Here is a 49,629-nt window from a genome sequence, read left to right as displayed (position 1 = left end):
TGCGTGGCGAACGGCTGGCCGCTCGACACCTACCTGGAGGTCACGCACCCGCTCCAGCGGGCGATCCGGGCCACGGCGGAGGACCTCACCGGGGACGCTGCCGCGCGGGGTGCTGGCCCGGCCCGGCTCGCCGGTCACGCTGCTCGCGCCCGCCCACCTGGCCGCCGAGGTGGCGCGCACGGTCCAGGCCGCGTACGGCACGGCGGCCGGCATCGGGGCGGTCCGGCGCGACCCGGGGGAGGCCTGGCAGAGCTGGCGGGAGGCGCGGCAGGCGCTGCGGATCGCCGAGCACTTCCCGCGCTTCGCGCCCGTCGCCCGCTGGGAGGACCTCGGGGCGCACCGGCTGCTGGCCCGGCTCGGTCAGGCCGACCTGGCCGAGCTGGCGGCCGAGACCGCCGCGCTGGACGTGGAGCTGGCCCACACCGTCGAGACGTACCTCGACCTCGGCGGCCACGCCCAGAAGACGGCGGCCGAGCTGGGCATCCATCGCCAGACGCTGTACTACCGGCTGGGCAAGGCGGAGCGGCTGCTGGGCCGCGACCTGGGCGAGGGCGACGACCGCCTGGCCGTCCACCTCGGTCTCAAGGCCGCCCGCCTGATCTGACCCGCCCGATCTGAACTGATGGGTCAGGAAAGGTGGCTCAGCGCGGAGGCGTCGCCGGGGCCGCCCCGCTCGGCCAGGCGCCCGGCCACCCGTCCCTGGTGCGCGGCGTCCTTGTGTCCGTCGTACTTGAACTTGCCGCGGACCTCCTCGACCGCCAGCCGCAGGCCCTGGATGCCCGACAGGAGCCGCGGCATCGCGGCCGGGTCGCCCGCATCCGGGTCGAGGTCGCCGAGCTGGGCGCGGAGGATCTCCAGCTTGCCCTCGGCGTCCTTGACGATCTCGGCGTGGCAGGCGAGCTGGACGGCCGAGTAGTAGGTGGTGGGCACGCCGAGCGCCGGGTCGGTGCCCGGCTCGGCCCGCCACGAGCCCGGGATGTAGGACCAGGGGCCGGCGACGGACAGCAGGACCTTCGGGTTCTCCTCGATCGCCGCCCAGACGGGGTTGGGGCGGGCCAGGTGGAGGAGAACCGTCCGGTCGTCGTGCAGGAGGAACTGCGTCGGGACCACGACGGGAAGATCGCGGTCGCGGCCGGAGGCGATGAGCTGCCCGAACGCGTGGTCCCTGACGAACGCGAGGGACTGCTCCAGGCCGGCGGAGTCCCACGGATGAATCAACATGCAGGGGATCATATATTCATACGGCCGGACACCGGGGCTCCGGGGTCCGGCCGAGGGAATGGGGCCGAGGGGATGGGGCGCGGGGGCGCGCCCGTGGACGGGGCGGGTCAGGCGCAGGCGGCCTCGTACACGCGGACGAGCTCCTGGCTGACGCGCTCCCAGGAGTAGCGGGAGCGGGCGCGGTCGGCGCCGGCGTAGCCGAGCGCGGTCCGCAGCGTGCCGTCGGAGAGCAGCTCGCGGGCCAGACGCGCGGTCTGGGCCGGGCGGTCCGGCGGCACCAGCAGGCCGGTGACGCCGTCGATGACGGAGTCGAGGTGGGCGCCCACGGAGGAGGCGATCACGGGCACGCCGCACGCCATGGCCTCCAGGGCGACGATGCCGGTGGCGGCCTCGCGCGGGACGGTCACGACGGCGTCGGCGCCGCGCATGAGCTTGGGTACGGTGGTGCGCTTGACCTGGCCGAGGAGGGTCACGCGGTCGGCCACGCCGAGCTGCTCGGCCAGGGCCCGCAGCCGGCGCGCCTCGCGGTCGTCGCCGAGCCCGTCGGGGTCGGGCCCGCCGGCGATGACCAGCTCGACGTCCGTCAGGCCCTGCAGGGCGCGGACGATGGTGTGGGCGCCGCGGTCGGGGGAGAGGGCGCCGACGTGCAGCAGCCGCTTGCGCGAGCCGCGCGTGGCGGCGGGGCCCTGCCGGTGGAAGCGCTCGGTGTCGACGCCGTAGGGGACGATCGCGATGTTGTTGCGGGGCACGCCGAGCCGGATCAGCGCCGACTCCTCGTCGTTGGAGCCCGCGATGACCGCGTTGGCGCGGCGGCCGAGCGCCCGCTCCAGCTTGATGTGGGCGGCGTCGACCGTGTGGAAGGTCTGGGTCACCGGCACGTCGAGTCCCTTGGCGCCGGCGACGGCCGCGAGCCCGCCGGTCCAGGAGTGGGCATGGATGACGTCCGGCCGCTCCTGGCTCCACCGCTTGGTCAGGTGACGGCCGATCTCGTTGAGATAGGGCACCACGTCGTCCGGCCTCAGGTCGCGCGCCGGCCCCACGTCGATGTGCTCCACCGTGACCCCCGGAGCCACCCGCGTCCTGGGCTTGCCTTCGGCGCTGTCTCGGCGGGAGTAGATCGTGACGTGGTGCTCACGCCCCAGCTCACGGGCCACGGCGTGGATGTGGTGGCGCTTGCTGCCGTTGACGGATGCGACGATCGCGATATTCATGGCACACCTCAAGGTGGAAAGCATGTGGAAACAGCCTTCAAGGTGTGCCTGCGTCTTAGGCACGGATATCTGTGCTGAAGACTTTACCCGGAACAGCCCCAGACGCAAACCCCGACAGAACCGACTTCTCGCACAAAAAACGCGAACGGCTGGGTGGAGCTCCAAGAATTTCCGGGCGGACCTTGGGGATCTCGTGAGGTTAGGACGGATCTGGTCAGGTAAGGCGTGGGTCCCGTCGGGCTCTGGTCCGGTGAGGGTCGGGTCAGGTCGGGCTGGGGTCCGGTCAGGCGCCCCGCAGGGCCAGGACGACGATCTCGTCCCACACCTGGCCGCCCGAGAACGCGCTGCGGTCCGCCTCCACGGCCTTGACCACCGTGGCCGGCGACTGCCCCGCGCACCGCCCCAGCACGTCCGCCAGCCGCTCCTCGCCGTACGGCTCGCCGGCCTCGTTGCGGGAGGAGATCAGCCCCTCGGAGTAGAGCACCAGGGTCTGGCCCATGCCGACCGTGATCTCCTCGACCCCGGTCTCGGCCACCGGCGCGATGCCCAGCGGCACGCCGCCGCCCGTGGCGAAGCGCACGCCGCCGTCCGGCTGGAGCAGCGCCGCCGGGTGGTGCCCGGCCGACGACAGCCGGATCGTGCGCCCGCGCACGAACCCCGCCACCGCCATCACGAACATGCCGGTGCCCTGCTTGACCAGCGCCTCGTTCACCTTGCGCATGGCCGCGTCCGGGTCGGACTCCCAGGTGCCCAGCACCCGCAGCCCGCCCCTGACCATGGCGCTGACCGAGGCGGCCTCCTCGCCCTTGCCCACGGCGCCGCCCAGGGCGAACGCCCAGCCGCTCTCCACGGGGAACACGTCGTAGAACTCGGCGCCCACCGAGGCGCCCGGGTGGTAGATGGCGCTCGCCTCGTACCCCGGCACGTCGGGCAGGTTGCGCGGCGCGACGCTGGCCGACAGCGCGTCCGCCGCCCGGGACCGCCGCTGGAAGCTGCGCTGCGCCCGTACGGCGAGGCCGAGGTGCAGCCCCACCTCCTGCATGACCCCGAGGTCGGCCAGCGTGAACGGCGGCCGGTCGTGCCCGCGCACCAGCGTCAGTGCCCCGTCGCGGGCGCCGATCGGCACACTCAGCAGCGAACCCGCGCCCATCGCGGTCAACAGCGGACCCTCCGCGGAGAAGCCGAGCAGCGTCTCGTCGTCCAGCATCTCGTGGACCACGCCCGAGCCGCGCTCCAGCACCTGTGCCACCACCTGGCTCGCGGCCGGCTCCGCCCCCTCCACCAGCCGCACCAGCCCGCCGAGCGGGTGGTCCTTGGGCGCCACCACGACCGAGCGGCGCGGCATCCCGTCGCGCACGACGTCGGCGATCACCCAGTCGGCCCACTCGGCGGCGAGCAGCCGCGTGGCGCGGGGGAGCGCGACCGGCTGCCGCAGCGCCTCCTCGTCCAGCAGCAGCGCGGCCATGCGGGCCAGCAGGTCCTGCCGCCTGCTCGCGGCCAGCAGCAGCTCGCCGTCGGACTCCTCCGGCCGCTCCGCCGCCGGGCCCGGGAGCTGCACCTCGGTGGGCAGCGCCACGGCCGCCACCATCTGCTGCGGCTCTCCCGGCATCGTCAGCCGGGTCAGCGCCAGCTGCACCGTGTGCGTGCGGCCCTGGTGCGCCAGCCGCGTCTCGAACGCCGCCGGCTGTCCCGTCTGGAGCACCGACGTCAGGTGGGAGCGGAACGCGGCCCGCCGCGAGACGTCCACCAGCAGCGGGAAAGAGCGGCCCACCAGGTAGCCGTCGGGGCTGCCCAGCACCCGCGAGGTCTCGCCGTTGACCCGCCGCACGACGCCGCCGCCGTCCAGCACGATCACCGGCACGGGGAACGCCCGGAACACCTGGCGCAGCAGCTTCAGCTCGCGCTGCGGCCCGTCCTTCTTGCCCTGGCGCCGGTCGGAGGCCTTGCGCAGCTCCGCGCGCGCCTCGGCCAGCAGCTCGGAGGCGGTGTCCAGCTCGGCCAGCGCGGCTTCGAGGATCGGAGCGAGCTCGGACGGGTAGGCCGTCCTCGCCTCACGCAGAGAGGTGACGCGCGCGGAGAGCGCGTCCAGAGCGTGTTCGAGGTCCGGCACAGTCATGCTCTGACGCTACGCCACATCGGATAATGCTAGCTATAAGGGGTAGGGAGGCGAACCTATGGAATCGACCGTGACGATGATCACTCCCGGCCTCGCCCGTGACCTTGCGGTGCTCGGCCGCCTCGGGGAGGCCACTTCCACCGAGAGCGTGCTGCGCGGCCTCACCGCGGCCCTGGCCGACGGGGTGCCCGGCTGCTCGGGCAGCTCCGCCGAACACTGGCGCGACCAGCGCGTCCTCGTCTCCGGTTCGCACAGCGAGCTGATCACGCTGGTCGACGAGGAACGCCGCCTGGGGGAGGGGCCGTCCGTCGACGCCCGCCGCACCGCCGGGCGCGTGGTGGTCGGCGACGTGCTCACCGAGGGCCGCTGGCCCCGCTACGCCGCCCTGGCCAACCGCTGGGCGGTGCGCTCCGTCCTCGTCCTGCCCATCAAGGTCGCGCCCGCGATGCTGCTCGTGGGCCTCTACTCCGTGCGGCCCGGCGCGTTCTCCCCGGTCGGCGCGCACGCGCTGGCCGACATGCTGACCCAGCAGGTCGGCGTCGCCATGAGCAACATGCAGGACTTCGAGGAGGTCCGCACCGACGCGGCCCAGCTCCAGGAGGCGCTCAACGGCCGGGCCGTCATCGACCAGGCCAAGGGCATCATCATGCAGACCAGCGGCTGCACCTCCGAGGCCGCCTTCGAGGAGCTGCGCCGGATCTCCCAGCACCACCAGGTCAAGGTGGCCGACCTCGCCCGGCTCCTCGTGGAGGAGCACCAGCGCAAGTCGCGCCGCTGACTCGCCGTCCTGGCTCAGCCGATCGCGGCCAGCGCGTCGTCGAGGGTGTCGTACAGGGGGAGCCGCTGCGCCAGCCCTGTGATCCACATCACCTTGGACTTCGAGTACTCGACCCCGACCAGCGCGAAGCGCGAGCTCTTGGCCAGGCTGGTCTGCCACTGGTGCACGATCAGCCCCAGCGCGCGCGAGTCCATGAACGTCACTCCCGCGAGGTCCAGGATCAGGTCCGGCCCCGACAAGGACAGGTAGTCGGCGAACTGCTCGCGCGTCGTCGCGTCGAGCACCCCGTCGACCTTGACCACAGTGATCTCGTCAACGGTCGACGAGGTCAGGCTCAGGGCGGCCACAGAGCCCTCACCGTTCTCCGGCATTGTCACGAAGCAACCCTACTGTCACCGCGGCAGGGAGGAATACGTCCCGCGGGATGGGGCATACTGGAGCCGAAGTCCAGCAGAGGGCTTTCGTCTCGAAGTAAGACGCGAGGCGTGCCTCTGCATGGGCTTTTTTCCTGTGGAGGCCGCCCCTGCGACCCATATGAGGAGCAGCGATGGCTGTGCAGGAAATCGTTCTTGAGGAGATGACCGCCGAAGAGCTCCTGGCCGAGATGGTCAGGATCGACACCCCCGACAGTCTGAGGGAACGGCTGCGCGAGCGCATCGTCGAGATGCACCGCCCGCTCGCCATGGAGATCGCCCGGCGCTACCGCTACCGCGGTGAGCCGCTGGAGGACCTGCTCCAGGCGGCGTACGTGGGCCTGATGAAGGCCATCAACGGCTTCGACCCGACGCTCGGCCACGCCTTCCGCGGCTACGCCGTCGTCACGATGACCGGCGAGGTCAAGCGGCACTTCCGCGACCGCACCTGGGCCATCCGCGTCCCGCGCCTCTACCAGGAGCGCCGCTCGGAGCTGAACCGGCTGGTCGCCGACCTCAGCCAGACGCTCGGCCGGTCCCCGACGGTCGCGGAGCTGGCCGCCAAGATGAACATCAGCGAGGAGGACGTCCTGCTCACGCTCGACGCCTCCGCCGCGTACAGCACCCTGTCGCTGGACGCGCCGCTCGGCACCGACGACGACGCCGCCTCGCTCGGCGACGTCATCCCGGAGGACGACGACACGCTCAGCACCATGGTCGACCGCGAGGCGGTCAAGCCGCTCATCGACGCCCTGCCCTCCCGTGAGAAGCACATCCTGCTCCTGCGCTTCTTCGGCAACATGACGCAGGCGGAGATCGCGGCGGAGTTCGGCATCTCGCAGATGCACGTGTCCCGGATCCTGCGCAAGGTCCTCGACCAGCTGCGCGCCGAGCTTGTTGGCTGAAAGGGTGGTCAGCCGGGTGCGCGAGGACGGGCATCCTCCTGATGCGGGTCTCACCGGCCCGCCGCCCGGCACGCCCGCGAAAAAGATCGTTTTCCGGCTGCCGGACCTGCCGCAGGTCCGGCAGTTCGCCGAGACCGAGGCCCGCCGGGCCGGCATGCCCGACGAGGCCGTCGGCGACTTCGTCATCGCGGTGAACGAGGTCGCCACCAACGCCGTCACCCACGGCCATGACGAGGCCCGGGTGCGCCTGTGGGTGGACGACGGCGACGTCGTGGTCGAGGTGCACGACGACGGAACATGGAAACCCGGTCCCATGCCCGGCTCCGTAGGCGGCATGGGGCTGTGGGTCGCCCGCATGCTCTCCGCCGACCTGCACCTGCGGGTGGGCGACGAGGGGAGCACGATCGTGATGCGCTTCTCCGGCAAGACCTTGTGACCCTTGTGACCTGGGAAAGGCCCCCGAACCGGGGGCCTTTCACGTGCCGCGCTCCTGCCGCCTACCTTCGGGTGCGGCCGCGCCATCCGCCGTAGCTGCGGATGCTCGCCGTCCCCACACCCGCCTGGTGCAGGGCGAGGAACATCAGCCCCAGGAGCATGAACGTCGTGCCGGAGATGCCGCCCGGGATCCGGACGTTGACTAAGTCGAGCAGGAACCCCAGCCCGAACACGATCGCCGCGACAATCGCGAGCATGTGCCTCTCACCTCGTCCCTGTGGTGGTGCCCGGTGTCGCGCTCCCACTGCCCGAGAGGGCCAGGAGGCGCTCCAGCACCGTCCGGTATTCGCGCAGCGCCAGGCGGAGCTGCTCGGTGTCGTTGTCGTCGGAGCCGCTCCAGCGCTGCCGCAGCTCGCCGGTACGGGACGTCAGGGCGCTCGTGAGCGCCTCGACGACCTCGCCGACCAGCCCGTCGGCCCGCTGCACGGCGTCCCCCGGGTCGTCCACGAAGCCGGCTTGGAGCTCCCGCCAGCGCGCCTGCACCTCGGCCGGGTCCTGGTCGAACAGCACGATGTCGGCCGGGGCGGCGTGCGAGGGCTTCGCGCCGCCGTCCACGCCGGTGCCGTCACCTTCGTCGAGGGACGTGTCCTGGGCCACGTGGGCGGGACCGGTCACGTCCTCGTCCACGGCAGGGCCGGGGCCGGTGGAGACACCGGTGGCGTAGGGTTCGCGCCGCGCGTTCTCGTCGTTCGGCCCGGTCAGGTCGTCCGAGCCGTGGACGTCGTTCGAGCTGTGCACGTCGTTCGAGCTGTGCACGTCATTCGTGCGGTCGTCGCTCGTGTGGTCGTTGCCCGTGCGGTCGTCGCCGTCGCGCAGATCGTCACGCGCGACGTCGTCGGGGTCGCGCGTGACGTCGTCAGTCAGATCGTTGCGCGTGACGTCGCCGGGACCGTCGTGGCCCGAGCGGACATCGTCGCCCGCAACCCCGTGCCCTCGCCCGGAGACGTCGTCGAAACCGTCGTCCCCCGTACGGCGGACGTCATTGCCGCCGGCCACCAAGACGTCGTCACCCTTCGCACCCCGCGCCGGGTCGTGAGCCCTGCCGGCAACCCCGTCACGGTCACGGTCGTCATCGACGATCATGCGGAGGTCGTCGTCCTCCGGCCGCGCCGCCCGTACGTCGTCGTCACCACGCACGTCGTCGACCGCGCTGTGACGGTGGTCGTTCCACTGGTCCTGTCGTTCGTCGCCGGGGTGGTCGCCGCGCTGCGACGGCACCCGCATCTCCTCACCCACGTCCCTCACCGTCCTCGCGTCGTCTCTTCCAGCAGTTCCTCGAAGAGCGCGCGGTAGTGGACCATCGCCTGCCGGAGCTCCTCGGTGGAGGCCTCCTTGCGGGCCGCGCGCCCGCTGATCTCATGCGCCGTGCGGTAGTGGTCGAGCGTCGAGGCGTGGGCCACGGACAGGTCGGACAGCCGCTGCTCGAAGTCGTCCGTCGGGTAGCCACGGTCGGACATGACCGACGTCACGAGCTGGTCCGCCTCGGTCACCGCGAAGCCAGGCGCGTCCACGAAGCGCTCCTGCACCTCGGTCCACCGCTTGGCGTAGCTGTTGCGCGTCTCCTCGGAAAGGGGCCGGATGTCGAGCTCGGCGTGCCGCTGCTCACGCGCCAGCAGTTCCTGCTCGGCCTCCTTCTTGTTGTCGTGCTCGGCCATAGCGCGTTCGTACTCGGGGCCGAAACGGGCGCGGAGGCGGCTGCGGCGCTGTTGCTGAAGCACCACGTAGCCGACTGCGGCGAGCGCCACCACCGCGACCACGACGACGGCCACCCAGGTCAAGGTGGACATGTTCTTCGCCTCCGGTCTCTGTGTTGAGACCAGCGCCTGCCCCCGAACGAGCGCTCGAAACGCTCAGGGACGGCGCACAGGCCCCTGTCAGCCACGACACGGCCATACCCGGCCTCGGGCCCCGACCGCCGGAGCAGACGCCGAGCGACGCCCTCAGCCGCCGAGGCGGGGTGGCGCCATAGGTCGAGCCGGCGGCTCAGGGTGTGCGGCTCCCCGGTGGAGCCGACGCATCATCAGCGAGAAGGGGCGCGCCGAGACCAGGGCGACGGAAGCGGAGGCGGACCACTCATGTGCCCAGCTCGCTCAGGAGATGCCGAGAGCTTCCCTCGCCTGTGCCAGAACCATGGCCACATGGGACTGCCCGCCGGGCTCGGCGGGAAGCTCCCGGAACCCCTCCTCGGGGTCGTACGACACATCGAGCCCCGCGTCGACGAGCCGCTGCGCCCAACGCAGGGCGGTGTTCAACCGCTCGGACGCCGGCGGCCTCCCCTGGGCGGCGGCGGACAGGTTGCGCAGGTTCGTGGCGGGCCCCGACTGGATGTGCGCCCGCGCCACCTTCCACGGCAGGGCGCGACTGTGATCGAGGGTCGGCTTCACCAGCCCGGCGGCGCGCTTGGCCTGCAACACCCCGGACTCGCTCACGCCGAAGTGCGCGGCCAGCTCCCGCACGCTCCACCCCTCCGCCACGAGCCTCGCCAGCTCCCCGCGGTCGATCGCCGCCCTACGCCCCAAGATCCACTCCGCTCCCGCCCGCATGTGCGCAGGCGCCTCCGATGTGCGCTAAGGTTATGACGTCTCGCCCCGCAGGGACGGACACACACCGGGACGTAGCGCAGCTTGGTAGCGCACTTGACTGGGGGTCAAGGGGTCGCAGGTTCAAATCCTGTCGTCCCGACGGTGACACAAGGCCGGTCGGCCTGGGTGAAAGCCCAGGTAGGCCGGTCTTTCTCGTTGTGGCGGGTGTGATCACGGGCTCTCTCGCGATCTTGAGCTGGGGACCATTTGGGGACCAGCCGGCGGACAGGTGGCTGCTCAGCGCGGCTCCGGCCGCGGCTATCGACCGCGCGTCCGGGTGCAGGTAGCGCTGGGTGGTGCTCAGCGATCCGTGGCCGGCGATCTTGCGGAGCACGTGAACCGGGACGCCCGCGTCGGCCATCCAGGTGAGTCCGGTGTGACGCAGGTCGTGCCGCCGCAGGTGCTCAAACCCGAGGCTGGTGACCACCTCGTCCCAGTGCGTGGCATCCCGCAGCACGGCGGTGGTGATGCGTCCGCCGCGAGGGCCGGTGAACAGCCTGGCGGACGGATCGTGGTCCACGTCGGCCATGCGCCGAGAGACGAGGTCGCGGACCTCCTCGATGAGCGGCACGGTCCGGGCGCGCTTGCCCTTGGTGCCTTTGTCGATGAGCCCACCGGGACCTGGCGTGGTCTGGCGCCGCACGGTCCAGGTCCACGTCCGGGTGTCGATGTCGCCGACCCGCACGCCCGAGGTCTCACCGATCCGGGCCGCGGTGGCGGCGGTGAAGATCACGACATCTCCCCAACCCGCGTACTCGCCCGCTGAGCGGCTCACGAGCGCGGCCGCCAGGCGGAGGAGCGCCGCCCAGTCCGGCAGGGCGAGAGCGCGCGGATCGTCCAGCTCGTCCTCGGCGAGGCGGTATTCGCGCTGCCATCCCGTCACACGTGCCGGATTGCGTTCGATGATGCCGTCCCGGACGGCCTGCTCCATGATCCGCACCAGCATGGCCAAGCTGTTCTTGACGGTGGACCTCCTGCAGCCGTCCGCGATCCAGCCGCAGACCACCCTGTCGACGGCTCCGTACGTGATCATGCGTACGGGCAGATGACCCAGAGCCGGGACGATGCGCTTGTGCCAGCCGGCCAGGTAAGGGTCGAGCGTCTTGGCCTCGAGTCCGCGCACCGCCAGCTTCATGATGCTCTCGCCGTATTCGGCCAAGGTGGCGGTGGCGAGCCTGGGGTCAACGCCACCTTGGGCCAGTCGCTCCATGCCGGCGATCCACGCTTCCGCGTCGTCGGCCGTCTCGAACGCCTCGGACCTCGACTTGCGTTGCTTCGTCGCCGGCTCGACCCATCGGACACGGGCTCGATACGGCGATGAGTGATCCGGCCGATGTTCGATGTCAGCTGAGAGGGAGACTCCTTGCGGGGGGAGTTCTTTGGATTTGGTCACGCATCATCTCCTTCGGGGGCGATGCGGTGGTGCGCGAGCCACCGCTGGAGGTCGTGGATGCTGTAGAGCGTCAAGCGCGACGACAGCCGGACGAAGGGCGGTCCCTGTGGCGGTCGCGCGGTACGCCAGCGGCGCAAGGTGGACGGGTCGACCTTGAGCAGGGCCGCCACTTCCTCGGTCGTTCGCCAGACATCTTGTGGCGCGCTGCTCTGTCGGCTGTCGTCGTCCGAAAGCGCTAGAAGGTCAGCATTCGATGGCACAGATCCTTTGCTCCTGGAGGCCAAGTTGCGCGAGGTGGTTCGCGCGCCCGCCGTGTGGCTGCCGTATCGGTTGTTCGGCAGCGCGCGGAGACCTGCAGACTAGAGCTTTGAATCGGGTTCGGGAGGCCCCGAGCAGGCCCTTTGTGGCGCCTCAGTTAGCCCTGGTAGCGGTCACAGGTGCGGATCTCCCAGGGGGCACAGAACAGGAAGAGCGGGGCCGTCACGGCCCCGCTCTTCTGCATTCGGGCCAGCTCGCGATCTGTCACCGTCGAGGCTGGTCGTCCGCTCCCTCGCCGCCAGGCGGGACGCGCTCAGTTTATGGCCGAGGACGTGATCTCGTGAGCGCGCCTTCTCGCCGTCACAGCCGCCTGGATCGCTGGATACGCCGTACCACTACAGTCTCCGTACTGCTCGTCGCGGGAATCGCAGCGGTCGTCTCGTTCCGCCACATGCGCCAGCTGGCGCTCCAGCCGGGTGAGGATCTGCTGGCTGCGACACTGATCCCATTGGTGGTGGACGGCACGATCGTGGCCGCACGCGTCGATGTCGCTGCTCCTTGCGAGCCGGTATGGCTCACGCGGTGGACTCCTGCCGTGGCGCTGCTCGTTCTCAGCAGTCTGGCCAGCTTGGGCGCCAACATCGCCCCGAGCCCACATTGATCGGACAGGTGATCGCGGGCTGGCCCAGCTTGGCCTTGATCGGTGCGTACGAGATGCTGATGAGCCAGATCCGGCCTCTGCTCAGCGTGGCTCGCCCCCTGAGGGTGAAGCTGAGGCGGAGGCGGATGGCGCCCATGGCGAAGAAGATCAGTCTGCGGAGACTGATCTGGATGGGAATCGAGCCCTACAACGAGCTGCTTGGCGGTGGACGCTGGCGAAGCAGGAAGGTGAGGGGCGGTTGCCGAGCGGTGGCACGATCGGCGCGCAATTCCAGCGGTCGCCGCGTTGGGGGCGCCTGGTCAAAAGGGCCGGGAGGGCGGGTGAGTTCGAAGCGGCGGAAAAGACACATGCGGTCGGCTCAGTTGGCTCTTGCTGACCATGGCAGGTCTCCTGATGGCGCAGGCGGGGCATTGGGACCGTGCGTCGAGGCAATGGCTCTTGCCAAGGTAGCAAGGCACCGTCGGTCGCCCCGGAGGGCGACCGCCACCCACACCTACCGGCTGCTGGACGCCGGCCTGGCCGAGTTGCGATCCTCGGTCGCCCCGGAGGGCGACCGCCACCACAACCCGATCGTCAGGATGGCGAGCCACCAGTGCAGGTTGCGACCCTCGGTCGCCCCGAAGGGCGACCGCCACCGGGCCTTGCCGTCCGGCCGCAGCGCGTAGGCCACCGCGTTGCGACCCTCGGTCGCCCCGAAGGGCGACCGCCACGCGGCGCGTACGTGCACTGGACCGCCGGCGTGATGTTGCGACCCTCGGTCGCCCCGGAGGGCGACCGCCACCCTCCGGCACGTACTCGACCGTGGTGACGGTGCAGTCGTTGCGACCCTCGGTCGCCCCGAAGGGCGACCGCCACCCCATGTCCGACAGGCTGCTGACGTCGGAGATGTGGTTGCGACCCTCGGTCGCCCCGGAGGGCGACAGCCACACGGCAGCCAAAACCGGCCGCTCCGACAGCCGCCGAGCTGTTGCGACCCTCGGTCGCCCCGGAGGGCGGCCGCCACCCGGAGCTGTTCAAGCGGCTGCTGACCAGCAGCGCCGAGTTGCGACCCTCGGTCGCCTCGGAGGGCGACCGCCACTTCCCCAGGAGGCGACCGCCACTTCCCCCAGGAAAGGTGGTCAGATGGCCGAGCAACAGAAGTTGCCACCCTCGGTCGTCCCGGAGGGCGACCGCCACCCCTTCGGCACGGCACCCGGACGATGCTCCTGCAAGTTGCGACCCCCGGTCGCCCCGGAGGGCGACCGCCACAACGCCGCGAGGATCTCGTCTTGCACGAGCAGGATGTTGCGACCGTCGGTCGCCTCGGAGGGTGACCGCCACCGCGGCACATGCGACGCCAGCTCCACCAGTTGCTGGAGTTGCGACCCTCGGTCGCCCCGAAGAGGGCGACCGCCACCCCCGGCTTGATGCCGGGGGCCTGACCCCGGATCGTTGCGACCCTCGGTCGCCCCGGGGGGCCACCGCCACGTGCTCGACCTCGGAGCGCACGCCCTCACCGCGGTGTTGCGACCCTCGGTCACCCCAGAGGGCGACCGCCACTGGGCATCCCGACTCTTCTGATCAACCCTGACCCGTGGTTGCGACCCTCGGTCGCCCCGGGAGTGCGACCGCCACAGTGCAGCCAGCCCTACATTGTCCACACCCCCGAAGGTTGCTACCCTCGGTTGCCCCGGAGGGCGACCGCCACTGATGCCGACACCACAGCTCTGTACTTCGGTACGGAATGGTTGCGACCCTCGGTTGCCCCGGAGGGCGACCGCCACTCGAGTGGCCGATCAGGGTGTCGTACAGCCGCTGGTTGCGACCCTCGGTCGCCCCGGAGGGCGACCGCCACATGCCAAACCGCTTCTCAGCGATCAGCGCCATGTTGTTGCGACCCTCGGTCGCCCCGGAGGGGACCGCCACCTCCGCTCAGCTCGCTCAGAGGCACGGGACAGGAAGTTGCGACCCTCAGTCGCCCCGGAGGGCGACCGCCACTCCGGCTCGAAAACCATGCGAGCGACACCAACGCCGTTGCGACCCTCGGTCGCCCCGAAGGGCGACCGCCACGCCGCAGCTCCCGCAAGTGGCTGCAGCTGGCGGTGTTGCGACCCTCGGTCGCCTCGAAGGACGACCGCCACCGGCTGGACGGCCGTCGGCGCGCACTGCCCCGACCAGTTGCGACCCTCGGTCGCCTCGAAGGGCGACCGCCACTCCAGGAGAGCGTCCGAAGCCCTCCGGAAGTCGCCGAAGTTGCGACCCTCGGTCGCCCCGGAGGGCGACCGCCACGTCCGGACCGCCCTTGAGGACCCACCCGGCGGCCTGGTGGTTGCGACCCTCGGTCACCCCGTTGGGCGACCGCCACCTGCTGGTGGCCGCCGGCGACGTGCTCACCGTCGAGTTGCGACCCTCGGTCGCCTCGTTGGGCGACCGCCACCTGGGGGTTGGTCTCTTCGCCATCGGGGTCACCCGAAGTTGCGACCCTCGGTCGCCCTGGAGGGCGACCGCCACCCCTTCTGCATTCCCGAACCGAGGAGACACCCTCAATGTTGCGACCCTCGGTCGCCCCGGAGGGCGACCGCCACTCCCTCGCTCAGCTATGCGTTAGTTCGCCCACTGGAAGTTGCGACCCTCGGTCGCTCGGGAGGGCGACCGCCACACCGCTGAGAGCGCTGCGATCATCAGCGGGCTCGTGGCGTTGCGACCCTCGGTCGCTCCGGAGGGCGACCGCCACACCGCTGAGAGCGCTGCGATCATCAGCGGGCTCGTGGCGTTGCGACCCTCGGTCGCCCCGGAGGGCGACCGCCACAGCGCGCGCTGATTCTGTAGGTCGATGCCGTTGCCGTTGCGCCCCTCGGTCGCCCCAGAGGGCGACCGCCACCTGGCAGAGGACGTGCGCGCGTTCCAGCGGCCGAAGTTGCGACCCTCGGTCGCCCCGGAGGGCGACCGCCACCGGCAGCACGGCGGGGGCGGCCTCACCCCCAAGGTTGCGACCCTCGGTCGCCCCGGAGGGTGACCGCCACCAGATCGCTACGTTCGAGGGGCCGAACGACAGACCGTTGCGACCCTCGGTCGCCCCGGAGGGCGACCGCCACAACGTCGGGGACGGGCTCGGCACCCAGCCCTGCCTGTTGCGACCCTCGGTCGCCCCGGAGGGCGACCGCCACACTCCTGGACCTCGCCCACATCCGCGCGTGCCGTGACGTTGCGACCCTCGGTCGCCCCGAAGGGCGACCGCCACGCACGCCCAGAGAGCGGCGACAGACGACGAACTCGTTGCGACCCGCGGTCGCCCCGGAGGGCGACCGCCACCGGGCCTTGCCGTCTGGCCGCATGCCGTACGCCACGGCGTTGCGACCCGCGGTCGTCCCAGAGGGCGACCGCCACTGCAGGAAGTTGATCGCGTTGCCGTCGGCCAGGACGTAGCTGCGACCCTCGGTCGCCCCGGAGGGCGACCGCCACGTCGCGGCCACAGACCACACCCGCACCGCGTCCGCGCTGTTGCGACCCTCGGTCGCCCCGAAAGGCGACCGCCACACGTCCAGGCGCCGTCCACACACTGTTCCACCAGCGCGTTGCGACCCTCGGTCGCCCTGGAGGGCGACCGCCACAGTCAAGACCGCCCGACAGGTCAGCCGACAGACGCGGGTTGCGACCCTCGGTCGCCCCGGAGGGCGACCGCCACCCGACGTGGAGGGCGAGGGCGTGGTCGGTGCCGGCGTTGCGACCCTCGGTCGCCCCGGAGGGCGACCGCCACAGCATTTGAGCAGGTGTTATGCCTTCTCGGTACTGATAGAAAGATGCGCGGATTCACTTATCAAGGAACGTATCGGGCGATAACTCCTGAGGAACCTACCGCGCGTCGCGTGAGCACTTGAGGTTCCGAACTAAAGAATGAGTGAATCATGGTGGGGTGCGGGCTCAGCTACGCCCAGACAGTGCACCGTATCGAAGCCGTTGCTCGACAGCCGATAGACCCGCACCGAATCATCGGACGCATCGATGATCCGGGGTGCGGAGTCGAGCAGGGCGAGTAGCTCGGCGTCCGTGCGGGTGATCTCGAATACGGACTTCTGCACGCGATGCCCGTAGCCCTCGCACAGCTTGGCCATCTGTCCCAGCCGGCGGCGGCCCTCCGGTGTGGTGGTCACCACGTCGTACGTCAGGAGCAGTTGCATCAGCCGACCGTCCAAGGGATGTAAGCCGGCAGTTCTCTAAGAAGATGAGCCCGGCCTGGCGCGGGCAGTAGGCGTGATGTTCCAGGGCCGACAGCGTCACCTGCTGAAGGGGGACGCCGTCGGCCCTGCGGAGCGGTGTCGGTCACCCGATGATGGAGGTGAGGGCGACCCCCTCGGGGAGGTCGTTCCCGACGGAGACGGTGTAGTCGGTGAACGAGCGCGGGATCGGCTTCTTGGCGGTGACCTCGACGCGGTCGAACAGTTGGTGGGCCGGAGCCCGGCCGAAGGGGTCGTCGTGGCTGAACACGTACAGGCCACGCAACGCCATCTCGCCGCGGGTGGAGGCGCGGTCGTGCTCGAACATCAGCGTCATGGCCCGCCAGAACGTCTCCAGGTCCTGGCCGGTCACGCCGGTACGGCGGGCCAGAGGGGCGCTGAAGTGCCCGTAACCGAGGTAGAGAGCGTAGGGGATCATGTGCTTGTTGCCCATCTCGGTCGACTCGCCTTTGTCGATGTCGTCCTGGCGGGTCTGGGTGATGCGGGTGATGCCGTGTTCCTGGGGGAGGACCACGTCGATGGACCGGGAGAAGGTGAGCTGCATCGGGCCCTGGACACGTCCGCACGGCTTGGTGCCGGTGGTCATGACAGCGCCGAACATCCGCACGTCGTAGAAGGTCTGGCACATCCACTGCTGCGCCTCGAACTCGGACTTGCGCCGCTGCTTGGGGTCCAGGTTCAGCGCGGCGTAGGCGCGCTCGTGCTGGGCGTTGAGCGCGACTCCCGCCTCGACGTAGATGTCGTAACCGGCGACGCCCTCGTTGACCAGAGCCACCGTGTTGCGGATCTTACGCTTGATCGCCACGTCGGTGACCAGGCCGTGGCCGGTTTCCGGATCGGTCCGGGGCATGCCGCCGGCGTCGGGGTCACCGTTGGGGTTACCGTCGCGCACGTCGAACAGGAAGACGAAGTCGTGCTTACGGGCGGGGTCCAGGTGGACGGACATGCCGAAAAGTTCCTTTCGGGAGGACGGGGACGACGAATCAGGCGGACTCGGGCGCGGCGGCCTTGCGCGCGGCAGCGGCGGCGCGGGCCGCCTCCCGGTCGGCCGATCTCTGCTGGTGGTAGCCGAGGACGAACCGTCCCTGACCGGCGAGGTCCAGGGTGGCCGGCAGTTCGGCGGCGAACTTCTGGAAGATCTCGTCCAGGCGCTTGTCCAGGGCGATCCCGGCGGCTTTTCTGCTGCCGCGCAGCCGCCGTATATGGCCGGTGGCGTTCTTGCGCAGCATGGTGAGCACCGGCAGCGGCCTGGCCATGGCCGCGCCGAAGAACTTGTCACCGATGGTGGTGTTGATGTTGTCCAGGGCGGTGCGCTGGATGTCCTCCAGCACCGCGAAGACGCGCCCGCACAGGTAGGCGGGGTCGCGGGTGTCGAGGTTGAGATGCTCCAACAGGGTCTCCTTCATGGCCGGGGTGGCTCGAACGAGCAGCAGGCGCAGGAGCGCGGCGCGCGGCAGGTCCACGCGGTTGTCGGCACGGACCCGCTGGATCAGGCGGGCCAGGAGGTTGGCGGGCAGCGGCGTGCCATGCAGGGCGGCCGCCATGAGGTCTCGCTCGGTCGACCGGGGTGCGGTGTCCCTGACGTAACCCTGCTTGCCGTGCCTGCCCAGTGCGGCGGCCATCCGCCACAGCGGGACTCGTTGCGGCCCGTCCTCCCACAGGTCTGCCATCTCGTGGTCGGCGAACCACGTGTCCAGGTGCTGACACAGCTCGAGCAGCGGGACGTCGATCCAGTCACGGATCACCACGCGGCTCTGGTTCGCCGACAGCGTCACCGCGTAGAAGTCGTTGTCGTCCAGCCAGTCGGCGCGCCGAGCGGGCGGCAGGTGCACCTGCTCGATAATGCCCCTGACGTCCTGCGGCTGAGCGTCTCGGACGGCGCCGAGCAGGGAGAAGGGAGCCGGACGGCGCAGCCACCACACCAGGACGCTGTCGGCGCCACGGTAGTGGTGCTGCCGGTCTGCCAGGAGCGCGTTCAGTGCGGACATTGCTTGCCCGCCGCAGGTGTCGCAGAGCGGCGTGTTGGCCAGTTGCGTGATGCCGCCACGCCCCTGGGCGGTCTTGTTGATGGACACGAGCTGCGCGTCCCTGCCGCGGCCACCTGCCACGGGGATGCCCCCTGGCTTCACCGGCTCGGGAATGGTGGCCAGCAACGGACCTCCCTCACCGCAGGACAGGCAGATCCCCAGCCCGCCGGCGGCGCTCTTGCGCTCCCGTACGATCTGCCCCCACACCTGAACGGCGGACGGCAGGGCGTGCACCCATCCCTGGTCCGTGCGGATCGCCACCACGTCGGACGGCTTGGCGTGCGCCGGGATCTCCACCTCCGACAAGGCGCCGCTTCGCAGGAAACGGACGACAGGCTTGGCCAGCGGTTCGTCCTTCGCCCACCGGTAGACCAGTTCGGCGAAGCCCTCGGCACGCCGGCGGGCATCGGCGATCTGCTTGTCGCTGTCGTCCTTCGGCATCGCCAGCACGTACTGCAAGGTGTCGGTGAGCAGGAACGGCAGAGATCCCGTGCCGGAGCGCTGCACGTACGGGGTGTCCAGCGGCACTCCTGACTTGGACTCAGCGGTGCTGAGGTCCACCAGGCGACCTCCTCGGGGGTGTCCGTCCCCGTCCAGGTCGATCGCCCACCGTACGTTCCGGTTGCGGTAGTAGGGCGGTGGAAGGTCGCGCCTGTCGCCGGCGTGCGCCGCGAGCTGTCTGATCAGCACGGGGTCACCGCCTGCCGCCGGTACGCGTGTCGGCGCCCGGCAACTCGATGCCTTCGCGTGGAATCGCCAGCACCCCCTGCTGGAGTTCGGCCTGGAACCAGCGGTAGCTCTCGCCCTGGGGGCCGTAGACGATGCTGTGCAGCATCACTCCGAGCTTGTCGTCGTGGGGGATCGGCTCGCAGCCGGTGTTGGGGCGGAAGGAGGCGGAGAACTCGCGTACACCCATGAACGGCTGGGAGTAGCAGGCGCCGCGCTCGACTCTCCGGCGGAACTGGTCGCGGTACTTGGCCTCGGGATCGGTGGCGTGCGGGCGCAGCCGTACCTGGGCGTGGATGCGGTAGGCGACGTCGCGCAGGCACACCATGTTGCGCTGGTCACGATCGGCCTCCGCATCGAAGCGCACGGTGGTGTCAGCCATGGCTTCGCGCACCCATGCCATGGTCAGCATGGAGGAGACCTCGTTGCGGCGGATCGACGCCCACCGGATGGGCTTGAGCACCTCGATGCGCGTGACCTGGTAGCCGAACTCCGGCTTCCAGAAGATCGCCTCCAGCACGCCCTTCGCAGCCGACGGGGTCATGACCGGGTAACTCATCCGCTCGGTCTTGAACTCGGGCCGGGTGAAGCAGGCGTACGGCGCCTCGACCTCCACGACGAGCGGCGGAGGCGGATGGTGGACGCGACGGGTGGTCAAAACACCAGCTCCTGGGGGTCGGGGGAGGTCATCTCGATGCCTCGCTGCGGGTGGTAGTCGCCGAGCCATTCGAGGAGGTCACCGACGACGGGGGTGGCAAGTCCTTCTTGCAGTGCCTTGCGCGCGGCCCCGCGAGGCAGGGTGGCCAGATAGGGACGCAGAGCACGCAGCTGGGCGCCTGCTCCAGGGTGCCCGGCACGCAGGTGGGCGAGGATCCTGTCCAGCTTCTCGGTGTCGCCGTAGCGCACTGCAACGGGAACGGTCCATTCATCGATCATGCGAAACAGCTCGGCCACGCGAGGGAAGTCATGGGCCTGGCGGCCCTGCTGGATCTCGTGCCCTGCCGCCTCGACGTTGTGGAAGTCGAACCTGGCCCGGTAATAGGCCTCCAACGCGTCCAGATCGTCGGGTGGGCAGTGAGGACCGAACCTGGCGCGGGTGGCCTCCAGAGCGGCGCCGTACAACCTGTCGGCCGCCTTGTTGCCGTCCTCCGGGTCGAAGATGGTGACCTGTCCGTACGGCAGCCGCCCGCTTCGGTTGACTCTGCCGGCTGCCTGCTGGAGGGAGTCAGCAGAGGCGATCGCCCGAAAACCAGCCGGAAAGTCCAGGTCTACTCCTGCCTCGACCAGTTGGGTGCTCACCACCGCGACCGGCTCCTCGGCGGTGAGACGCCGCGTGATCTCGTCCAAGGCGGCGCGCCGGTGCGCGGCTGCCATCCGTGTGGACAGGTGCAGCGCCGGCCGATGCTCCTCCACGAGCTCATGCATCCGGGCGGCGTCCCTGGTGGTGTTGACCACCACGAGGACCTGAGGCCCCGCCGCGGCCTGCTCGGCGATCTGCGCCATGGTCGGCTTCGGATCCAGGAGCCACCGGTACCGCACTCGGCTCAGAGCCTTGTACAGCGGTTTCGGCTCGGCGATGACATCCGTGATGCGCGTGCCCTGCAAGGGGCTGAGCAGTTCGAACGGGGGTTGAGTGGCTGAGGCCAGTACCACCGTCGCACCGAACCACTGGCTGAGGCTGCGCAGGGCGGAGATGATGGGGATCAGCAAGCGGTCCGGTAGCGCCTGCACCTCGTCCAGGACGATCACCGAACCGGCCAGTCGGTGCACGCGGCGCATCGCCGCGGGCTTGTGCGAGAACAGCGACTCGAACAGCCGGATGGTGGTCGTCACCACGAAGGGGGCGTCCCAGTTCTCGGCGGCCAGCCGCTGCCACCTCCTGCTTGCCCTTCCGTCGTCCAGATCGATGCCGCTGTGGTGCTCCAGCACCACCGGATCCTCGCCCTCGACGTCCAAGAGCTCGCGATAGACCGAGGCGTTCTGCTCCGTGATCGACATGAACGGCACGGCGACGACGACGCGTTTCATGCCGTGCACCCGAGCGTGCTCCAGGGAGAAGCCGCCCGCCGCGAGCGTCTTCCCCGAGCCAGTGGGCGCCGGGATGCGATAAATACCTCGCGGTCCCTGCGCAGCCTCCACGCACTGGCGGTAGACCTCTTGACGTAACCCATCAATTGGCGATTTCGGTTTGTTTTCGAGCAGGTTCTGGCGCCCCTGCTCGAAACGCTCAGCCAGATCAGCGGCAGAAACCGGATGAAAGGGGCGCGCGACGCCAGCGAAATGCTGCTCGGTGTCCAAAAAGTCCGCATCAACCACGGTGCTGTAGACCATGCGAACCAGGAGATCCAAGGCATAAGGGTCAGCAGCCGCTGCCTCGGGCAGCCAGGTGGGTGGTGCGATAGGTTCCGACGGATGAATCTCCGGGACGATTTCCTCGACCCGCCGAATTGCCTCGGCGACCAGCGGATCGGTGTCCGCGAAGCGCAGTTCCTTCTTGAGTCGCGTCGCGTCCGGCAGCCCGCCGTGATGACCGAACACCACGGCGGACATGATGCCCAGGCCGTGCTGGTCCAGCAGCCAAGTACCCGCATGCTTGTGCGGGATGCCCACCCGGCCGCCCAGGCGCTCCGCATTGATCAGGCCGCGTTGCCACTGGCAGGAGCCTTTCCCAACGTCGTGCAACAGGCCGCAATGAGCAGCGAGCGGGCCCGCGCCGAAGACCTCGCCGAAGGCGCCTGCGCGCCACGACGTTCCGCGCAAATGGTCGGCGAGACCATGGCGAAGCCTGTCGCCGTCCCGGGCACTGTGCGCCCACAAGCGGTCGCTCACGCACACCCCTTGATCGGAGGATCCCTGCGAGAGCTGAACTTTAGGAGATGCCACCGACAGTTTCGCGGAGTTCCACCAAATCGGCGCTCAACAACATCGATCGCTTCATCTCGGACAGGGCGGCCGGCCGTCTCGGCCAGACGACCTACGTCCGCATACAAATCATGATCAAGATCCCTAGGGAGCTGCTCGATCCGGGCGCACTCCCGGCATAGCCTTACGCTTGTTGTGCTTGCCGTGCCCGTGCTTCGGAACCTGGTGTGCTCACGCGACACGCGGTAGGTTCCTGAGGAGTTATCAGTCGTAATGTTCCTTGATGCGTGAATTCGCAAGTCGTCCTGTCGGTGCCGAGGGGCATATTGCCTACTCAGATGCTGTGGCGGTCGTCCTCCGGGGCGACCGAGGATCGCAACTCGGTGACGTAGGCCACCATGCGGTCGCGCTGGCGGTGGCGGTCGCCCTCCGGGGCGACCAAGGATCGCAACCCTTCCGGGGCGGCGCTGTCCGACAACTGCCCGTACGGTGGCGGTCGCCCTCCGGGGCGACCGAGGATCGCAACAAGCTGGAGAAGCCCGCCGCCGCCAAACTCTTCAAGGTGGCGGTCGCCCTCCGGGGCGACCAAGGATCGCAACGCCGACCGCGGCGACGGCCAGGCCCGCTGCCCTGCCGTGGCGGTTGCCCTCCGGGGCGACCGAGGATCGAAACCCGAGGCCCTGCCGGTACGAGCGTGCAGGCCGGACGGTGGCGGTCGCCCTCCGGGGCGACCGAGGATCGCAACTCCGTCTCTTTGAACCACTGCAACCAATGATCATAGGGTGGCGGTCGACCTCCAGGGCCGACCGAGGATCGCAGCCGCGCCCACGATCACCGTCGAACGGAGGTGACCGCCTCCTGCATCTGGTACTAGGGCCAGCACTGTGTCGGCTTGCTGCCTAGACACTTGATGTTTGCTTTGCTCCACCCTTACGCTACTCTCCGCATTCAAGTCATTGCTAGGAGTCAAGGTGCGGAAGTGCGAGGACGAGAGTACCGGTACGGGCCGATGCCTACGCCTGCCACTTCTGCTCCTCATCCCTGTAGCCCTTGTCAGTTGCCAAGCGGATCACACACCGGCTCTGCCTCCCCGAGGCAGTGCTTCCGCTGGTGACCCAATTCCAACTCCTGCGAGGTCGCCATCCGCACCCCACGACGCCGTCGTAGCGACGTACACCAAGTACTGGCCGGTGCTGGCCCAGGCCGGTAAGTCGTCCCCCGAGCAGGCGCGGAAGCTGCTCAAGCCGTACGTCCAGGGCGCCTATCTCGACCACCTCGTCGACGGCGTGCGGCGGATGGTGGAGCAGGGACGAGAGCCGTACGGCCAGATGATCCCGGGCGTGAAGGAAGTCCGCGTGGGTGGGAAGCGCGCCGAGGTTGTCGATTGTCAGGACATGTCGCAGGCAGGCATGGCCGACCGGCAAACCCATCTCCTCATCCCGGAAACCGCCAAAGGCCAGACCAGGGCCGACATCCGTGCCCAGCTGGAGCAGTCCTCCGACGGCCGGTGGCGGCTCACCGGCATGAGCATCAAGGGCACGGCATGCACACCGCCGTCAAGGTGAGCTTCCTTCTTGTGGCCCTGCTCGCGGGCTCCTACCTTCGTGCCGCCGACGACGACAACGGGGCATGGCGATGGGGAGACAGCTGGATCGCCTACGGCGGCCATGAGATCGGCCGCCCCGGCACTCGCGGGGGAGCAGGCGCTCGCAGGGCAGGAGGGGGCGGCCTGAGCAACTGTTCATCAATGCCGTGGAGCTCGTCGCATGGAGCGCCTGGGCGCTCTTCTCCTTCTCGGTGGCCTGGGAACTGCTGGCCAAGGCCCGCGGGCTACGCATCGCTCCGCAGTTGCCCGGCCTGGGCGGGATGCAGCGCATGGCCGCCTACCTGGTGGCATCCGCTGCTCTTGCGGTAAGCGTGCCCACAGCCGTGGCAGCGGATTCGCCCGCTCCGCCCGTGGTCGCGATGGCACCGCTCCATCCCCTCGGCAAGGCGGCGCCACATGACGCCGTACCTGTGTACCGGGTGCGGCAAGGCGACACGCTCGCGGAAATCGCGGACGCGAAGCTCGGCAGCCCGCGTAGGTGGCCGAAGATCTGGAAGCTCAACGCTCACTCCCGGCAACCGGATGGGCGGATCTTCACAGATCCTGATGTCATCCACCCGCGTTGGGAACTACGGCTGCCCGGCAAGGAGAGCCCGCGACCGGCACCGGTTTCCCGCCCAACGCCCCCAACCACGCCAGCACCCCCGTCTCCACCCCCTGCCGACATCAACCCAGGCCGGGACCAGCGAACCGACGGGGCCGTCGAGCTGTCGACGGGATCACTCGTCGCGGTCTCGTACGCTGCGGGCATCAGTACGGCGTTCGCTGTGAACAGGCTGCGGCGCCGCCGGCGTCGGCTTCCTCCGCCAACCGGCGAGCCAGTAGTACTCGCTCCCGAACCCGGTCCCGAGCCGGCCATTCAAGAACTACGTCTGGCGCATCGCCGAGCCGCCAAGGAGCAGGGGCGAGAGGCAGCTTCGGACGCGGACCTCATGAGGGAGGCGTACTCGATCGACGTTCCGCTGAAGGCGGCGATCGGACGGCGGGCAGACGGGTCGCTCGTAGAGGTCGACATCGCAGGCCCTGGCCTGGGACTGGTGGGACCCGGCAGCCGTGATGTCGCCAGGTATCTGGTGCTCGACCTGCTCCGCCAGTCGAGTGACTACCGCGCTGAAGTGATCATGGCTGTGGAACAGGCGGAGTCGCTGCTGGGCGTGCCCCCAGAGGAGCTTCAGGCGATGGCGCCGGCCCTGCCGAGCCTGATCCTTACACCGGATGCGGGCGAGGCGCTCAATCGGCTGACGGAAATCTGCTTCACGCGGCAGCGCATGCTTCTGGAAAGGGACGCCTCGGACGTCGGGAAGCTCCGTGATCGCGATCCTGGCGAGGTCCTTCCGGTCGCGCTCCTTGTGACCGAGCTCAGCGACGACACCTTCGAGCTGGCAGCGGCACCTTTGTCGCCGGCCGAAGCCGCTGGTGTGAGCGCATTGATCCTGGGGGAGTGGTCGGGCGGTACCACTTGCACGGTGGGGCAGAGCCACCTGGCTGAGGTGGTCGAGGGCCGACTGGCCGACGTCATCGAAGGCGCCGAGCTCTTTCACATCACTCAGGAGGAGGCAGCCGCACACTTGCGGGAACTCGCTCCTGCCACGGATTCGCAAGACACAGCAGCACCGCCCGCTGAACCCTTCCGCGAGGCATGGTCTGGTCCCCAACTCATCCGGCTGTTCGTCCTGGGGCCGCTCAAAGTCCACGTACGTGACCGGGCTGAAGCTCTGGAGTTGAGCTGGCTTCAGCAGAATCTCCTCGCGTACCTCGCCCTCCACCCCGACGGCGTGACCCGTGAGCAACTCACCACAGCCCTCTGGCCGGACGAGACTGGAAAGGACGTGCACAACACGCTTCGGCACCTGCGCGCCGCCCTGGTCACGGCCACCGGCTACGTCAGTCCGAACTCGAAGAAGGCGCCCTTCATCAACGCTTCGACGACCAAGGACAGCGCCACCTACCGCATCGATCCGCAACTCGTCAGCGTGGATCTGTGGGACTTCCAGCTCGCTCTCGAACAGGTCAGGCAAGCCGAAAAGCGGGAGAGCCGGGCGGCGGCATTGGCGGAGGCCGCAGCATTCTGCAGAGGTGCGCTGGCCGACGGACTGGAGAGCGAATGGATCGACGACCACCGATATCCGCTCACCCGCTCCCAGGCTGATCTGCTCACCCAGTACGCGGAAGAGCTGGCCACCGAGACGCCTGAACGTGCCGTCGAGGCTCTCGAGCGCGCCCGTGTTCTGGACCCGGATGCCGAGGAGACCTACCTCCGCATCGTCCGCCTACAACTGGGACTGGGCCGACGCGACGACGCTCGGCGGACGGCTCAACTCCTGCGGCAACGTCATCAGGCGCTCGGCGTCCCGCTCGACGCGCGGACCGAGAAGCTGCTCGCCCAAGCCTTCGAATCGCACCAGCGCCTGTAACTGCCCCATGCGCCGCGGCCCACGTCGCTAGGCTCTGTGATTCGTGACGGACAGGGAGACTGGCGTGGCAGTTGGGATCCAAGAGATCGAGGTCAAGTATCGAGTGGATGACCTCATGGCGCTGGAAGAGGCGCTGACCGCGCGGGGAGCGATCCTCTCAGCCCCGGTCCATCAGGATGATCAGGCTTACGCGCAGGGCGGCTGGGCCTACGGCCAGTCGAAGATCGGGGTGACGTTCCTGCGGCTGCGGACGCAGCAGGGCCGGCACCTGTTCACGTTGAAGCGACCTCTGGACAACGCGATGGCGTGTCTGGAGTACGAGACCGAGATCGCTGATCGCGAGCAGATGCATGACGCGATCGTCGCGATGGGCTTCCGCCCCACGGTGCGCATCGTGAAGAAGAGGCGGAGCGCGCGACTGGGTGAGGTCACCGTTTGCGTGGATGAGGTCGAGCATGCGGGCGTGTTCGTCGAGTTCGAGCGGACGGTGGCGGGTGAGGTAGCCGGCATCGAGGTGCAGCAGGAGTTGGACGTGCTGGCGCGTTCGCTCGGGGTCGGCCTGGAACGGACGACGGACACCTACGATTCGCTGGTGCGCGCCGCGTTGGCGCTGGCCTAGAACAGTTCGATCGTCTCAGGACCGGAAGGATCGTCGCAGGGAAGTCGGGAGGCATCAAGATCGAGAACGACGCGGACGGCTGCATGATCGGTCAAGCCCTGCTCGCGGGTTTCGTGGAGGTAGGCACAACCGGAGATGCGGTCCGCGAGTGCCCGGCCGATGTGGAAGTAGTCGTAGCGGTAGCCGGCGCCGGTGCGGCCGATCCAGCTGTATTCCTGCACCCCGGGCTGGCAGTGCTCGAACGCGTCGATGAAGCCGTACGAGCGCAAGTCGTCGAGCAGCGCGAACTCGAACGGCAGGAACCCCGGGTGCAGCGGCCGGTGGTCCGCGGTGATCACGTTGTAGTCGCCGCCGATGACGAGGTGGTCGCGCTGTTGGTCGGGCAGTTCGGCGAGGACTTTGAGCAGGCTGCTGATGAACATCTCCTTGCGGGTGGTCTTGTCGGCGCTGCGGTCGCGGCTGGGCACGTACACGCTGGCGAACCATGTGCGGGGAGTGGTGTCCAGCGGCGCGGCAGCGGCGCGGCCGGGGATGCTGATCGGGTCGAGCAGGAGCGGGGGTCCGGCGAGCGGGATGCGTGAGACAAGTGCCGCCCCCCGCTCGCCGTTGACGTCCGCGGTCTTGACGATCGTGTAGCCGGCGCGGCGGAACTGCTCCAGCAGGTGCGCGGTGCCGGTTCCGGCGCTGGTCTCGGTGAGCACGAACACGTCCTCCTCGCGGGCGGCGAGCCAGCGCAGCAGCAACTGGGCACGCTCGATGGACGCCGCCCCGATATTGATCGTCAGTGCCGTGACCACCGTTGATGCTCCTCTAGCTGATTCTCAGCCGTTCCATGTGCTGGAGCAGCCGCGCCGCGACGCCGTCCACATCGAGGGCGCGGCAGTCGATCCACGCCTGGCACCAGCCGCGCGCCGCCAGGAAGGCGTACGCGTCCTCGTACAGGGTGGCTTCCCTGGCGGGGGAGCCGGCGCGTTCAAGGCGTGAGTGGTGGCCGTTGGTCGAGCCGTTGCTGGATGACGTGAGCGCTGTGGCGTAGGTAGAAGGATAGGGACGCGGGTGGCACATGAGCGTTGTACTGCCAAATCTCTTTCAAGGGCAGTCCGTCCAGGCGTTGGAGGACGAGGGACGACTGCACGTAGCGGTCGCTGATGACGATCTTGCCGTCGGCGAGCGCGGGGCTGATCTCGGTGTCGATGTGGGCGTAGCGGTCTGCGGCGACCGCCAGTGCCATCGCGCGGCCGGTCAGCGCTGTTTCGCTGGAGCGGATGAGCCGTCCAAGCGGGGTGTCGGATGGTTCGGTGGTGACGTGGACGGCGTGGCCTCGCTGTCGCGCCAGCTCGGCCAGGCGAGCTACCGTCGTGGTCTTGCCGACGCCGTTCGGGCCTTCCACGGCCAGGAACAGGCCGTTCACCGGCGGGTGGCGATCTGCAGCAGCGGACGGTCGGCGACCGGGCACTGCTCGGTGTCCACGTCGCCGATGCGCTGCCCGCGGGCGACGACCGCGGCAGGGCAGCCCTTGCCGCAGGAGCTGTTCATCGAACACGGTGGGCAGACGGTGTTGTGCCCCATGCGCAGCCGGCCGGTCAGGTCGTAGGCGTCGAGCGCGGGGGCGACCTCCTCGCTCAGGATGTTGCCTACGAGGAATTCTGTGTCGGTGTGCTTCGACTGTGGGGTGCGGGCGGCGAAGACGAGATAGGGGCAGATGGCGGTCTGGCCGTCGGCGAACACGTAGATGAGCTTTCCGGCGTCGCAGCCGGCCAGCGGCTTGCTGTCGTTGGGGAAGCGGATGTGCACCACGTCGATCCCCTGGTCGCGGAATTGTTCGGTGACGTCGCGGATGGCGCGCATCTTGCCTGCATCGGCGGCGAGCCGGCCCTGGCTCTTGACGCCGCGGCCGAACGACGACAGGGGGTTCATCAGCACGTACTGGGCGCCGACCTCGACGGCGAAGGAGCACAGCGCAGCGAACTCCTCGACGTTGGTGAGTGCGTTCGGCGTCGACAGCAACCCCTGCAGCAGGCCCGCTTCTGCGAACGCGCGGGTAGTGGCCAGCGTGGTGTCGAACGAGGTGGTGTTGCCGCGAAACTTGCCGTGGCTCTCGCGCCGGAACCCGTCGAACGACACGTTGATGTGCACGTTGCCGAGGCCCGCGAGCTCGGCGATTTGCTCGGGACTGGTCTGGGTGGCGTTGGTGCAGATCCCCAGCGGCATCCCCATGTCGGAGACCGCCCGGCAGATGGCCATGATGTCCGGGTGGACGAACGGCTCGCCGCCGGTGAGGGTGAGCCGCTCGACGCGGGCGCGGCGCAGCCGCGGGAACACCGTCTCGGTCAGATCTCGCAGCCGCATGTGGTCACCCCAATTGGCGGAGGAGACGAAGCAGTGCGCGCAGTGCAGGTTGCACCGTTCGGTGATCTGCACGAGCGCTTTGCGTTGGTCTCCCGGGACCGAGGTGCGGAAGTAGCAAGAGCTGGCGTGGGTGTCGACGATCAGTCGCTTCACGATGGTCCTCTCGCGTGGGTGGGGAGTATCCGGTCAGGCCGGAGGCTGGGATGGCGCCAGAGAGATGGTGACGATCACCTCCCGGGGTGTGGGGCGAGTCGTTTCAGGTGTTGTGCCGCACGTCTGGCGCGCCGAGATCGATGACGTCGGCGCTGGTGCGCACGCCCCAGACAGGTCGGGTGCGGGCATAGGCGCCCAGTGCGAGGGCGAGCTTCGGTTCTGTGCCGGGCCGGGCGTTCGCGTGTCGGTCGCGGGCGAAGGCGATAAAGGCGTCATCGAGGCGTGCCCGGCCTTCGAGAAGCATCAGGTTCGCCGTCCCGTGGCGTGCCTGTAGCTTCCGTGCGGCGGCCGGGTCAGGCTTCTCCACCAGGTCGATCATGCGTGGAGTACCCTGCGGGCCAGGTGTGGTGACGATGACGCCGCGCCGCTCTGCGAGCGCGGGGTCGTAGTCGCGGGCGAGCACCGCCACACCCTCGGGCGCCTGCTGTAGTGCCGTCAGGACGTTGCACGAGGGGTAGAGGTTGTCGCCGAACACCACGTACGTTGCATCGTCTCCGGCGGTGTCTGAATGGCTGGCGAGGTGGTCGGCGCCGTTGAGCAGCGAGGTGAGATCGGCGTAACAGCCCGCTGCGCCACCCAGTCGATCACCAGCCCCTGTGGCGGAGCATCGACGGCAACCGGATTGCCCGCCGAGCGCGCGTAGGCGGCATGTCCGTCCGGTTCCAGTGCTCGGCGAGCCCACGACACGAACTGCCTGTAGTACGGGTGGTAGACCACGACGACGCGCGCCGGACCGATCTCAGCGATCTCCCGCAGAACATGCACGATGCCCGGCCGTCCGGTGACAGGAAGCCACTCCTTGGGCAGGTAGCGCGCCCAGGAGGAGACCCGCGTTCCCAGTCCTCCGGCGGCGACCACGACGCGGACCCGGCGATTGGCCGGCTCTGCCACGGCGGGCTGCGGTACGTTGCCGGGGTGCTGAAGGTACGCGTCACCGGGGTCCTGATCGAGGACGAGCGGATTCTGCTGCTGGACCAGGACACTGATACCGGCCGCTTCTGGTCGCTGCCTGGCGGGAAGGTCGAGCACGGCGAGCCTCTCGACGAGGCGCTGGCGCGGGAGATGCGGGAGGAGACCGGCGTCGAGGTGAACGTCGGCCGGCTGCTGTACCTGTGCGACCACCTGCCTGGCGGCGACACCCACGTTGTTCACATCACCTTCGAGGCGACGCGGACCGGTGGCAGCCTCGGCGCCATCGACGAGGGCGCGGACACCAGACCGATCCGGGGCGTGCGGTTCGTGCCCATCGGCGACCTGCCGTCGCTGGGCTTCAGCCGCCGCTTCACCGAGCTCGCCCAGGCCGGATTCCCCGGAGCCGGCTCCTACATGGGCGCCAAGTCCAACATCGGGCTGTGAGCCGAGCACGTCAAGAGCGCTGACGATACGGCCGTCCAGAACGGGCAAGGACTGCTCACGCTTGGCCAAGCCGTCCATCCACGCGCGCAGCACCGCCGCTATCTGATGCGGCGAGGACCTCCGGCAGGGGCCCGAGGCGTCCTGAACCAGGCGGATGCCGACGCCCCGGGAGCTACCGGCCAGGTGCCGATGCCGGCGTCGCAGCACCTCCTGTGGCGTGGACGGGGTGTTCCAGGCGGCGCCCGCCAGCCACCTGGCCGCCGGCCCTGGCCCGAGATCGGGACCGTCGCCGCACCACACCTGGACGTTGCCGACCAGGTGATGAATGCCGCCGTCGCCCACGTCGTCCTGCACGACAGGTACGGTGTCGCCCACCCGGTAGTCGGTGTTGGAGGGCTGTCCTCCCACCCTGAACTGTCGAGCGAGTTCGGCCAAACGCGGTAACCGAACGCCGTGGCGGACGGCGAAAGCCGTAGCACCGATCCACGTCACCCAGTAAGCCGGATGGTCCTCGAAACCGGGGCTGACCATCCAACGCCCGGTGAGGTCACGGTGCAGGCGACCTCCGCGCTCGTGCGGCATCTCGCAGCACAGCAGGTAGGTGCCGGAGTCGCTGTTGGGTAGCCCGGTCTCGGCCATCTCATTGAGGAACGCGGCGAACTCGGCGTTGGTGACCAGCAGGTTGCGCCAGCGCAGCCCGTTCTCTCCTGGCACGAACGCGACCTCGACCCGGTGAGTGGACGGGCTGCCGGGTCGGGGGCGGAGTCGCGGGCGAGAGACAGGCGGCGTGAGCGTGTACAGGTGGTCGCCGGCCAGCCACTCGCCGGCCTGGGCCGCGATGTGCGGCGGAAACGTCTGCTGCGTGATGGTGATCGCGTTCATGGTGGTGGTGCGAACGAGTTCGGCGGAGGCGGAGTCCAGCTCAGCGGTGAGAGCTGTCTTCGGAGTGGTGGTGACGAAGGTGTCCTCGACTCGCACCGCTGTCTGCCCGTCGGCCTCCCCGGCCATTTGAGGGCGGTCGACGCGGGCCAGTTCCGGCAGAACACGGATGAGATCGCACCAGCCGGCCGCGGGGTTCCTTACTGCCGCCTCGTAGGGAATGCAGGAGACCTGGGCTCCACCAGCGTCGCCACCAGTGCGGGCATCGAGCGCGATGGCCAGCAGCACGGTGTTGAGCACGTGCAGCCGTACGAGCGCCACCAGGTCGTCCGGGTCGTCGTCGGGCACCAGCGCGGCTGCCTCGGCCAGCAGAGCGTTCGCCCTCCGGGTGGCGCTCACCATCTGCTGATAGCGCGCCCGGTAGTTCCAGCGGCCGAACAGCCCGCCCCGGACGAAGGAGCCGGCCACGCCGAGCGGGCTACGGGTAAGCACCGCCACCGGCGAATACGGGAACAGCTCCAGCAAGCTCGGCAGCGCGAAGAACAGGTTCGTCTCCTTGATGACCTGCCTTGTGGTTCCGTACTTGGCTGCGGCGAAGGTGACGAGCCAGTGCCGGCCGTACGAAGTAAGCCGCTGATCTGCCTTGGACAAACCGACCGCGTCCGGGTTGAGCGGCGACAGTGGATGGTCGGGTGCCAACTGCTGACGTAGCGGCTCGTTGTGCTGGCACATGAGCATGCGCAGCGTGTCCGACAGCCAGTTCGAGCCGACCCGCTCTATCGTGCCCAGCATCAGTAGCGGAGCCAGCAGCGGGGCGCCCGCCTCTTCCCGCATCGCCGCCACCCGGGCGTCGACCTCGGACAAGATCTCGCTTGTGTGGCGCATCCGTGCTCCTCCCATCGACATCGATGGCGCCGGAAGAACGTGCGAGCCGATGAAGCCGGCCGCGCTGGTGACGGCCACCCGCGAGGAGATTGGCCCGGGGGATGCGGGCTGATACTTCATGAAGGTCCTCCATGTTCCGAGGCGGTGAGGTCGCTCGAATGCGCGCGCGGAGGCGGCTTTCTGGGGGTGGCAGTGAGGCAGTGGTGGTGACCGCCGTTGTGCGGGCCTTCCGCCGTGGCGCGCTCTGATCGGCCGACGAGGCGTTCCGCGGCTCGGCGGGCGAGCGTGAACGCTCGGACGAGTCCAGGGCGGAGGGCTGCGTCGTGGGGCAGGTCAGGGCTCCACGGGTCTCCGTGGACGAGGAGGATGAGGTCCATCCGGGTTCCTCTCACATCGCGCGTGCGCGAGGCCGCTGTCTTCTGCGGTGGAGTGAGCGGTAGCGGGAAGGTGATCCGCGTCGATCTCGGCAAGCGGCGTGCGCCGGCCCCTTTTGAGGGTGTCGAGGGTGAAGATGGCAGCGCATGCGATACCGGCGTCCATGGCACGACCTTCGCGTAGCGAACGACCCTGGCGTTGTACGTCCAGAGGGGGGGTGAGGGAGGCGGTCAGACCGGCCGCCCGTCCACGCCTGGCAGAGGACTCCAGCGTGGGAACCGAGAGGTAGGCAGCGCGGGTCAGGAGCGAATGGAGCCCGACGATGGTCAAGCCCGCGCTGTTCACCCGAACACTTCCTGGAGGAAGCCGGGCGGTATGTGGATGACCGTGGGCGGTTGCGCCGGAATGGCCTCGGCCACGGCGAACAGCAGCGCCTGGTCGACGTCGATGACGGCGCGCCACAGCTCGCGCAGATTCGCGCCCTCGACCGGGGTGTCGACGTCCATGTCGTACGCCGGGAATGCCCGGAACTTGCGGCCCCAGGGCTCCCACATCACCTGCCAGCGGCCGCCCCACGAAGCCTGCAACTGCGCGGCCAAGAGCTGAGCCGCCTCGTCGCTCAACACCTCAGCGGCGTTGCTGACCTTGCTGGGCTGTGGAGCCGCGGTCACGGCTTTCTTGCGCGCGTTCGGTGCCACCTTCGATGCCTGATCGGTCAACCCGCGATCGGCGGCGAGACTGTCCTTGCCGCCAAAGAAGTACTCGTAGATCCGGGTGATGGTCGGCTTGGTCGGATCCACTTCCGAGGGTGGCGCTGTGGGGGAGTCGGCAGTCATCGCGAGCCTCAATGATCGTTGGGAGCACAACGAGCGCTCACCGTTGCTTTGGCCTGGAAACGAGTCAGTGAAGGTCCGGAGGGCCACGAGTGTCGCGACTGACGTGCCTCTCGTGGCACTCCGGCGATACCTGTGCAGCATCTGCCTCTTGGGGGCACGATGGAGGGGCGCACTGAGCGTGCCCACACCGTGCCCACACGCTGACCGAAAAGGGATCGCCAGGTGGAAGCGCCGTACCTCCCTCTTCCGGACCTGCTGAAACACCTGCGGGACTCCGCCGGAATGACGCAGCAGCAGGTGGCGGAAGGGTTGTGTGCGATCACCGGCACATGCACCATCACCCGGTTCGAGGTCGGCAGATGGGAGCAGGGGCGTGTTCGACCGACCTCTTGGCTTCCTGCGCTGGCAGAAGTCCTCAACGCGGACTTGGAGGTGCTGAAGAGCGCCCCCGACAGACCAGGAAAGAAGACACGAACCGGAAAGGTGCCCGCCGCTCCCTACACTGTCCCCAGCGACGAGGTGGAGCAGGTGAGCGAGGTGCTACGCCGGACATTTCTACAGCGTGGGATCGCGGCGGCGGTGGTGCCTGCCATGCGCTTGCACGACGATCCGCGCGTCATCCAGGCACTCAACGTGGTTGGAAATGATCATCTCGGTGGCATCGTGGACGGCTTGGGCGAGCTCATCGACCACTACGCACAGACCATTTGCGCCCTTCCTCCGGCAGACGTGTACGACGAGCTCCTCACCGTCAGGTCCTACGCCAGTGGTCTTCTCGACCACATCGGGCACGCCCCGCTGCGGAAGGACCTCGTCCTGGCAACCGGCTCGCTGTCCCACCTGCTCGCCGTGGCAGCATGCGACATGGGAGAACATGCGGCGGCCCGAGTCTGGTGTTCCGATGCCGAACGCCGAAGCAGGGAAGCCAGGCACCCAGAGCTGGAGGCTTGGGCTGCCCTGACCAAAGCCATGATCGCCTGGTACCAAGGGCAGCCCCGCCAGTCAGCGACCCTGTCGGCTCGCGGACGAGAGGTCGTGCAGGAAGGGACGGTCGTCTACGCCAAGCTGGCTGCCCAGGAGATGCGAGCGGCGGCGATGGCCGGCGATGTCGACGGCATGACCCGCGCCCGGCGCCAAGCCGGCAAGGCAATCGCAGCGCTTCCCCCTGGCACCCCCACAACGGGCGCTCTTTCCATCTCGCTGTCGGAAGATCCGCCCTACACCGCCACATCGCTGCTGTTCGTCGGCCGCTACCGCGAAGCCGTCACCGCCACCAACCGCGTCATTGAGATCGTCTATCAGCCGGAAGCCCGCCAACGTGGTGAGCACCCGTCCGGTTACGCGCGTTCACTGCTCATCCTTGGCCTGGCCCAAGCCGGGCTCGGCCGCTTGGATGAGTCGGTGGCGGCCGGCCATGCGGCGCTGTCAGGCAGCCGCCCCGCCTGGCCCACCATGGTCCTGGCCGAAAAGCTCGACAAGGTGCTGGCCCAGCAGTTCGCGAGCGCTGAACAGACCGCCGAATATCATGCCTACTACCTGGAAGCGATCAACGCCTCGGCTGTGCGCCAACCACAACTCCCGCGAGCTGCCAAGGACCGTGGATGACCGACGACATCAATCCTGAGCAGATTGCCGAGATCACCGCCTTCGTGGACATCCAGGCGCCACCGCCTGACGACCAGCCGACAGCACTCTTCCTGTTCGGCACCAATCAGGAAGCGCCGACCGAGATCGCGGTGGACCGCTATCGTGCGGGGCTCGCTCCCTTGATCATCGTCACCGGCGGGGTGAACCGCCACAACGGAATCATCGAAGGGCGCACCTTCCAACGCCTTCTTGTCGAGCGTGGAGTCCCCGAGGACGTGATCCGCTGCGAGGATCAGTCTGCGAACACCTGGCAGAACGTCGAGTTCGCGCTGCCGTTCCTCCAGGAAGCGCTACGATCCGGGCTGACGATCACTGCCGTATCCAAGTGGTATCACCGCCGCACTGTCCACATGCTCAAGACCCTGTGCCCAGATATCGGGGTCTTTCACGCCATCGGATGGGATCCCATCTACGCAGGCAAACCCGTGACTCGAGCGGATTGGCCATCCATCTCCGACGGCAAGCGGCGAGTGATCCGTGAATGGGAAGAGGTCTCGCACCGCGTCGCGGACGGCAGCCTCGCCGGCTTGCAGCGCATGGGAGAAGCATGGCGATGAGCCACACCGAGAGCGGGCGAAGACTACGCACTTGGCCCTGACTCATCTCGGGCAGGCCGGAGCGAGCCTGTTGATGCTGACGGGCACAAGGCCCCGGAGAATCTGCGCCGCTACAGGGATCGCCGAGCTCACCGGCTTGATTGCGTGCGGCGACAGCCGGCAATGAGCGGTGGGATGGGACATCCTGGTGCTGATTCTCGCTCAGGAACGGGTTCAAGGCTTGCCGTCGAACGGCGCCTCAAGCATCTGTCGGGCTTGGCCGGGCCCTCCTGGGCAGGGCGGAGGGCGCGGCTGGGCTGAGCAGGATCGCCTCTCCGCTCTGGCGATGTCGGCGACTTTCATCCAGTCGCTGGGCCCCCGGGCAACGCCACCAGGGCGGTCCGCCGAAAGGATCATCATCATAGGTGGCGAGATGTCGTCTCGGAGGAGGCGCAGACTGCCCTGGACGTGGAAACCAGATGGTCGGCAGCAGCATCAGCTCGGGTCAGCGGTCGTGATCGGCGTTGCGCCACCATGCGAGTGTCGCTGCCACGCCGGCTGTGCCGGTGGTCAGGACGAGCAGCATGCTGATCGGTCCTGGCGGGTCGTGGTCGGGGCCGGCGATGCCCGCGTACAGGCCGGGTACCGAGTAGGGGAACCAGGCGCCGAAGCCGAGCGCGGCGATGATCTGGGCGGCGAAGGCCAGCACGAACAGCACGCCGACCGCGGCCAGGTAGCCGCGGCCGCCGCTGGCGGCCAGCGCCAGCGGCGTGGTGAGCACGGCGGACAAGGCCGCGGCTACCAGGATCTTCACGGCCCCGGCGGCGGCCGCTTGCGCCGACCAGTCGGGTAGTGCCAGCAGCGCGCCGAGCAGCAGGCCGAGGACGGTCGTGCCGGTGGCGAGCAGCAGGGCCCAGCCGGCGGCGACGGTAAACTTGGCGGCCACGATGGCGGTGCGGGAGGTGGGCAGGGCGAGCAGGTCTTTGACGGTGTGGTCGCTGAACTCGCGGCCGAACAGCCAGATGGCGATCATGCTGTAGACCAGCAGGCCACCGACTGCGACCGCCTGAGCCAGCAGGGCCAGGTAGCCGGGCCAGTCGGCGCTGGCGCCGGACAGTTGGGCCTTGTCGCCGAGCAGTCCCATCGCGCGGGCACGGGCAGGGTCGGCCAGGATGAACATGAACAAGGCGCAGACGAGGGTGACGATCGAGAAGGCCAGCGCGGTGAGAGCGGGCAGGCGGCTGCGTCGTGCCTTGAGCAGTTCGCTCCACAACGCTTCACGCATGGTCGGCTCCGACGATGCGCAGGAAGTAGGCTTCCAGGTCTTCTTCCACCCGGTGGAGTTCAGTGGGTGGCACACCAGCCTCGACCAGGATGGCGGCCACCTCCTCGGGCCGGGCCAAGGCGCGTTCGTCGGTCAGCAGCAGGCCGACTTCGGGCTGGTAGCCGTGATCGCGCAGTACCCGGTCGGCCGTTGTGTCGTCGCGGGTGGAAACGCTCAGATGGCGGCGCCGGTGCTGGTCCAGGCTGGTGGCGTCGTGCTCGGCCAACAGCCTGCCCTGGTGCAGGATGCCGATGCGGCCGTTGAGGCGGGCGACTTCGGCCAGCAGGTGGCTTGAGATCAGCACGGTGGTGCCGTGGTCGCGGGCCAGGCCGGTCAGCAGGGTGCGGATCTCCACCACGCCGGCGGGGTCCAGGCCGTTGACGGGCTCGTCGAGGATGAGCAGGTCGGGGCGGTGGATGAGGGCTTTGGCCAGGGCCAGGCGCTGCAGGTTGCCCATGGACAGGGTGCGGGCGCGCCGCCCGGCGTAGGGGGTCAGGGCCAGCCGTTCGATGATGTCGGCCACGTGCCGGTCGGGGTGTTTGAGCCGGCGTAGGCGGGCGTACAGGTGGAGGTTTTCCCGCACGGTCAGCTCGGGGTAGGCGGCCGGGGATTCGACCAGGTAGCCGGTGCGGGCCCAGGCCGAACGCTGTCCGGTCGAGACGGCCGTGCCGAGCACCCTTGCCGATCCGGCGGTGGGGGCGATCATGCCGAGCAGCATGCGGATCAGCGTGGTCTTGCCGGCGCCGTTGAGTCCGAGCAGGGCGTAGATCTGGCCCGCTTCCACGCTCAGGCCGACGTTGTCGACAGCCAGGACGTCCTTGTAGCGCTTGGTCAGGCCGGTTACCTCGACGACGGGCGCCCCTGTGCTGCCCATTAGTGCTCCTTCATTGCTGCGTGATGAGCATGAACAGTGCCCAGACGAGCAGCGCGCCCTGCAGGAGGATGTCGCGCCAGGCCAGCCGGGGATGGGCCTGGATGGCGTAGGACATGGTCTTGATCGGCGTGACGGGTGGTGGAGGCTCGTGGTTCGGCGCGAGCGGCCGGGTGAAGCGGTGGAAGAACACCTGAGTCAAGGTGAGGCCGACCAGCAGGCCGGTGATGAAGCTGAGGTGTTCCATCCCGACGGCGCCCAGCAGGGCGACCAGGACGATCATGAGCAGCAGCAGGATGTCGTCGAACCACCGCAGGAAGGCGCCGCCCTGGTGGACGGCGGCGATGCGCTTGATGCGGGTCGGATATGGCGCGGCGAACAGGGTGACGAACTTGATCAGGGCCTGCAGGATGTACAAGCCGAGCAGGATCTTCAGTGCGACCTCCACCTCACACCTCCGTAGGGGCGCTACGGCGGCGCAGCCGGGCGGCGGCGGCAATGATCCAGGCGAAGCCGACCAGCAGGGCGGCGTGTTCAAGCAGCCCGGCGGGAGCGGGCCGAAGCACGCCCTGGACGTCCAGGCGGAAGGCGAGGCCTGCGGCGATGGCGAAGGCGATGACCAGCGCCCCCGACCAGCGCGAGTAGCGCGCCCATCCCCGGCTACCGGCGTGCGGGCTGCGCGCCAGCGTGAGCGGCGTGGCCGCCAGCGCGGCGAACAGCACCAGGCCCGCCAGCCCGTGGGCGCGGCCCGCGGTGGTGACCACCTCGGGCCGGCCGGGCGGATAGCCGAGGGCGGGATCGGTGGGCACGATCCCCGCCACGACCATCGCCAGGCCACCGGCCACCAGAAGGACCGGCGCCCAGACGGCGGCCCGGCCGGGAGGAAGCACGCGGCGTATCCCAGCGGCGAAGGCGAGCAACAGCAGCCCGCCGATCACGAAGTTGGCCGTTTGCAGCCAGCCGCGCTCACCGGTGCCGAGCTGGCTGGCGCCGTGGTGCCAGAGGCTGTAGCCGCGCCGAGTGGCGCCGTCGATCAGGAGCAGCGCTGGGACGAGTATGCCAGCGGCGATGCCGCAGACGAGAAGGGTCGTGGTCGGGCGCATCGGGAGCAAGCCTCCTAGCTCCGCGACCTAAATGATCGCGGGCCGACCAGGCTTCCCGGCTCACCGACGTTCGCGCCACTCTTCGAGGCGCGTTCTTGCAGACGACTGGAATGTAACACCTGGCCGCCTGCCCGGCCAGGTGTTACACAACGCTCAGCCCTTGATGAAGCGGCGGGTCATGTACCGGCGGACCGGCGGCAGGGCGGCCAGCCGCAGCGGCAGCTGGCTCAGCCACAGCACCACCGGGTTGGCGGGGGCGTAGACGCCTTTGACGCGGCGGCCGAGCTTCTGCTTGCGTTCGGCTTCGGGCCGGATCGCCTGCTCCCACGCGGCCAGTGCGGCGGGGATGTCGCCGGGGTAGGCGGCCAGTTCGGTGCCGAGGCGGTCGGCGCCGCCCACAGCCAGCGAGGAGCCGTACCCGGCGAACAGGGTGACGCACCAGGCGGCGTCGCCGAGCAGGACCACGCGGCCTTTGCTCCAGGTGGGTGCGACGACCTGGCTGATGGTGTCGAAGTAGACCGAATCGGCCCGCGCCAGCCCGGCCAGGGCTTCGGGGATGACCCAGCCGAAGTCGCCGTAGACGCGCCGCAGTTCGGTGGCCACGTCCTCGCCCGGGCAGGCGTGGCCTGTGCGGTAGCCGAAAAAGGCGACGTTGCGGCCGTCGGGGATGCTGATGACCGCCGCGGTGCGCCCGCCGGATGACAGGGTTGCGGTCGCGCCCGGTGCGATGCTGGCGGGCCGCTGGTCGAGCATGAAGACTGCGACCTTGTGCTCCAGGTCGAGCAGGAAGTCCTTTTCCGGTCCGAAGAGCAGGGCGCGGGTGGCCGAGTGCAGGCCGTCGGCGCCGATCAGCAGGTCGGCCTCCTCGACGGTGCCGTCGGTCAAGCTCACGCGTACGGCACGGCTGTCCTGGTCGACGGCGGTGAGGGTGGCGCCGAAGCGGATCTCGGTGTGGCCCTCGACCCTCTCGTACAGGACGGACTCCAGGTCGCCGCGCAGGATGGTGATCGAGCGCGGTCCGGTGGTGGCGGTGATGGTGGCGCGGTCGAGGGAGAAGCGGCGTTCGCCGTTCGGCTTGTGGTAGACGAGTTCGTCAGTGATGAAGCCCTTCTTGAGCAGGTCGGGCAGGATGCCCATGCGTTCGGCGGCGTCGTAGCCGATGCCGCCGAAGGTGACGGCGTACCCGCCGCCGCGCCGCTGCGGGGCGCGTTCGACGATGAGAGTGTCCCAGCCGATCTGGTGCAGGCGCAGGGCAGTGGCCAGGCCGGCGATGCCGGCTCCGATGATGATGGCGCGCATGATGGCTTCGAGTTCCTTTAGTGGGAGAGCTGGTCGAGCAGCCGCTGTTCGGCGGCGGCATCCAGCCAGGTGTCCGGGGAAGGCGCGTCCGCGCGGGGCGTGGGGTCGCCTTCGGCCTGCAGCCAGGTCCAGGTGTCGGCGAGGGTGGCGCGCAGCGGGCGCGTGGTGAGGCCTTCGGCCAGGGCGGCGCTGACGTCGGCGTCGTGCATGCCGCTCGGCGCGCTGCCGTCGGGCAAGCGCAGGCCGAACTCCATGCCGAGCGGCAGGCCGTGGCGCATGAGCAGTTCCGGGTCGGCCCACACCAGTTCGGTGTCGAAGCCGGTGACCTCCAGCGCTGTGGTGAGCAGCTCGCCAAGGGTGATCGCGCCGGGTGGGCCGGTCACCGTGAACGCGCCGCCCAGGCCGCGTGCGGCCGATCGCAGCATCCAGACGGCCAGATCCCGGACGTCGAGGTACTGCAGGGGCGTGTCGGCGGGGGCGGGGGCCAGGACCCGGCCGCCCTTCTCCAGGCGGCGCAGCCACCACGGGATGCGGCCGACGTCCTCATACGGGCCGAGGATCATGCCGGCCCTGGCCAGCAGCGCCCGCTCGCCGAAGGATTCGGTGACGGCGAGCTCGCCGCCTCGCTTGGCCGCGGCGTAGTCGGTGTCGTCGGTGCTGCCGGGGTCGCCGTCGACCAGGGGCGCGCGCTCGTCGGCGCCCGTGGGCCAGGGCCAGCGGTGCACGCCGCGGCTGGAGATGTATCCGTAGTGCCCGGCGCGATCGGCCAGCAGGCGGGCGGCCTCGCGTACCACCCGCGGTGCCCAGGCCCAGGTGTCGATGACCGCGTCCCATTCCTCATCGCCGAGCGCCCGCCGTACGGACTCGGGGTCGGTGCGGTCAGCGATCAGCGCCCGGACGCCGGGCGCGGGGTCGCGGCTGAGGCCGCGGTTGAGCGTGTTCACCTCATCACCGCGCTCCAGCGCTGCCTCGACGATCGCGCGGCCCACGTGGTGGGTGCCGCCGAGGATGAGGACTTTCATGATGCTCCTGAAGTGAGGGGTAGTCAGAGGGCTGACGGGTGGCTGTGGTCGTGGAAGATTTCGTGTTTCGAGGGGCGCAGGCTCGTAGCGGTGGCGAGCGGTTCGCCGGTGCCGGGGTTGCGGCCGAAGCGCGGGTGGGCGCCGCTGGAGACCTGCAGCCGGATGCGGTGGCCGCGCTTGAAGCGGTGGGCCATCGGCCACAGGGCGATGTCGGCGACCCGGACGTCACCGGGATGGGTCAGCCGGACGATGCCGTCGCACACGTTGACCGATCGGCCACGCGGATCGACATCACACAGCCGGGCGAAGTAGTCGACGTGCGGATTGGCCGAGCGGGCGTGCAGACGGACGCGGACCGGGCCGACGGCCTCGACGTCTTCGGTCAGGGGAGCGGTGGTGAAGGTCAACACGTCCGCCCTCGCCTCGATGGCGCGGTTATCCTTCGCCCCGGCTGCCAAGCCCACCTGCGTGCCGCCGACGGTGGGGGTGGGGTCGGCGGGGTCGTAGCGGTAGCGGCTGGGAGAGCTCCGGCCGTCGTGCGGGGTGCGGCTGAGCCCGCCGTCCGGGTGCAGGAACCAGGGGGTCGCCTCGTGCGCGGGCGGCCAGGCGGGCGCGTCGATCCAGCGGCCCGCGCCGGTGACGAACAGCCGCACGCCCGAGGGCGCCGACCGGCCGAGCAGCGCGGCGTCCAGCATGGCGAGGGTGTCGGCCAGCCCTTGGCGGGTGTAGAGCCCGCGGCCGTGGCTCCACGGGCCGACCAGCAGCCGCACCTGACGCCCGGCGGCGACCAGGGCGGCGTAGTCGGCCAGCATCCCCGGCAGGAAGAAGTCGTGCCAGCCGCCCTGCAGGTGCACCACCGGCGGCATGCGCGCGACGTTGGCGCGGTGGTCGGTGCTCGCCCAGTACTTCTCGCCGGGACCGTGGCGGACCCAGTGCCGGAACCAGGGCACGGGGTGCCCGGTCAGCGCCTGATCGGCCTCCTGCAGCGGGAGGGCGAGCGTGGCATCCGACAGCCGCCGCGCGGCGCCGACCAGCGCGGCCATTTGGCGGGCGATGCCGTAGCCGCCGATGGACATCCGCTCCACCAGTTGCACCCAGCCGAGCGCGTTACCAGTCGCGAAGGATCCTCCGGGGTACATGAAGCCGCGAGCGAACTCCGATGGCGCGTCCTGGATGAGCGCGATCTTCCATTCCGGGATGTCGCGGGCGGCCAGCTCCCACTGCACGAGACCGAGGTAGCTGGCGCCCCAGGTGGCCAGCTGGTCGCCGAACCACGGCTGGGCGCGCAGCCAGCTCAGCGTGCCGTCGGCGTCGGCCGGGTCGATGACGAACCCGTCGAAACGCCCCGGGGATCCGGCTGTGCCGCGCAGGCTCTGATACAGCACCTGGTAGCCGCGCTCGGCCAGCAGCGCCGGGAGCCGGTCCAAGGCGTTGCCTCGGCCGTAGGGGCTGCGCAGCAGCACCAGCGGCGGCCGGTGCTGGCCGACCGGGTAGTAGTGCGTAGCCAGCAGCCGCACACCGTCGGCGGCCGGGATTTCCACGTTGCGCCGGACGCGCACCCGGTGAGCGAGGGCGGGGCGCACGCGGTACAAGCGGCTGAGCAGGGTCATGGCCGGGATCTACTTCCTGTCGAGGCTGATGAGAGATCACATCGCCGACCAGGCTTCCCGGCACACCATCGAACCTCTTTCGCGAGAGGCCGATACGAGGGACTATACCGACTTTTCAGAAATTACTGAACAGTCAGCGTGTTCGATATCCTGTCCACCGTGGAGGCGCAAGCGACCGACAGACACCAACAGTGGCGCGCGGCCGAACGGCTGGCCCTGACCCTGATCGAGGGCGGCATGCAGCGCATGACCGCCCGCACCCTGGCGGTCTTCCTGTTCACCGACCAGGACAGCGTCACCGCCGGCGAGATCGCCGACCGCCTGGAGGCCAGCGCGGGCTCAATCTCCGCCGCGATCAAATCCCTGGCCACGGTCGGCCTGATCGAACGCCTGCCCGCCCCCGGCAGCCGCCGCGAGCACTACCGGCTCCGCGACGATGCCTGGGCCACCCTGTTCACCAGCCAGAACACCGTCATCGCGGCCATGCTCCAGGCCGCGGCCGCCGGGCTCGCCGTCACCGATGAGGGCGATCCCGCCCATCGGAGGCTGGCCCAGATGCACGCCTTCTACGACTTCCTGCTCGGCGAGTTGCCCGCTCTGCTGCGCCGCTGGCATCAGCAGAGCGGCTGACCCCGGCCCGGGACTCGAGAGGCGGGGGTCGCGCTCAGCCTGCGGCGAGGAATGCGCGGATCGTGGTGGCGATGCGGGGGTAGTCGGGGCCGAACCAGATCATGTGGCTGTCGGCCCGGCTTTCCACGAGTTCGGCGTTCGGCAGGACCGATGCCAGGGACTCGGCGTGGGCGAAGGGCACCGAGTGGTCGTGGCGGGTGGCGATGACCAGCGCGCTCTGGCCGACCTGTGCGGCGCAGTCGGGTACGGGGAGCATGTCGGCGACGAATCCGTGGCCCGAGCGCATCTGACTGAACAACCCGACCAGCGTGGCGCGTTCGGCCGGGGACAGGCCCGCCAGGACCTGGCACGACGACAGGGCTGACAGGCTGCGCAGCAGCAGGCGTAGCCCCACCGGCGGTGCCAGGCGGACCAGGGAGCGCATGAACGCCCAGGTGCCGGCCTCGATCTGGGCGTTGAACACCGCCCGGCCGCCCAGTCGGGTCAGCCGGTCGGGCCAAGGCAGGAAGGCGACCGCGCTTTGCAGGATGACGCGCTCGACCAGGTGGGGGTGGCGGGCGGCCATGGTCAGCGCGGTGCGGCCGCCGGCCGAGATGCCCACGACCGCGGCCAGGCGTTCGATGCCCAAACTCCGGCACAGCTGGGCGGTGGCGTCGGCGAAGCCCGCCGGCGTCGTGCCCGTGCTCAGCGGCGTACGCCCGTACCCGGGGCGTGAGGGCGCCAACACCGTGAACCCGGCCTCCGCGAAGACCTCCTCGCCCAGCGCCAGCCCCGCCCGCATGTGGCCGCCGTGGAACACCACGACCGTCCTGCGGCTCTCGCCCTCCAGCCGGTACTCCACCGGGCCCGCCGGCGTGCGCGCAACAGCGGTAGCGCGCTCGCAAAAGGCTGCGCGGGACGTGGACACCATGGCACCTCCATACTGAGAAAGCAGGTCACGACCTGGTCCGCAGGGGGGCGGCCGGTCTTCATGGACATCTCGGTGGTAGCCGGCGCCACCGCGACGCATGCGGCCAGGTGCGCTCGTCGGGAAAGTGGGCCTCATCGTCACAGGAGGTAGCGCAGCCACAGGTACGGAGTGACCAGCGCCACGGTGACCACGGCGACGATGAGGCCGTATTTGGTGAAGGTCCAAAAGCTGATCGGGGTGCCATTGCGGGCGGCGATGCCGATGACGACCACGTTGGCCGCCGCGCCGACGGCGGTGGCGTTGCCGCCCAGGTCAGCACCGAAGGCCAGCGCCCACCACAGCACCTGCCCCGTACCATTATCACCGCCGTTGCCGCTGCTGGCCTGGACCAGGTCGGCCACGATCGGACTCATGGTGGCGACGTAGGGGATGTTGTCCACGATCGCCGACAAGGCGGCTGAGGCCCACAACAACACCATCGTGGCCGGCCCGAGCTGACCGGCGGTGGCATCGACCGCCAGGCGGGAGACTTGGCCGATCACGCCGATCTCGACCAGGGCGCCGACCATGACGAACAAGCCCATGAAGAACACCAGGGTGGGCCATTCGACCTCGGCGATGGCCTGCTCGGTGGTCACCTTGGTGGCGGCCACCAGCAGGCCGGCGCCCAGGATCGCCACCACGGACGGCTCGTAGTGCAGCACCGGATGCAGCACGAACGCCGCCATCACCAGGCCCAGCACGGCCAGGCTCTGCCACAGCAGCCTGCGGTCGGCGATCGCCTCCCGCTCGTTCAGCTGCATGATGTCGGCAGCGCGTTCGGGGTCGTAGACGAACGCCTTGCGGAACAGGATCCGGCACAGGGCGACGAAGACCACCATCAGCACGATGACCATCGGCGCCATGTGGAGGAGGAAGTCGTTGAACGACAGTCCGCCGCGGCTGGCGATGATGATGTTCGGCGGATCGCCGACCAGGGTGGCGGCGCCGCCGATGTTGGAGGCCATCGCCTCGGCGATCAGGTACGGCACCACCGGCAGCGCCAGCCGCTGGCACACCAGGAAGGTGACCGGCGCGATCAGCAGCACCGTGGTCACGTTGTCCAGCAGCGCCGACGCGCTCGCGGTGATCACCACGAGCAGCACCATCAGCCGGTACGGCCGGCCGCGGGCTCGTTTGGCGGCCCAGATGGCCAGGTATTCGAAGATGCCGGTCTGCTTGAGCACGCCGACGATGATCATCATGCCGAGCAGCAAGAAGATGACGTTCCAGTCGACGCCGGTCTCTTCGCTGAAGAACGCCGCTCCGGCGTCGCTGGCGTGGATCAGGAGCATGATCCCGGCGCCGCCGAGCGCGGCGGCGACCCGGTGAATGCGTTCGGTGGCGATCAGCGCGTAGGCACCGAGGAAGACCGCGACCGACAGCCAGGCCAGCACGCTCACTTGGCCAGCAGCCCATCCATGAGCGCCTGCAGGGTGACCGCGCCCAGCAACCGGCCGCCCTCGGCCACCGCCACCAGCGGGCTGTGCGTGCGCGCCATCAGCGCGGCCAGCTCCAGCGCGGTGGACTGCGGGTCGGCGATCGGCAGCTCGCGGGGCCGGGCGGGCAGCGCCTCGCGTACGGTCCGGCCGGTCACGGAGGTGAGCAGGGCGTCGGCGTGCGCTTCGTCCACCACCCGCGCCAGGGCCGGATCGTCTTGGCAGTAGCCGGGCACAGCCAGGCGCAGCACCTGAGTGCCGGGCAGGATGCTGGAGGGAAGGCCGCGCTCGTCGACGACGATCAGGCCAGGCAGATCCTGCTCGGCCAGCAGCCGGGCGGCTTCGATCACCGCGGTGTCCAAAGTGACCGTGGGGAAGTCGGTGAGCAGGTCGCGAGCGCGCATGGCGGACGCCTTTCCGGGACGACGGCAGACATTGCCGACCAGACTTCCCGGCGCACCTGTAGGGAACCTATCAACCAGCGTCAAAATCAGCGAGGGCGCCGTGCCTACGGTCAGCCTCGACCCGCCGCCCGAAACGCCTCCACCCTGATCCTCCGGCGCTCATCCCTGGCCCGTCGCCACCTCCCTACGGCAGCGGACACCGCCAGCGGGCTACTGCTGGCCGGGGCTGCGCAGCGGCCGGAAGTTGCCCTCCCGCACCGCCTCGGGCAGGGAGAAGTTGTAGCAGCCCAGGAAGTTCAGCCACTCAAAACCGAGTGGGACAAACGGGCGATGTCAGCGGTGGCGATCTTCTTGCCGTCGCTCCTGATCTGCTCCAGCGCCCGGGCCGTGTAGATCGTGTTCCACAAGATGCAGACATTGGTCATCAACCCCAACGCCCCTAGTTGATCTTCCTGGCCTTCCTTGTACTTCTGCCGCAGCTCGCCTTTCTGCCTGTGGAAGATCTTGCGGGCCAGGGTGTGGCGGGCCTCTTGCCGGTTCAGCTGGGTGTTGACCCGCCGGCGCAGCAGCTCGTCGTTGAAGTAGCAGGCCAGGTAGACCGAGCGATCCAGCTTGCCCAGCTCCATCAGCTTGGCGCTGGATTTCTGACCGACGAAGAGTGGGCACGGCTGGAGCCGCTGCTCCCGGTGAGCACGGGGGTGGGGCGCGGTGGAATGACCATCGGACACTGGTCAACGGGATCTTCCACCAAACGCGTACCGGCTTCCCCTGGCGGCCCCTCCGACATGGCTCTGCACCTGCGCGGCCAGAATCTCACGCTGCGCGACATCGTCGCCCGGCTCGTCATCACCAGCGACGCAAAAAGGGCCGTCTTCCCTCGGCCGCGACCGTGCTTCGCGTGCTGCACGATCACAACCAGCAGACCCCGATCTGACCGGCCGGGCCCGTCGAGGCCCCGGGGACGGCTGAACGCGGGAGCTATCACAGGCGGATCGCCCCCGGCGCGGGGAGTGTAGAGCGGGAACCGCCGACGTCCAGCCTCCACCAGGCGGTCATCGTTCACCGTGATCCGCCACTGGCCCAGGGCGACCATGCCCATACCAGCCCGGCAGCCACGGCTACTACGTTTCATCCTTGTCGTCGGCTCATCCTTGCTGTCGGCCTTCAGCGGGTGGCGGACTTGGCGGCCGTGGCCGTGTTCAGGTCCTTGGCCTGCCAGCGCTCGCCGGTCTCGACCCCCAGCCACTGGTCATCGGGCTGCTCCCGGTTACCACGCGATGGGGCCGAGGCGATCGATGAAGATCCCGGTCGGTCCGTCAGGGGCGAGCGTCGCCAGCTCGATGATCGGATCACTGCCCTCGGTGACCGTCAGCTCGCCGGTACGGCGGTTCATGTCGGTGGCGGTGAACTTGCCGGTGGCTATCTCGCCGGGGGTCATGGCGTTGAACTTGATGGCCGGCAGCGCCTGGGCGTATCGGACGGTGATCATGTTCAGTGCCGCCTTCGACGAGGTGTAGGCGAGTTCGTACATCTTCGAGACGGCTTGCGCGGGGTCGGTCACGACCCCGATGCACCCCCCGGCGCCGGTGACCATCACCACCCGCGGGTTGTCGGCCGCCTGCAGCAGCGGCAGGAACGCATGCGTGACCCGGACCGGCCCGTACACATTGGTGTCGTAGACGGCGTGGATGTCCTTGGCCGTCGCGTCCGCCGGGTTGACACCGCCGCCCGGCGTGCCGGCGTTGTTGATCAGCACGTCGATCCGGTCGGTGTGCCCCCGGACCAGCCGCACAGCCCCGGCGACCGACTCCTCCGAGGTCACGTCCAGCGGAACCATGATGACGTGTGCGCCGCCGGCGGCCAGCTTCTGCGCGGCGGCCCTTCCCCGGTCCTCGTCACGCGAGCTGAGGAACACCGTCCAACCCAGCGCCCCGAGCCTGCGCGCCGTCTCGTAGCCCAGGCCCTTGTTCGCTCCGGTGATCAATACTGAGGTCATGTTCTCTCCTGATGTCGTGGTGCCTACGGCCATGTGACGGCGCCGACCCGATTCCTGTGACACTGCGGACATGTGATGCAGCCCACGGGCGGTGGTCGTCACAGACCCGGCGGGATCGGCGTCCTGTGTGCAGGCACCGTCGAGATCAGCGTGGAGGGCCGGCCATGCGTAGGGGCAGAAGTGAAGTCGTTCAGCGAGGCTAGGCAATCGTGATGTGGAGTCCGACACAACCGCTGGGAATGTGATACGACGCGTCGATCGCTATGCCGCGACGGCCAGGCGAGCCTGTCTTCACAGATCACGACCAGTCGTCGCCCAGGCTCACGGCCAGTGCGGCCACCGCCGTGGCGGAGAATCCGGTCCAGTTCACGAGCTTGCGCGAACCCACTCGCAGGTGCGCAAGGACCGCGCCGATGAAGTAGAGCACGAGGCCGGCAGCGGCGAGTGTTCCCAGCATGGGTACGGCGAAGCTGCCCAGCAGCCCCAAAGAGCCCGCCGCCAGCAACATGCCCAGCACCGGGACCCATGACCGTGGCAGGCGCTTCATGTCCGCTTGAGCCTTGGGAAATTCGTGGCCGATCAGATAGACGACGGCGGCGCTGCCATTCAATAGCGAGGCGAAGATGGTGACGGTGATGTAAGCGGCGAACATGGGCTGCCCTTCTCGACCTCAGCTTGCGGGGACGCCAGAACGGCACGGGCCGTGCCGTTGAGGGCAGCATGGTCGGACGGAGCCGCACCTGAGTCTGCTGTTCCTCGACGCGGTTCTCAGCCTGAACACCGGAGGCCTGGACCACCCCGACACGGGTGACATCGTGGCCGATCTACGCGAGGTGATGACCAGGGCCGTCGGCCTGCTGGGCGGGCCCCCTGGGGCCCGCTGTACCAGGACCTCATCGGCGAAGCACAGCACGATCCCGAGGTCGCCGTCGCACTCAACCGGCGTTTCCTCGAGCCGCAGACCGCCAACACCCTGGCTCGCCTCCGGGCCGTCAAGGACCAGGGTCAACTCGCTCCCAATGTCGACCTGGACCTGGCGTTCGAGATCCTGTCGGGCCCTTTGTACTACCGACTGCTGATCACGCAGCAGCCGTTGACGCACGCCTACATCGACCGCGTACTCCATGCGCTCTTCGCCGGGATGAGCCCCAGACAGCAGACGCGATGAGCGAACGGTCGAGCGACTGGTCCGCCCCCTTCTTGACCTGGTTCGGCCCCTTGCCTCCAGCGCGGACGCGCTGGAGGCAAGGTCTGACCTACCCGCCCGCTATGGGCGCGGACGGAGGTGTGGTCCCACCCGGGGCAGGGCTTACTCCTGCACCATGGACAGGGCGCGGGATGGGCACAGGGTGACGGCGTGGCGTGCCTGTGCGGCACTCTGGTCGTCGGGGTGCTGGGTCAGCAG

The 49,629-nt window shown here is 69.2% G+C and carries 47 protein-coding genes, 1 tRNA gene, 4 pseudogenes and 1 CRISPR repeat array (1 of these 53 running past the window's edge); of the genes and pseudogenes, 16 read left to right on the top strand and 36 right to left on the bottom strand.

Annotated elements, in window-relative coordinates; genetic code table 11:
• Positions 1 to 3: 3 nt before the first annotated feature.
• Both AB0H81_RS08000 and AB0H81_RS07995 read left to right on the top strand, forming a co-directional pair.
• A pseudogene (locus AB0H81_RS08000) lies at positions 4 to 54 on the top strand (hypothetical protein); the annotation flags it as partial.
• A 55-nt stretch (positions 55 to 109) separates the two neighbouring features.
• On the top strand, positions 110 to 604 hold the full coding sequence (locus AB0H81_RS07995; protein ID WP_358370824.1) for a helix-turn-helix domain-containing protein: 495 nt from the start codon (positions 110 to 112) through the stop codon (positions 602 to 604).
• Positions 605 to 627: 23 nt separating this feature from the next.
• On the opposite strand, the gene AB0H81_RS07990 is transcribed toward AB0H81_RS07995, so the two are convergent.
• The 3 genes from AB0H81_RS07990 to AB0H81_RS07980 all read right to left on the bottom strand — a co-directional run bounded on the left by AB0H81_RS07990 (position 628) and on the right by AB0H81_RS07980 (position 4,548).
• Positions 628 to 1,221, bottom strand: a complete 594-nt coding sequence (locus AB0H81_RS07990) for an FMN-binding negative transcriptional regulator (protein ID WP_358370810.1) — start codon at positions 1,219 to 1,221, stop codon at positions 628 to 630.
• Positions 1,222 to 1,328: 107 nt separating this feature from the next.
• The gene (locus AB0H81_RS07985) at positions 1,329 to 2,432 is read right to left on the bottom strand and encodes a glycosyltransferase (RefSeq protein ID WP_358370807.1); all 1,104 of its coding nucleotides are present in this window, start codon (positions 2,430 to 2,432) and stop codon (positions 1,329 to 1,331) included.
• Positions 2,433 to 2,715: 283 nt separating this feature from the next.
• Positions 2,716 to 4,548: a SpoIIE family protein phosphatase gene (locus tag AB0H81_RS07980; protein WP_358370804.1), complete on the bottom strand. Its 1,833-nt coding sequence runs from the start codon at positions 4,546 to 4,548 to the stop codon at positions 2,716 to 2,718.
• A 58-nt stretch (positions 4,549 to 4,606) separates the two neighbouring features.
• Here AB0H81_RS07980 and AB0H81_RS07975 point away from each other — a divergent pair, with 58 nt between their 5' ends.
• Positions 4,607 to 5,326 (top strand): GAF and ANTAR domain-containing protein, encoded by a 720-nt coding sequence (locus AB0H81_RS07975; RefSeq protein ID WP_358370802.1) that lies wholly within the window; start codon positions 4,607 to 4,609, stop codon positions 5,324 to 5,326.
• A gap of 14 nt (positions 5,327 to 5,340) precedes the next feature.
• Here AB0H81_RS07975 and AB0H81_RS07970 read toward each other — a convergent pair whose 3' ends face one another.
• Entirely contained in the window at positions 5,341 to 5,697 is a 357-nt protein-coding gene (locus tag AB0H81_RS07970) for an STAS domain-containing protein (protein WP_358370821.1), read from the bottom strand.
• Positions 5,698 to 5,873: 176 nt separating this feature from the next.
• Here AB0H81_RS07970 and AB0H81_RS07965 point away from each other — a divergent pair, with 176 nt between their 5' ends.
• Positions 5,874 to 6,644 (top strand): SigB/SigF/SigG family RNA polymerase sigma factor, encoded by a 771-nt coding sequence (locus AB0H81_RS07965; protein ID WP_358370800.1) that lies wholly within the window; start codon positions 5,874 to 5,876, stop codon positions 6,642 to 6,644.
• Positions 6,634 to 7,080 carry an ATP-binding protein gene (locus AB0H81_RS07960; protein WP_358370797.1) on the top strand — a complete coding sequence of 149 codons (447 nt, stop codon included), beginning with the start codon at positions 6,634 to 6,636 and terminating at the stop codon, positions 7,078 to 7,080. Before AB0H81_RS07965 ends, AB0H81_RS07960 begins: the two co-directional genes overlap by 11 nt.
• A 61-nt stretch (positions 7,081 to 7,141) precedes the next feature.
• Here the strand turns inward: AB0H81_RS07960 and AB0H81_RS07955 are convergent, their stop codons facing one another.
• The 4 genes from AB0H81_RS07955 to AB0H81_RS07940 all read right to left on the bottom strand — a co-directional run bounded on the left by AB0H81_RS07955 (position 7,142) and on the right by AB0H81_RS07940 (position 9,658).
• Complete coding sequence (locus AB0H81_RS07955) at positions 7,142 to 7,336, bottom strand: hypothetical protein (protein ID WP_358370794.1); 195 nt, start codon at positions 7,334 to 7,336, stop codon at positions 7,142 to 7,144.
• A gap of 7 nt (positions 7,337 to 7,343) precedes the next feature.
• Positions 7,344 to 8,375 carry a hypothetical protein gene (locus tag AB0H81_RS07950; RefSeq protein ID WP_358370792.1) on the bottom strand — a complete coding sequence of 344 codons (1,032 nt, stop codon included), beginning with the start codon at positions 8,373 to 8,375 and terminating at the stop codon, positions 7,344 to 7,346.
• A gap of 5 nt (positions 8,376 to 8,380) precedes the next feature.
• Positions 8,381 to 8,926 carry a hypothetical protein gene (locus tag AB0H81_RS07945; protein ID WP_358370789.1) on the bottom strand — a complete coding sequence of 182 codons (546 nt, stop codon included), beginning with the start codon at positions 8,924 to 8,926 and terminating at the stop codon, positions 8,381 to 8,383.
• Positions 8,927 to 9,229: 303 nt separating this feature from the next.
• The gene (locus tag AB0H81_RS07940) at positions 9,230 to 9,658 is read right to left on the bottom strand and encodes a hypothetical protein (RefSeq protein WP_358370786.1); all 429 of its coding nucleotides are present in this window, start codon (positions 9,656 to 9,658) and stop codon (positions 9,230 to 9,232) included.
• A gap of 89 nt (positions 9,659 to 9,747) precedes the next feature.
• Between AB0H81_RS07940 and AB0H81_RS07935 the strand changes: the two genes are divergently transcribed.
• Positions 9,748 to 9,821, top strand: a tRNA-Pro gene (locus AB0H81_RS07935).
• Positions 9,822 to 10,049: 228 nt separating this feature from the next.
• Here AB0H81_RS07935 and AB0H81_RS07930 read toward each other — a convergent pair.
• Both AB0H81_RS07930 and AB0H81_RS07925 read right to left on the bottom strand, forming a co-directional pair.
• Positions 10,050 to 10,652 (bottom strand): annotated as a pseudogene (locus tag AB0H81_RS07930) (tyrosine-type recombinase/integrase); the annotation flags it as partial.
• A 458-nt stretch (positions 10,653 to 11,110) separates the two neighbouring features.
• Entirely contained in the window at positions 11,111 to 11,284 is a 174-nt protein-coding gene (locus AB0H81_RS07925) for a hypothetical protein (protein ID WP_253764998.1), read from the bottom strand.
• 539 nt (positions 11,285 to 11,823) lie between these two features.
• Here AB0H81_RS07925 and AB0H81_RS07920 point away from each other — a divergent pair.
• A complete protein-coding gene (locus AB0H81_RS07920; protein WP_358370783.1) occupies positions 11,824 to 12,033 on the top strand; it encodes a hypothetical protein in 210 nt (69 codons plus the stop codon).
• A 493-nt stretch (positions 12,034 to 12,526) separates the two neighbouring features.
• Here the strand turns inward: AB0H81_RS07920 and AB0H81_RS07915 are convergent, their stop codons facing one another.
• The 6 genes from AB0H81_RS07915 to cas3 form a co-directional block, all read right to left on the bottom strand.
• Complete coding sequence (locus AB0H81_RS07915; protein WP_358370780.1) at positions 12,527 to 12,703, bottom strand: hypothetical protein; 177 nt, start codon at positions 12,701 to 12,703, stop codon at positions 12,527 to 12,529.
• A 3,196-nt stretch (positions 12,704 to 15,899) separates the two neighbouring features.
• The gene (gene cas2, locus AB0H81_RS07910) at positions 15,900 to 16,190 is read right to left on the bottom strand and encodes a CRISPR-associated endonuclease Cas2 (protein WP_358370777.1); all 291 of its coding nucleotides are present in this window, start codon (positions 16,188 to 16,190) and stop codon (positions 15,900 to 15,902) included.
• A gap of 142 nt (positions 16,191 to 16,332) precedes the next feature.
• Positions 16,333 to 17,193 (bottom strand): type I-C CRISPR-associated protein Cas7/Csd2, encoded by an 861-nt coding sequence (gene cas7c, locus AB0H81_RS07905; protein WP_358370776.1) that lies wholly within the window; start codon positions 17,191 to 17,193, stop codon positions 16,333 to 16,335.
• A 37-nt stretch (positions 17,194 to 17,230) separates the two neighbouring features.
• Positions 17,231 to 18,964, bottom strand: coding sequence for a type I-C CRISPR-associated protein Cas8c/Csd1 (cas8c, locus tag AB0H81_RS07900; protein WP_358370773.1), 1,734 nt, complete (start codon positions 18,962 to 18,964; stop codon positions 17,231 to 17,233).
• Between the two features lie 4 nt (positions 18,965 to 18,968).
• Positions 18,969 to 19,658, bottom strand: a complete 690-nt coding sequence (gene cas5c, locus AB0H81_RS07895; RefSeq protein ID WP_358370770.1) for a type I-C CRISPR-associated protein Cas5c — start codon at positions 19,656 to 19,658, stop codon at positions 18,969 to 18,971.
• Complete coding sequence (cas3, locus tag AB0H81_RS07890) at positions 19,655 to 21,829, bottom strand: CRISPR-associated helicase Cas3' (RefSeq protein ID WP_358370767.1); 2,175 nt, start codon at positions 21,827 to 21,829, stop codon at positions 19,655 to 19,657. Before cas3 ends, cas5c begins: the two co-directional genes overlap by 4 nt.
• Positions 21,830 to 22,205: 376 nt before the next feature.
• Positions 22,206 to 22,669: direct repeats of the CRISPR family, unit length 25 nt; unit sequence GTGGCGGTCGCCCTCCGGGGCGACC.
• Positions 22,670 to 23,052: 383 nt separating this feature from the next.
• On the opposite strand from cas3, the gene AB0H81_RS07885 reads away from it, so the two are divergent.
• From AB0H81_RS07885 to cyaB, 3 genes are all read left to right on the top strand, one after another.
• Complete coding sequence (locus tag AB0H81_RS07885; protein WP_358370764.1) at positions 23,053 to 23,427, top strand: hypothetical protein; 375 nt, start codon at positions 23,053 to 23,055, stop codon at positions 23,425 to 23,427.
• Positions 23,428 to 23,614: 187 nt separating this feature from the next.
• Entirely contained in the window at positions 23,615 to 25,882 is a 2,268-nt protein-coding gene (locus AB0H81_RS07880; protein ID WP_358370761.1) for a hypothetical protein, read from the top strand.
• Between the two features lie 64 nt (positions 25,883 to 25,946).
• Entirely contained in the window at positions 25,947 to 26,501 is a 555-nt protein-coding gene (gene cyaB / locus AB0H81_RS07875) for a class IV adenylate cyclase (RefSeq protein ID WP_358370758.1), read from the top strand.
• On the opposite strand, the gene AB0H81_RS07870 is transcribed toward cyaB, so the two are convergent.
• The 4 genes from AB0H81_RS07870 to AB0H81_RS07855 all read right to left on the bottom strand — a co-directional run bounded on the left by AB0H81_RS07870 (position 26,498) and on the right by AB0H81_RS07855 (position 29,541).
• On the bottom strand, positions 26,498 to 27,298 hold the full coding sequence (locus tag AB0H81_RS07870; protein ID WP_358370755.1) for an endonuclease/exonuclease/phosphatase family protein: 801 nt from the start codon (positions 27,296 to 27,298) through the stop codon (positions 26,498 to 26,500). The genes cyaB and AB0H81_RS07870 overlap by 4 nt on opposite strands.
• A gap of 176 nt (positions 27,299 to 27,474) precedes the next feature.
• Positions 27,475 to 27,912, bottom strand: coding sequence for a dTMP kinase (tmk, locus tag AB0H81_RS07865; RefSeq protein ID WP_358370752.1), 438 nt, complete (start codon positions 27,910 to 27,912; stop codon positions 27,475 to 27,477).
• Positions 27,909 to 29,003 (bottom strand): radical SAM protein, encoded by a 1,095-nt coding sequence (locus AB0H81_RS07860; protein ID WP_358370751.1) that lies wholly within the window; start codon positions 29,001 to 29,003, stop codon positions 27,909 to 27,911. Before AB0H81_RS07860 ends, tmk begins: the two co-directional genes overlap by 4 nt.
• A gap of 103 nt (positions 29,004 to 29,106) precedes the next feature.
• Entirely contained in the window at positions 29,107 to 29,541 is a 435-nt protein-coding gene (locus AB0H81_RS07855; protein ID WP_358370749.1) for a hypothetical protein, read from the bottom strand.
• 170 nt (positions 29,542 to 29,711) lie between these two features.
• On the opposite strand from AB0H81_RS07855, the gene AB0H81_RS07850 reads away from it, so the two are divergent.
• Positions 29,712 to 30,419, top strand: a complete 708-nt coding sequence (locus AB0H81_RS07850; RefSeq protein WP_358370818.1) for an NUDIX hydrolase — start codon at positions 29,712 to 29,714, stop codon at positions 30,417 to 30,419.
• A gap of 375 nt (positions 30,420 to 30,794) precedes the next feature.
• Here the strand turns inward: AB0H81_RS07850 and AB0H81_RS07845 are convergent.
• Together AB0H81_RS07845 and AB0H81_RS07840 are read right to left on the bottom strand one after the other, a co-directional pair.
• Positions 30,795 to 31,301, bottom strand: a pseudogene (locus AB0H81_RS07845) (SUMF1/EgtB/PvdO family nonheme iron enzyme); the annotation flags it as partial.
• 1,598 nt (positions 31,302 to 32,899) lie between these two features.
• The gene (locus AB0H81_RS07840) at positions 32,900 to 33,394 is read right to left on the bottom strand and encodes an SAM-dependent methyltransferase (protein WP_358370746.1); all 495 of its coding nucleotides are present in this window, start codon (positions 33,392 to 33,394) and stop codon (positions 32,900 to 32,902) included.
• A 222-nt stretch (positions 33,395 to 33,616) separates the two neighbouring features.
• Here AB0H81_RS07840 and AB0H81_RS07835 point away from each other — a divergent pair, with 222 nt between their 5' ends.
• Positions 33,617 to 34,999: a helix-turn-helix transcriptional regulator gene (locus tag AB0H81_RS07835; protein WP_358370743.1), complete on the top strand. Its 1,383-nt coding sequence runs from the start codon at positions 33,617 to 33,619 to the stop codon at positions 34,997 to 34,999.
• Positions 34,996 to 35,598, top strand: a complete 603-nt coding sequence (locus tag AB0H81_RS07830; RefSeq protein ID WP_358370740.1) for a YdcF family protein — start codon at positions 34,996 to 34,998, stop codon at positions 35,596 to 35,598. The genes AB0H81_RS07835 and AB0H81_RS07830 overlap by 4 nt, the downstream gene beginning before the upstream one ends.
• A gap of 484 nt (positions 35,599 to 36,082) precedes the next feature.
• Here AB0H81_RS07830 and AB0H81_RS07825 read toward each other — a convergent pair whose 3' ends face one another.
• The 7 genes from AB0H81_RS07825 to AB0H81_RS07795 all read right to left on the bottom strand — a co-directional run bounded on the left by AB0H81_RS07825 (position 36,083) and on the right by AB0H81_RS07795 (position 42,806).
• Positions 36,083 to 36,862, bottom strand: a complete 780-nt coding sequence (locus tag AB0H81_RS07825; RefSeq protein ID WP_358370737.1) for an ABC transporter permease — start codon at positions 36,860 to 36,862, stop codon at positions 36,083 to 36,085.
• Positions 36,855 to 37,775, bottom strand: a complete 921-nt coding sequence (locus AB0H81_RS07820) for an ABC transporter ATP-binding protein (RefSeq protein WP_358370734.1) — start codon at positions 37,773 to 37,775, stop codon at positions 36,855 to 36,857. The genes AB0H81_RS07825 and AB0H81_RS07820 overlap by 8 nt, the downstream gene beginning before the upstream one ends.
• Positions 37,776 to 37,785: 10 nt before the next feature.
• Positions 37,786 to 38,220, bottom strand: coding sequence for a hypothetical protein (locus tag AB0H81_RS07815; protein ID WP_358370731.1), 435 nt, complete (start codon positions 38,218 to 38,220; stop codon positions 37,786 to 37,788).
• Between the two features lies 1 nt (position 38,221).
• A complete protein-coding gene (locus tag AB0H81_RS07810; protein ID WP_358370728.1) occupies positions 38,222 to 38,875 on the bottom strand; it encodes a DUF998 domain-containing protein in 654 nt (217 codons plus the stop codon).
• Between the two features lie 153 nt (positions 38,876 to 39,028).
• Positions 39,029 to 40,174 (bottom strand): FAD-dependent monooxygenase, encoded by a 1,146-nt coding sequence (locus tag AB0H81_RS07805; RefSeq protein WP_358370725.1) that lies wholly within the window; start codon positions 40,172 to 40,174, stop codon positions 39,029 to 39,031.
• Positions 40,175 to 40,191: 17 nt separating this feature from the next.
• The gene (locus AB0H81_RS07800; protein WP_358370722.1) at positions 40,192 to 41,196 is read right to left on the bottom strand and encodes an NAD-dependent epimerase/dehydratase family protein; all 1,005 of its coding nucleotides are present in this window, start codon (positions 41,194 to 41,196) and stop codon (positions 40,192 to 40,194) included.
• Between the two features lie 23 nt (positions 41,197 to 41,219).
• On the bottom strand, positions 41,220 to 42,806 hold the full coding sequence (locus tag AB0H81_RS07795) for a CocE/NonD family hydrolase (protein ID WP_358370720.1): 1,587 nt from the start codon (positions 42,804 to 42,806) through the stop codon (positions 41,220 to 41,222).
• A gap of 159 nt (positions 42,807 to 42,965) precedes the next feature.
• Here AB0H81_RS07795 and AB0H81_RS07790 point away from each other — a divergent pair, with 159 nt between their 5' ends.
• Positions 42,966 to 43,436, top strand: a complete 471-nt coding sequence (locus AB0H81_RS07790) for a MarR family transcriptional regulator (protein ID WP_358370717.1) — start codon at positions 42,966 to 42,968, stop codon at positions 43,434 to 43,436.
• A gap of 34 nt (positions 43,437 to 43,470) precedes the next feature.
• Here AB0H81_RS07790 and AB0H81_RS07785 read toward each other — a convergent pair whose 3' ends face one another.
• From AB0H81_RS07785 to AB0H81_RS07770, 4 genes are all read right to left on the bottom strand, one after another.
• Positions 43,471 to 44,277, bottom strand: a complete 807-nt coding sequence (locus AB0H81_RS07785; protein WP_358370714.1) for an alpha/beta hydrolase — start codon at positions 44,275 to 44,277, stop codon at positions 43,471 to 43,473.
• Positions 44,278 to 44,483: 206 nt separating this feature from the next.
• The gene (locus AB0H81_RS07780) at positions 44,484 to 45,788 is read right to left on the bottom strand and encodes an ArsB/NhaD family transporter (protein ID WP_358370711.1); all 1,305 of its coding nucleotides are present in this window, start codon (positions 45,786 to 45,788) and stop codon (positions 44,484 to 44,486) included.
• Positions 45,785 to 46,228, bottom strand: coding sequence for a CBS domain-containing protein (locus AB0H81_RS07775; RefSeq protein WP_358370708.1), 444 nt, complete (start codon positions 46,226 to 46,228; stop codon positions 45,785 to 45,787). The genes AB0H81_RS07780 and AB0H81_RS07775 overlap by 4 nt, the downstream gene beginning before the upstream one ends.
• Before the next feature lie 296 nt (positions 46,229 to 46,524).
• Positions 46,525 to 46,854, bottom strand: coding sequence for a Tn3 family transposase (locus AB0H81_RS07770; protein WP_358370705.1), 330 nt, complete (start codon positions 46,852 to 46,854; stop codon positions 46,525 to 46,527).
• On the opposite strand from AB0H81_RS07770, the pseudogene AB0H81_RS07765 reads away from it, so the two are divergent.
• A pseudogene (locus AB0H81_RS07765) lies at positions 46,834 to 47,021 on the top strand (transposase); the annotation flags it as partial. The gene AB0H81_RS07770 and the pseudogene AB0H81_RS07765 sit on opposite strands and share 21 nt — an antisense overlap.
• 474 nt (positions 47,022 to 47,495) lie before the next feature.
• Here the strand turns inward: AB0H81_RS07765 and AB0H81_RS07760 are convergent.
• Together AB0H81_RS07760 and AB0H81_RS07755 are read right to left on the bottom strand one after the other, a co-directional pair.
• Positions 47,496 to 48,224, bottom strand: a complete 729-nt coding sequence (locus AB0H81_RS07760) for an SDR family NAD(P)-dependent oxidoreductase (protein ID WP_358370702.1) — start codon at positions 48,222 to 48,224, stop codon at positions 47,496 to 47,498.
• A gap of 298 nt (positions 48,225 to 48,522) precedes the next feature.
• Positions 48,523 to 48,876, bottom strand: coding sequence for a DoxX family protein (locus AB0H81_RS07755; RefSeq protein WP_358370700.1), 354 nt, complete (start codon positions 48,874 to 48,876; stop codon positions 48,523 to 48,525).
• A 228-nt stretch (positions 48,877 to 49,104) separates the two neighbouring features.
• Here AB0H81_RS07755 and AB0H81_RS07750 point away from each other — a divergent pair, with 228 nt between their 5' ends.
• Positions 49,105 to 49,392 (top strand): TetR-like C-terminal domain-containing protein, encoded by a 288-nt coding sequence (locus AB0H81_RS07750; protein ID WP_358370816.1) that lies wholly within the window; start codon positions 49,105 to 49,107, stop codon positions 49,390 to 49,392.
• Positions 49,393 to 49,533: 141 nt separating this feature from the next.
• Here the strand turns inward: AB0H81_RS07750 and AB0H81_RS07745 are convergent, their stop codons facing one another.
• Positions 49,534 to 49,629: the final stretch of a (4Fe-4S)-binding protein gene (locus tag AB0H81_RS07745; RefSeq protein WP_358370697.1), read on the bottom strand. The gene runs 99 nt beyond the window's last position; the window shows 96 of its 195 coding nt (coding positions 100-195); its start codon lies beyond the right edge, outside the window; it ends in the stop codon at positions 49,534 to 49,536.

Origin of the sequence: Nonomuraea sp. NPDC050691, from assembly GCF_040654455.1 — a bacterium.
GTDB lineage: Bacteria > Actinomycetota > Actinomycetes > Streptosporangiales > Streptosporangiaceae > Nonomuraea.
This window is presented reverse-complemented; position numbering and strand designations above follow the sequence as displayed.

What these genes read in the sequence shown, in the direction of transcription:
- AB0H81_RS07990 (WP_358370810.1), bottom strand. Translation starts at nt 1,221, where the DNA reads ATGTTGATTCATCCGTGGGACTCCGCCGGCCTGGAGCAGTCCCTCGCG.
- AB0H81_RS07985 (WP_358370807.1), bottom strand. Translation starts at nt 2,432, where the DNA reads ATGAATATCGCGATCGTCGCATCCGTCAACGGCAGCAAGCGCCACCAC.
- AB0H81_RS07980 (WP_358370804.1), bottom strand. Translation starts at nt 4,548, where the DNA reads ATGACTGTGCCGGACCTCGAACACGCTCTGGACGCGCTCTCCGCGCGC.
- AB0H81_RS07975 (WP_358370802.1), top strand. Translation starts at nt 4,607, where the DNA reads ATGGAATCGACCGTGACGATGATCACTCCCGGCCTCGCCCGTGACCTT.
- AB0H81_RS07970 (WP_358370821.1), bottom strand. Translation starts at nt 5,697, where the DNA reads ATGCCGGAGAACGGTGAGGGCTCTGTGGCCGCCCTGAGCCTGACCTCG.
- AB0H81_RS07965 (WP_358370800.1), top strand. Translation starts at nt 5,874, where the DNA reads ATGGCTGTGCAGGAAATCGTTCTTGAGGAGATGACCGCCGAAGAGCTC.
- AB0H81_RS07955 (WP_358370794.1), bottom strand. Translation starts at nt 7,336, where the DNA reads ATGCTCGCGATTGTCGCGGCGATCGTGTTCGGGCTGGGGTTCCTGCTC.
- AB0H81_RS07945 (WP_358370789.1), bottom strand. Translation starts at nt 8,926, where the DNA reads ATGTCCACCTTGACCTGGGTGGCCGTCGTCGTGGTCGCGGTGGTGGCG.
- AB0H81_RS07920 (WP_358370783.1), top strand. Translation starts at nt 11,824, where the DNA reads ATGCGCCAGCTGGCGCTCCAGCCGGGTGAGGATCTGCTGGCTGCGACA.
- cas2 (WP_358370777.1), bottom strand. Translation starts at nt 16,190, where the DNA reads ATGCAACTGCTCCTGACGTACGACGTGGTGACCACCACACCGGAGGGC.
- cas7c (WP_358370776.1), bottom strand. Translation starts at nt 17,193, where the DNA reads ATGTCCGTCCACCTGGACCCCGCCCGTAAGCACGACTTCGTCTTCCTG.
- AB0H81_RS07850 (WP_358370818.1), top strand. Translation starts at nt 29,712, where the DNA reads ATGTCCGTCCGGTTCCAGTGCTCGGCGAGCCCACGACACGAACTGCCT.
- AB0H81_RS07840 (WP_358370746.1), bottom strand. Translation starts at nt 33,394, where the DNA reads ATGACTGCCGACTCCCCCACAGCGCCACCCTCGGAAGTGGATCCGACC.
- AB0H81_RS07830 (WP_358370740.1), top strand. Translation starts at nt 34,996, where the DNA reads ATGACCGACGACATCAATCCTGAGCAGATTGCCGAGATCACCGCCTTC.
- AB0H81_RS07825 (WP_358370737.1), bottom strand. Translation starts at nt 36,862, where the DNA reads ATGCGTGAAGCGTTGTGGAGCGAACTGCTCAAGGCACGACGCAGCCGC.
- AB0H81_RS07820 (WP_358370734.1), bottom strand. Translation starts at nt 37,775, where the DNA reads ATGGGCAGCACAGGGGCGCCCGTCGTCGAGGTAACCGGCCTGACCAAG.
- AB0H81_RS07810 (WP_358370728.1), bottom strand. Translation starts at nt 38,875, where the DNA reads ATGCGCCCGACCACGACCCTTCTCGTCTGCGGCATCGCCGCTGGCATA.
- AB0H81_RS07805 (WP_358370725.1), bottom strand. Translation starts at nt 40,174, where the DNA reads ATGCGCGCCATCATCATCGGAGCCGGCATCGCCGGCCTGGCCACTGCC.
- AB0H81_RS07800 (WP_358370722.1), bottom strand. Translation starts at nt 41,196, where the DNA reads ATGAAAGTCCTCATCCTCGGCGGCACCCACCACGTGGGCCGCGCGATC.
- AB0H81_RS07795 (WP_358370720.1), bottom strand. Translation starts at nt 42,806, where the DNA reads ATGACCCTGCTCAGCCGCTTGTACCGCGTGCGCCCCGCCCTCGCTCAC.
- AB0H81_RS07775 (WP_358370708.1), bottom strand. Translation starts at nt 46,228, where the DNA reads ATGCGCGCTCGCGACCTGCTCACCGACTTCCCCACGGTCACTTTGGAC.
- AB0H81_RS07770 (WP_358370705.1), bottom strand. Translation starts at nt 46,854, where the DNA reads ATGGAGCTGGGCAAGCTGGATCGCTCGGTCTACCTGGCCTGCTACTTC.
- AB0H81_RS07760 (WP_358370702.1), bottom strand. Translation starts at nt 48,224, where the DNA reads ATGACCTCAGTATTGATCACCGGAGCGAACAAGGGCCTGGGCTACGAG.
- AB0H81_RS07755 (WP_358370700.1), bottom strand. Translation starts at nt 48,876, where the DNA reads ATGTTCGCCGCTTACATCACCGTCACCATCTTCGCCTCGCTATTGAAT.